General features: G+C 31.2%; 26 protein-coding genes and 1 pseudogene. 17 read left to right on the forward strand and 10 right to left on the reverse strand.

The annotated features are described in order from the left end of the window. The 4 genes and pseudogenes from F3G70_RS11975 to F3G70_RS02135 all read left to right on the forward strand — a co-directional run. A pseudogene (locus F3G70_RS11975) lies at window positions 1-260 on the forward strand (hypothetical protein); the annotation flags it as partial. Next, window positions 260-1,915 carry a hypothetical protein gene (locus F3G70_RS02125; protein WP_149731075.1) on the forward strand — a complete coding sequence of 552 codons (1,656 nt, stop codon included), beginning with the start codon at window positions 260-262 and terminating at the stop codon, window positions 1,913-1,915. The pseudogene F3G70_RS11975 and the gene F3G70_RS02125, both read left to right, overlap by 1 nt. A 14-nt stretch (window positions 1,916-1,929) precedes the next feature. After that, a complete protein-coding gene (locus F3G70_RS02130; RefSeq protein WP_149731076.1) occupies window positions 1,930-5,055 on the forward strand; it encodes a glycosyltransferase in 3,126 nt (1,041 codons plus the stop codon). A 4-nt stretch (window positions 5,056-5,059) separates the two neighbouring features. Beyond that, window positions 5,060-6,211 carry a glycosyltransferase family 2 protein gene (locus F3G70_RS02135; RefSeq protein ID WP_188118031.1) on the forward strand — a complete coding sequence of 384 codons (1,152 nt, stop codon included), beginning with the start codon at window positions 5,060-5,062 and terminating at the stop codon, window positions 6,209-6,211. Window positions 6,212-6,265: 54 nt separating this feature from the next. On the opposite strand, the gene F3G70_RS02140 is transcribed toward F3G70_RS02135, so the two are convergent. Further along, window positions 6,266-6,958 (reverse strand): glycosyltransferase, encoded by a 693-nt coding sequence (locus F3G70_RS02140; RefSeq protein ID WP_188118032.1) that lies wholly within the window; start codon window positions 6,956-6,958, stop codon window positions 6,266-6,268. Window positions 6,959-7,085: 127 nt separating this feature from the next. Between F3G70_RS02140 and F3G70_RS02145 the strand changes: the two genes are divergently transcribed. After that, window positions 7,086-8,384 (forward strand): UDP-glucose dehydrogenase family protein, encoded by a 1,299-nt coding sequence (locus tag F3G70_RS02145; protein ID WP_149731079.1) that lies wholly within the window; start codon window positions 7,086-7,088, stop codon window positions 8,382-8,384. A 45-nt stretch (window positions 8,385-8,429) separates the two neighbouring features. Here F3G70_RS02145 and F3G70_RS02150 read toward each other — a convergent pair whose 3' ends face one another. Next, window positions 8,430-10,271 carry a glycosyltransferase gene (locus F3G70_RS02150; protein WP_149731080.1) on the reverse strand — a complete coding sequence of 614 codons (1,842 nt, stop codon included), beginning with the start codon at window positions 10,269-10,271 and terminating at the stop codon, window positions 8,430-8,432. 497 nt (window positions 10,272-10,768) lie between these two features. On the opposite strand from F3G70_RS02150, the gene F3G70_RS02155 reads away from it, so the two are divergent. The 4 genes from F3G70_RS02155 (at window position 10,769) to F3G70_RS02170 (ending at window position 13,003) form a co-directional block, all read left to right on the forward strand. Then, window positions 10,769-11,164, forward strand: a complete 396-nt coding sequence (locus F3G70_RS02155; protein ID WP_149731081.1) for a hypothetical protein — start codon at window positions 10,769-10,771, stop codon at window positions 11,162-11,164. Beyond that, window positions 11,134-11,637 (forward strand): hypothetical protein, encoded by a 504-nt coding sequence (locus F3G70_RS02160; RefSeq protein WP_149731082.1) that lies wholly within the window; start codon window positions 11,134-11,136, stop codon window positions 11,635-11,637. Before F3G70_RS02155 ends, F3G70_RS02160 begins: the two co-directional genes overlap by 31 nt. A gap of 214 nt (window positions 11,638-11,851) precedes the next feature. After that, window positions 11,852-12,319, forward strand: coding sequence for a hypothetical protein (locus F3G70_RS02165; protein ID WP_149731083.1), 468 nt, complete (start codon window positions 11,852-11,854; stop codon window positions 12,317-12,319). A gap of 342 nt (window positions 12,320-12,661) precedes the next feature. After that, window positions 12,662-13,003, forward strand: a complete 342-nt coding sequence (locus F3G70_RS02170) for a UDP binding domain-containing protein (protein WP_223165983.1) — start codon at window positions 12,662-12,664, stop codon at window positions 13,001-13,003. A gap of 611 nt (window positions 13,004-13,614) precedes the next feature. Here F3G70_RS02170 and F3G70_RS02175 read toward each other — a convergent pair. Together F3G70_RS02175 and F3G70_RS02180 are read right to left on the reverse strand one after the other, a co-directional pair. Then, window positions 13,615-15,084: a hypothetical protein gene (locus F3G70_RS02175; protein WP_149731084.1), complete on the reverse strand. Its 1,470-nt coding sequence runs from the start codon at window positions 15,082-15,084 to the stop codon at window positions 13,615-13,617. Next, window positions 15,066-16,592 carry a VPA1262 family N-terminal domain-containing protein gene (locus F3G70_RS02180; protein ID WP_149731085.1) on the reverse strand — a complete coding sequence of 509 codons (1,527 nt, stop codon included), beginning with the start codon at window positions 16,590-16,592 and terminating at the stop codon, window positions 15,066-15,068. The genes F3G70_RS02175 and F3G70_RS02180 overlap by 19 nt, the downstream gene beginning before the upstream one ends. Window positions 16,593-16,675: 83 nt before the next feature. Here F3G70_RS02180 and F3G70_RS02185 point away from each other — a divergent pair, with 83 nt between their 5' ends. Then, complete coding sequence (locus tag F3G70_RS02185) at window positions 16,676-19,891, forward strand: hypothetical protein (protein WP_149731086.1); 3,216 nt, start codon at window positions 16,676-16,678, stop codon at window positions 19,889-19,891. Between the two features lie 260 nt (window positions 19,892-20,151). Here F3G70_RS02185 and F3G70_RS02190 read toward each other — a convergent pair whose 3' ends face one another. The 6 genes from F3G70_RS02190 to F3G70_RS02215 form a co-directional block, all read right to left on the reverse strand. Beyond that, on the reverse strand, window positions 20,152-20,751 hold the full coding sequence (locus F3G70_RS02190; RefSeq protein WP_188118034.1) for a hypothetical protein: 600 nt from the start codon (window positions 20,749-20,751) through the stop codon (window positions 20,152-20,154). Between the two features lie 278 nt (window positions 20,752-21,029). Beyond that, window positions 21,030-21,896, reverse strand: a complete 867-nt coding sequence (locus F3G70_RS02195) for a ComEC/Rec2 family competence protein (protein WP_149731088.1) — start codon at window positions 21,894-21,896, stop codon at window positions 21,030-21,032. Beyond that, a complete protein-coding gene (locus tag F3G70_RS02200; protein WP_149731089.1) occupies window positions 21,877-22,539 on the reverse strand; it encodes a hypothetical protein in 663 nt (220 codons plus the stop codon). The genes F3G70_RS02195 and F3G70_RS02200 overlap by 20 nt, the downstream gene beginning before the upstream one ends. 12 nt (window positions 22,540-22,551) lie before the next feature. Then, complete coding sequence (locus tag F3G70_RS02205) at window positions 22,552-23,367, reverse strand: ComEC/Rec2 family competence protein (protein ID WP_149731090.1); 816 nt, start codon at window positions 23,365-23,367, stop codon at window positions 22,552-22,554. Between the two features lie 580 nt (window positions 23,368-23,947). After that, the gene (locus F3G70_RS12225; protein ID WP_149731091.1) at window positions 23,948-24,151 is read right to left on the reverse strand and encodes a hypothetical protein; all 204 of its coding nucleotides are present in this window, start codon (window positions 24,149-24,151) and stop codon (window positions 23,948-23,950) included. A gap of 159 nt (window positions 24,152-24,310) precedes the next feature. Next, a complete protein-coding gene (locus F3G70_RS02215) occupies window positions 24,311-25,516 on the reverse strand; it encodes an aspartate kinase (protein ID WP_149731092.1) in 1,206 nt (401 codons plus the stop codon). Window positions 25,517-25,691: 175 nt separating this feature from the next. Between F3G70_RS02215 and F3G70_RS02220 the strand changes: the two genes are divergently transcribed. From F3G70_RS02220 to F3G70_RS02250, 7 genes are all read left to right on the forward strand, one after another. After that, entirely contained in the window at window positions 25,692-26,201 is a 510-nt protein-coding gene (locus tag F3G70_RS02220; RefSeq protein ID WP_149731093.1) for a hypothetical protein, read from the forward strand. Window positions 26,202-26,356: 155 nt separating this feature from the next. After that, window positions 26,357-27,541, forward strand: coding sequence for a coenzyme F420-0:L-glutamate ligase (locus tag F3G70_RS02225; RefSeq protein WP_149731094.1), 1,185 nt, complete (start codon window positions 26,357-26,359; stop codon window positions 27,539-27,541). A gap of 114 nt (window positions 27,542-27,655) precedes the next feature. Then, window positions 27,656-29,233 carry a hypothetical protein gene (locus F3G70_RS02230; RefSeq protein ID WP_149731095.1) on the forward strand — a complete coding sequence of 526 codons (1,578 nt, stop codon included), beginning with the start codon at window positions 27,656-27,658 and terminating at the stop codon, window positions 29,231-29,233. 96 nt (window positions 29,234-29,329) lie between these two features. Next, entirely contained in the window at window positions 29,330-33,760 is a 4,431-nt protein-coding gene (locus F3G70_RS02235) for a hypothetical protein (RefSeq protein WP_149731096.1), read from the forward strand. 93 nt (window positions 33,761-33,853) lie between these two features. After that, the gene (locus tag F3G70_RS02240; protein ID WP_149731097.1) at window positions 33,854-36,160 is read left to right on the forward strand and encodes a hypothetical protein; all 2,307 of its coding nucleotides are present in this window, start codon (window positions 33,854-33,856) and stop codon (window positions 36,158-36,160) included. A gap of 141 nt (window positions 36,161-36,301) precedes the next feature. Then, the gene (locus tag F3G70_RS02245) at window positions 36,302-40,408 is read left to right on the forward strand and encodes a hypothetical protein (protein WP_223165984.1); all 4,107 of its coding nucleotides are present in this window, start codon (window positions 36,302-36,304) and stop codon (window positions 40,406-40,408) included. Between the two features lie 223 nt (window positions 40,409-40,631). Then, the coding region (locus F3G70_RS02250; protein WP_149731099.1) for an Ig-like domain-containing protein at window positions 40,632-47,713 on the forward strand (7,082 nt) is incomplete at its 3' end.

A 47,713-nucleotide genomic window follows, 5' to 3' on the forward strand; every position in this document is an offset into this window, starting at 1 on the left:
ATAATCAGCTTCAGCAGGAATTAAATGAAAGAATTAGTGTTAATGAGCAGATTGTTGATCAGAATAATCAGCTTCAGCAGGAATTAAATGAAAGAGATAATAAAAATAAAGCATTAAATGAAGAGATCAATAATTTAAAAATGACTATTGATAAAAATAATTCAAATTTAAAATCCATATTCAAAGAAATCGAACTTCTAAAATCAATTATTAATGAGAAAGATGAAACTATTAAATCTTTAAAAGGTAGTGAATATTAATGTTAGATTTTTATAAATTAAACTCAATTCCAATTTTATTAAAAAATTTCAAAGTGAAAAAAGCAATTATATCTGGATTACTAGATGAAAATTTAGCAAATGAAATTTTTAAGTATGATGCACAGTTTATTGCAATAACTTCTAATTTTACTCATCCACAAATTAAAACAATTAATGGAAATCCTTTAGATGTTCTTAATCATCAAAAAAATTATGAAGCGATTTTCATAAATGATGATCCTAATTGGTATACAGTTTACAATGAATTGAACATTATTAAAAAAACAAATGATGAATTTCCAATAGTTTTCATATGTAACAATACTTTCCCTCACAAACGCAGAGACACATACAAAAATCCAAAAAATATTCCTCAAAATTACAAACAAGAATCAATAAAAGGATTACCGATTATTTATGATGGTGCCGAAATTATCATTGAAGATAATTATTTTCATGCGTGTGACGAAAATACTCCGAAAAATGGAGTATCAACAGCAATTGAAGATTTTTTAGATGAAAATAGTGATATTGATTTAGTAGAATTCAAATTTATTGAAGATATCACGATTTTATGTCCTAAAACAACAATTTCAAAAATCAGAATAGATAAAACAAAGCATGAATGTTTTGATAAAAAATTAAATATAGAAAATTTTTCTGATATACTAATAGAAAATCAGTTACTCCTGTCATATCTTGAAAAATACAATATTAAAGAACTTAATTCTAGTGTAAATACAAATAAAAAAATAATTAAGGATTATGAAAATAAAATTCATGTTCAAGATAGTGAAATTAAACTTAAAGAAAGTCAGTTAATTGGTGTGACTAGTGAATTAAATGTAAAAGATTTGCAAATTAAAGATTTCGAGTCTAAATTAACCAATAAGAATAATGATTTAAATTCTTTGGAAAGTAAACTTCAATCTGCAAACACAGAAATTAAATATTTAAAAAATGAAATTAATAATATTAAATCATTATCAAAAAATAACGAAGCAGATTATATATTTAAAATTAAAGCGAGTAATGAAAAAATTAATTCATTGGAAAAAGATTTGTCTGAAATTGAATCAAAAATGTCAAAAGATAACAATGATTTAAAAGTTGCAAACCGTAATTTGAGCAAAGAGTTAAAAGTTGCAAATCAAGATTTGAGCAATCAAATTAAAAAAGTTAATAATCTTTATTCTGAAATCAAGAGTACAAAAAAGTTATTAAATGCTGTAAAACAGGAAAATTTACATCAAATCACTGAATTAAATTCAAAAGATTATTGTCTCCTTTGTTTTAAAGAAGAAATATCTAATAATGAATTGGAAATAAATTATTTTAAAAATCAATCTTTAATTAAAAAATTCATTTCTCCTTCTTCTTATTTATATTTACTTTTAAAGTCAAAACCTAATGAATTTTTGGTTAATTTTAAATTATATAACTCTTTAAAAAATAGCAAATGTTTTGATATAGGATATTATCTTAATAATAATTCAGATATTGAAAGAAGTAGGTGGATTAAATATTTTTCACCAGAATTACATTATGTTTGCAAAGGATTTGAAGAAAAACGCAAATTCAATAAAAAATATTTTAATACTAACTCAAAAGAAGAACTTTTAGAGTATATATCTACTTGTGAACATGAAAAATAACTTAAGGTGTTCTTGTGTTTAAAATAACAATTATTATCCCATTATCTATTCATCATGAATTAAATGATGAAACTTTTGAATCTATATTAAATCAAAGCATAGGTTTTGAAAATTTACAAATTATATTTGTATATCAAAAATTAGATGAATATTTGATTGATTTATCTGAAAATTATGAAAATATTATTTCAATAAAAATAAAAGATTATGATATTTTTAACGGCCATTTATATAATATTGGAATGAAACATGCATCTAGTAACTTTCTGATGTTTTTAAAACCTGAAGAAATACTTATGGATGATGCATGTGAATTATTATATAATGGAATAATAAATAAAGACATTGATTTTATTAGCGGTATCTCAAAAATTGATGAAAACAAATCTTTAGATAATGAACTTAGTTTATTTAAGAATTTTAATATGGGTGATAAACTTTTTAAAAAATCGTTTATTACCAATAATAATATCATGTTTTCAAATGATTCATTTGATTCGGAATTATCATTTTTTATTAATGTTTATTCAAGTTCTAAAAATTTTAAAATATTAAATAAAATTTTAGTAAAATCTAATAGTAAAAATCCGGTTTTTTCTAAAAAAATGATTAAAGGATTGTTAGATACCTATTATGAAATGTTTTATATAACTCAAAATCGGGATAACTCCCATATTTTTAATAATATATTGCTTTTTGATAATTTAAATTATTTTTTAACCCTTTGTTCTACAAATAAGTTATCTGCGGATGATTTATTAGAACTTTTTATATATTCAAAACCATTATTTGATTTATATTATCAAAATAATGATTTTGAATCAAATAATAAATCTCCATTATTTGACTTTATTTTTCAAGGAAAATATGAGGATGCGATTTATCATATTTTTGGTGAAAATACTCCTATGCAAAAAGATATCTTGGTAGCAACATTATGTGATCAGTATACATATAATTCATTTAAATTTGAATGTCATTTATTTAAATTAAACCCAAATAATTGGTTAAATCAACTAAAAATTAAAAAACCAGATTTATTTTTATTTACAACATCAAATAATGAAAATGCTGATTTATATGAAATCATTAAATATTGTAATGACTTTAATATTCCCACAATAGTTTGGGAAAATAAAAAAACGGATTTATCTAAAGAGATATTTTTAAGTTTTGATTATATTTTTTCATGTTATAAAGAAAGTGTACAATATTATCAAAATAAAAATCATGAGAATGTTAATTATTTAATGTTTGCAACACAACCAATGTTATTTAATCCTTTAAATAAAAATCATAAATTAATAAATAAAAATTCTAAAGATGAAAAAATATCAAGAACTATTAAGACAATTAAAAGGGAATTTGATGTATATAGAACAAATAGTTTAAAAACGAACAGAACCACTATTCATTATAATCAAAAATCAAATTTAGAAAAAAAAGAGGATATTATTGGGGAATTGGAGGATTGTCCTTTATTAACAAATGAGAATTTATGTAATCATGAAATTTTTGAATTAATGTCCTTGAATAAGTTAATTTTTGCGGATTATTCTGATTTATTAGAGGATTTATTTGGAAATAATATATATTATTTTAATAAAGACAACATTGATTTTACAAAAATAGAAATGGATGAAATCAAAAATAAAAATTTGCATAATGTTTTAAAAAATCATACTTATACTAATAGATTTAGACAAATTCTCGATACAATTAATTTTAAATACATTCCATATATTAAGCATGTTACTTTATTTTACAATTTGAATAATCTAATTGAATTGGAGTCAATTTATAATCATTTCCATTCTATTGAATATCCATTCAAACAAATGATAATTATTACAACTGAAGATAAATTATATCTGCCGAATACTATTCTAAAATCACAACTAAATGATTTAGAGTTATTTGAAAATGACTATTTTGTTTTTGCTGATGTTAATTTAGATTCGGATTTTGTGTGGGAAGCAATATTACATTCAAGTTATATCTCCCATGATGTTGGTTTTAAAGAAGATATTGAAAAAAAATTTATATTTGATAAAACTGAAGACAAGTCCAATATAATTTTTAATGGTACGCAATATAATCATATTATTTCAGAAAATATTAATGATTATGACATTTATTGTTTTAATAACTTCCAAGTTAAAGTTTCAGTGATAATTCCAGTTTATAATGTTGAAAATTATCTTGAAGAATGTTTAGAAAGCGTAATTAATCAAACCTTAAAAGATATAGAAATTATTTGTGTAAATGATGGATCTACTGATTCTTCATTAGATATACTTAAAAGATACATGGAAATAGATTCTCGAATTAAAATTATTACTCAACTAAATAAAGGTTTGGGGGATGCTAGAAATACTGGTTTAGCTATAGCGAAAGGCAAATATATTTATTTCATAGATTCTGATGATGTAGTTGAAATAATCGGTCTTAAAGAAATGTATCAACAGTGTGAATTTAAAGAATTAGATATGCTCAAATTTAATTTAATGACATTCGATGATGAAACTGGTGAAAAGAAAGCCTTATATCAAAGAGTTAAACCCGCATTTTTACAAGAATTGGGTGATGTTGTTTTTGATTATAAAACTATTGGGTCTGATGTATATACGCTTTCACCAAATATGCAATCAAGTTTCTTCAATAGGGAAGCAGTAAAAAATATTAGATTTCCTGAAAAACTCATATTTGAAGATAATTTATATTTAATTGAAGCATTATTCAATTCTAAAAGGGTTTATTATTATGATAAATTTTTGGCAAATAAACGAGAAAGATTTAATTCAATTACTACTTCAACGGGTAAAAATTTCCCTGATGTTATAGAAATAAGAAATCTAATTGTTGATTTAGCTAAAAAATATGATTTTTATGAAGAATATAAATTTACAATTTATTCTAGAAAATATATGTTTATAAAACTTTTATTTTTACAAACTTCAGATTATTATAAAAAGAACTTTTTTGAAAAAATCAAAGAAGATTGTATAAATAAAAAAGAAGAGTATGAAAATGAAGGAATTTTTGATATTTTAGATGAAAAATCGATTAAAATATTTAATGCGGGATTAAATTCTAAAAATTATGAAGAATTCGAAGAACTTATTAGAAATGCAAGGTGAAAAAATGTATAAAATTTCTATAATAATACCAGTATTTAACGCTGAAAAATATATCAAACGATGTTTTGATAATCTTCTTTCGCAAACAATTGGGTTTTCAAATATTCAAGTTATATTCGTTGATGATGGTTCTACGGATAATAGTTCTCAACTTATTGATAAATATGCTGAAGATTATGATAATGTAATATCAATTCATTTTCATGAAAATTCAGGTACTGCAGGAAAACCTAGAAATGAAGGAATGAAATTCACATTTTCAGATTATATTTTATTTTTCGATCCAGACGATATTTTAATGGAAAATGCATGTGAGGTTTTATATACTAAAATGATAGAATCTGATGTGGATATTGTTTCTGGAGGATATAAAAAACAAAACTGGATTGCTACCTGGAAACCATTTATTGACGCGGATGAAACATTTATTACAAATCCAAAAGAAAATTTTTCGATTTATTTCAACCCCCCAGGATTGCCTGCAAAACTATTTAAAAGAGATTTATTAATTAAAAATGATATTAAATTTCCAGAAATACGCATGGCAGAAGATATAGTTTTTTTGATTAAATCATATTTTTATGCAAACTCAATATTATCTTTGAATAATTTTATAGTTTTTGAATATTATGTTAGAACTGATATTAATAATAAGTCAGTAACTCAAAATATCACGAAAAAATATTTATATGATCTTTTAGAGGGTTATGTGGGTGTATTGGATTTATTTGAGGAATTTAATATAAATCCGTTACTTAGAAAGATTTATTTCACTAAAAATCATTTTAATTTTCTTCGAGTGCAACTAAACGAATTAAAAATTAATCCGGAGGAACTTTCAGAATTATTTAAATCACAACTTTTTTTAAAGATTAGAAATCAAAAATTTGTTCTGGAAGATGATGAATTAAATGATTTTTTCAATCAATTCATTAAAAATCATGAAGATGTCACAGGTAAAATGCTCCAATCAATTTGTAGGCGGACACAAAAAGAGTTTATTGAGTCTAACACTTATATAACTGAAGAGAAATATGAATGTAAAGAAAATAATATGAAAAAAGATTATGAAATTCAAAATATAGAAAAAGAACTATATTTTTTCATTAAAAAAAATGCTAAGTTATATAATTCAATTGAGGATTCTAAAAAATGAATTGTATTCATAATTTAGAATCATTTTTGATTTTACTGAATATCATGAATAAATTTAACTAAAAATTTCATGTATAGTGTCCTTTTTTCCAATTTGATTGTTAACATTGGATTCATGGATAGTTGCAGTCCACATTGGATGTTCGGTTTCAAAAAAAACCACATTATTATTTTCTAAAATTTTTGCATGATTATACCTTAGAATGGAAGTTCCTTTTTGACTAATCAGTGAACAGAAAGGATTGTCTTTTCGTATATAATGATATTTTTTATTTGTTTTCAAATCTAATTTTTCACCATGGGGAAATGAAATAATGCAATTATGCAGATTGTTGTCTGCATAATCTTGAATTTGTTTTATAAAACTTTTTTCAATCATATCATCGTTGTCAACTCTACTAGTAATATAAAAATCATAATTATCATTTTTGGTACAGAAATTTAGTGAAGTAAATTCTTCTTCATCATCAAAATAATAATCATCAAATTCATAAATTTTTTTTAATTCATTTATTCTCTTTAAAAATTCATCTGGTGTATTCTTATGAAATAAAACAACCCAAGTAAAATTTTGATTAATCTGATTTTTTATAGATGGCAATGTATATTTTTCAAATATATTAAATCGTTCTTCTAAATAATCGTCATCAAATATTCTAAGCATTGGATTATTGTCCGGATCTCTTAATTCACACCCATAATGGACTCTAAGATTAAATCTTGTTATTAAATAATGTTTGTATTTCAAAATATCGCCTTTTCATATTAATCTTTGATAATTTTTAAATAGTAATATTTATCAAAAAATATCAAAAGTATTTTATTGATATTTTATTTCAATAGTTATTTATAATTATACACATAAATGTTATCTTATGAATTTGACTATTATTGGAGTAGGTTATGTTGGGCTAGTTACTGGAACTTGCTTTGCCGAAATGGGTAATAAGGTATATTGTGTCGATATAGATGAAAAAAGAATCAATAATTTAAAAAAAGGTATTATTCCAATTTATGAGCCTCATTTAGAAACTATGGTGATTGATAATCAAAGCAAAAATAATCTAATTTTTACAACTAATTTAAAAGAGGCATTGGATGATTCTAATATTATTTTCATTGCAATTGGCACTCCTGAATCTGAAGGGGGAGGAGTTAATTTAGATTTTATTTTCACTGTTGCAAAACAAATTGCAGATAATATCACAAAAGAATCATTAATTGTTACTAAATCAACTGTTCCGGTTGGAACTAATTTTAAAATAAAAGAAATCATCAATGAAAATTCGGATGTTGAAATTCATATTGCATCAAATCCCGAATTCCTAAAAGAAGGTGCGGCAATTGACGATTGTTTGCATCCAGATAGAATAATTATTGGTTCTGAGGATATAAAATCAATAGAAATTTTAAAAGAATTATATGGTCCTTTCGTTTCTAATCATGATAGATTTATTATAATGGATGTTAAAAGTGCTGAAATGACTAAATATGTTGCTAATGCCATGCTTGCAACTAAAATTTCATTTATGAATGAAATGGCCAATATTTGTGAAAAGACTGGTGCAAATATTCAAAATGTTCGATTAGGTATTGGTTCGGATAAACGTATTGGTTATAAATATATATATGCTGGTTGTGGATATGGAGGGTCATGTTTTCCAAAAGATGTAAAAGGTTTAATTAATACATCACTTGAAAATGGTTATATCCCATCAATATTGTCGATGGTTGATGAAGTAAATGAAGCTCAAAAAATGGTTTTAATAGATAAAATTACTAATAGGTTTGGTCATGATTTAAGTAATTTAACTTTTGGTATTTGGGGTCTTTCATTTAAACCTCAAACTGATGATGTTAGGTCAGCCCCATCAATCACCATTGTTTCCGAGCTAATTAAACGGGGAGCAAGAGTAAAAGCATATGACCCAAAAGCAATTGAAAATTTTAAATGTGAAATTAAATCAGATAATATAACTTACGTTGATTCAAAATATGATGTTTTAGATAATGCTGATGCTTTAATTTTAATCACAGAATGGAAAGAATTTAGAAGTTTAGATTTAAATGAGCTTTCAAAAAGATTAAATCAAAAAATAATCTTTGATGGTAGAAATATTTATCCTAAAAGAATTGAAGATGAAGGTTTTGAACTTCATCAAATTGGTTGTTAAAAAGAATGAATATTTTCCATAATTTGAAAATTTTAAAGTATTTATTTATTTCAATGGGAAACAATCGATTAACTGTTCTTGTTTTTCATGTACTTGGTTAATTGATTTAAAGTTACATTTAAAATCTTTATCAATTTGGGGGTAATTTCCACTTCTTAAATCAAAAAATTCTCTATCATTACCAAAAGATGAAAAATAATCGTGAAATTTAAACCGTTTTCCTAAAATTTTATCTGAAACTTCACACCAACAATTCGGAATGCCGTACGAATCAGCAATTATTATGCCATGAAGACTGGTGGAGATAATATATTCGCACATGGATATTTCATTCAAAACATCTTTAGTTTCATTTTGAACATCAATAATTTTTGAATTTGGGTAATATTCTAGCATTTTTTTAAAAATTTCTTCTTCTTTATCTACATAATGGGGAATAATGCCCATGTGCCATTTTTTTTCAGAAGATTTAACAATTAATGGAGATAAAAGTCCTGGATCAGCTAAAACACATGAAACATCCTTTTCAAGTATTTTTGATAAATGTTGTCTGGTTTTTTCGCCCCGTAAAGCATGAATGATTAAAGGTCGAACATTACTTTGATTAATGTTCTCATAATGATGCATTAAACCTGTTCCCCAAATATGAATTGGCTTATTCCCATCACAATCTTCTTGCATTTTCTTGTTCTGATTATTAATATTTGTGTTTGTAAAAAGCATGTCTAGAATGCTGCCAATAGCACATAAATCTGCACTTTGAAATGAATCTAATTCAAAATTCAACTTAAAAATCGATGATAAAATTTCTTCATTTAACATATCGCCCACATTTGGGTATTTATAATAATATAATTTAACATTAAATGATTCTTTTATTTTTTTGAGATATTTTAAATATTCTTCATAAGACACATTTCTCCAAACCCAATTCAATACATTATCCATACCTTTTTCATCATCCGTATTTTTCAAATAATGATTAACAGTTATGGAAATTTGTTTAGCATACCAATCTTCAACATTAGGAATTGTATGGTTTTCTTTCAAATAATAATAAATTTTCTTTTTTTCTTCAAGATTCTTTATTATAAAATCTGATTCATGATTAAACGTATCATTTTCCCCATGTACTCGATATATTCCTATAATTTTTTTATTAATGAAAGTTTTTCCACCCATCATTAAAGCTCTTAAATATACCGAAGTATCATTCATCATTGTCATTTCTTTAAATTGACTTTCAATTAGTGTTTTTCTTCTGAATACTGCAGGGAATAATGATGTTGGTTTTCTATATTTAATCATAAAATTTTTTAAGTATTCAATTGAATCGATTTGTCCATCATTAAAATTCACACTCGAATACACATATTTATTTTCTTTTTCATAATGAGTATATGATTCGGAACAGATTATATTGATATTTTCATCTTTAAATATGTTTATTAAATCAAAAAAATAATCTTCATCAATAAAATAGCAATCATCATCACAAAAAATCACATAATCTCCAGTTGATAGATTATAACCTTTTTGTCTGTTTAATCCCATTCCTAAATTTTCATAATTTAAAAAATATTTTAATCGTTTGTCTGGATAATTACTATAAATTTCATTCGTTTTGTCACTGGATATGTCATCAATTAGAATAATCTCAAAATTTTGGTATGTTTGGTTAAAAATACTGTTAATTAGTTGTGTTAATTGTTCAAATCTGTTGTGTGTGGGTATTATAATGCTAATTTTTTGATTTTCATTGATATCTTTATTTTTGGGGGTTATGTTCATATAAGTTTTTATTAAATTATTATAAGCTGAATTACTGAGTTTGTTTTCTTCATTTTTTAGCTTAAAATCATTTAAATAATCTTTCATAATATCCATATGTATAATTATTTACTAACTAGTAAATAATTTCTTCTATCATTTCTTTACATGTTTGAGTTTTTAATCCATATTTTTTTATATTACGTCATGTAGCTATTATTAATCTTTACAAAACTTTTTATTAAAGTAATTTTATATTATTGTTTATGGGAGAATCTTTTTTTTCATCATACATTTTAAGATTCTCCTATGATGAATAATATTATTAGATTGATGGATTTTGTAATTCTCTATTTTACAATCAATAAGTAAATATTCATTTTTCAATATGTTTCAAATGTATAAATTTAATCAAAAAGTTTAATAATTTAGGTGATTGAATGAAGTTTGGATTGATGAAATATTCCTATACGACAAATTTGGGCAATGAAGTTCAAAGTATTGCTGCAAGGCAATTTTTACCTGATTGATGTTTATATTGATCATGAAGAATTAAATCTTTTTAAAAGTCCTGAGAAAACCAAAATGATTATGAACGATGGTATTTTGATTGTTTGAAATCATGGCCTCCTTCAGATGATATTGAACCGTTGCTTATTTCAATGCACTTCAACACATCATTCAATGATGCGAAAGGTGTGATTTCCACCGCTGAAAGCAGGGACTTTTTTTCAAGTTACGGTCCTGTTGGTTGTAGAGATATTTCAACGTTAACCTTATTGAAGGAGTTGGATATTGATTCATATTATTCTGGGGATTTAACACTTACATTAAATGGAAAAAATAGCAAAAATGACAAAAAATACATTGTTGTAAACTTCAATGAGTCAAAAGAGATAATTGATTTTTTAAAACAAAAACTGATTTGCCAATATATGATATTCAACATGGATCAATCTGGTCTTTTGAACAGAAATACTTGGATAAACGTCCAATTTCTTATAGATTAACTTCCTTTTATGATTATAAAGAGAAATTTTTCATCGCGGAAAACTTTTTAAGGATTTACGAAAATGCATATTGTGTTATAACTGATAAAGTCCACTGTGCATTGCCATGTTTAGCTTTAAAAACTCCTGTTTTATTTTTCAATACTGCATCATATCAACCTGAAAGATTAGTTGGATTAGATAAATTGCTTATCCAGTCTAATTTTCAAAGCTATAAAGAGAATTATGAAATATTTGATGTTGAAAATCCTCCCAATAATCCTAAAAATTATTTAAAAATTAGAAAAGATTTAATCAATAAAACAAAAAATTTCACTGGCTTTAGAAATGAGTTCTATTATTCAAACTATTCTTATGATGAAATAATCCTCAAACAAGCCGAACTTTTAGCAAAAACGGCAAGGGAATCTAAAAATTATATGGGGCGAGTAATAAAACTATCCAATGAGTATGAATCAAAACTTAAAAAATAAATTTCAAAGCGGATTTAATGTTTAATTTCTAAATCATGTTTAATTAACGAAAAAATCATTTAATTTAATTGTTTAATTGCTTAAAATGTATTTTTTTAGTTTATATAAGAAAGTTCTTTTTTAGTGTATTGTTAGATGTGATTGTTTGTCAAAGTTTCACCGATTTATTTATAAATGAAATCTAACATATTATTCATTAATTATGGAGAAAATTATGATAAAAAATCGAATTAAAATATTCATTGATTTAATAGCTGAAAGAAATACATCTCAAATATATGCTAGTGAATTAAAAACTCCTGAAGATGAATATGATGATGAATTTATGGGCGAAATTAAAGATATGGAAGCATGTGGTTTTATCAATGCATATAATCTCACTAATTCAAGCAATTCAAGAATCTCGTTAACTTCTAAAGGAGCTTTTTATGGAAAAGAATTCATTGAAAATTATGAAAAGTTATTTAATGAGGTCGTTGCTTTAATCCGTCTTGAAAACTTTTCTTCAAATAGGGATGTTATAATTTCTCAGAAATTAGAAGTTCCTACCGTTTTTGTCGGTGCTGTTTTTGAGGATTTATGCAATCAAAATCTAGTAAAAATAAAGCAAGGGGCCAGCGGGTTATATATCTATAAATTTACAGACAGAGGCACTGATTATTTTTCTAATTTGGAGAAATAATTCTGGATTATTGCTTTTTATTAGAATTTTTTCAGAAGATTTTTATTTATTTACTTTAATTATTGATTTATATTGATGTCCGTTATTTAATTCTTATTTTTCAAAATTCATGTATTGATTTATTAACATTGTCTTTATATGCTTTTTAACACACTTAACAGAAGCAGAAGCAATTAAAATCTTTGCAAAGACATGCATTGCGGTAAGGGTAAGCTACTTCAACGAGCTTGACTCCCGGATGATTATATATGGTGTGTGCATAATCCTCTCATCGGCGGACACTATAACAACCCGTCATTCGGTTATGGGAGGTAATGCCTTCCTAAAGACACCAAACAGCTATTGGTAAACTACAAGGATGTCCCTCAGACCATGATTGGGGCTGTTGTCAACTCCAATAATGTATGCAAGCATTTCACTGCCGATGAAATCATTTCAAGAAACCTGGAAATTGTCGGCGTTTACAGATTAACCATGAAAAGCAACAGTGACAATTTCCGTGCATCTGTCATACAGGACGTCATGAAGCACATTATGACTGAAGGCATTTCAATAATCATCTACGAACCTACTTTAGAGGACGGAAGCGAATTTTCAAGATCTGTTGTGGTAAACGACATCGACAGATTCAAATCAGAAAGTGATGTAATTCTAGCAAACAGTTTTGATTCATACACTCGGTGACGTTGAGGATAATGTATATACAAGAGATCTTTTCAGAGAGATTGATTGATTTGTAAAATATTGCTTTAAGAGTATACATTAACTTAAAGCAATCTTTATTTCTATTTTATTAATTTACTTAAATTGATTTTACACGCCATAATTTTCATAGTATTCTTCTGAAAGTATTGTTTAAAAACATCTATCTTTCAGCATATCGGATTTCAACTGGAACTAAAAAATTAATTACACTTTGATTATTACATATTTGATATATGATTTTGGCTAATGTCCTTCTAGCAAAATTTAAAACGTTAAAATATTCAATATCAAATAATTTCTCAAAAATTCAATTAACAATATTAAACAAGGTTAATGAATTTCATTTAAGAAAAAAGGTGCGAAGTCATGTTAAAAGATGGAATAAATGAAATAAGAATTGAAAGCAAGATGATTTTGTAAACATGACCTGTGGGAAACATAAGAAAAATAAAATTTTTCTTCGTGAAAGTTTTGTATTCAGAGGATTATCTGATGTTAAATATGAATTTATTCCATCATCAGTGACTGTAAAACATTGTATCTGGAATCATCGTAATTTTTACATCCGATTGAATATTTAAATATTTATTTTATTTATATTTAAGTTTAAAACTATTATTTCCCAACAAATTCTCTTCAATCCTATCTAAAAAGTTTTCTTTTTTATTATCTAAAAATTTTTTAAACAAAACATAACTCTCATAAAATTCGTTATAATACACTTTAATTTCATCATCATTCATCTTATTAAATTCATAAAGGGCGCTGAAAATAAATAATTTAGAGTAGTATACAAAAAATTTATTCCTATGATGTATAATATTATATGACCATTCACTATCCAAGTTTTTAAGCTTATCAAATAACTCTTTCATTGAATCTAATAACTTATCATTATCATATTTATGGAAATAATAAGCAATGATAAAATTACAAAAATCTGTACAAAGAATATTCAAAGCCTTATTTTTCTCATTAAAAGAATTTAAAAGATAATTTTCCCATTTTTTATAAATTAACTCAAAAATATATTCAGAATTCTCACATTCATAGCATTCATTTAACATTTTTATCCTAACATCAATTAACTTAACATTATCATTCAATGGAATTGGTTCAATTAAAATGTTAAGATCTTCTTTAGATAGTTTACAAAACATCGCCCCCATCACTCCATTGAAAAATTCATTATACATAAAAATATCCATTAATTCAATAAAGAGAGTTTTATTCAATTGATATAATCGGATACACATTTCGACAACCATATTGTAGTAGTTCTCAATATCATCCGAAGATGCTCTTAAAAATTTCATTAAAAAACAAAGTAATGTTTTTTCTTTAATTTCATCATGATTTACGAAAAATGAAGTTATTTGATTAAAAGACATGCATTTTACAATTAAAACCAAAGAAAATACATTATTTGAAGTTAATAACTTTTTAAATAACTCAAAATTATATTTTTGCAATACTTCAATCATTTGATAAAAATGATTCGGCAATAAAAATTTATTATTTCTAATTAATGGATTATATTTTTCAAAATCTATTTCTATTATTGAAGTAATTAAAGTTTCTTCCTCATTAAGAGCATTGAATTTATCAAAATACATAGATAAAGCTTCATCAGTAACATGAATTTTAACATTATTTAAAATTTCAGATATTTTTATAAGAATTTCATTAAATCCTTCATTTAAATTATATTTATTAACTAATTCCCCAATAGGTAAATTTATTCGACTATTGGCATACAAAAATACGAAAAAATAACTTAAATTAATTTCATTAAGCCCTTTTTGAAATATTGAAATAATTGATTTAATAATAGCTACTTTTTTCTCGATTGAGTCTTCCTTAAATGTATCCTCTATTTTATTTATTAATTTTCTTAATAACTCACGCACATCTAAATTTTCACTATTTCCAACATATTCGATATAAATATAATCTTTATAAGAAAATTTAGATAAATCTTCAATAATCAAATCTAACTCATTATCTGATGAAACTTGATTGAAATCTTCTAAATTATTTATTATTCTGGATATTTCCATATTGAATTCTCCTTTGATTCTTCCCAAATTTTATCAAATACAATAACAACTGCTTGAGGATGCAAAACTTCTTGTAATATATGATAATTTCGTCCAAATGAATTTAGAGATGTTCCAAGTGAATAAACTTTTGGCTGTTCATATTTTTTAGAATTACCTGGGAATATTAAAAAACGATCATGTGCCTTTTTACTTTCTTGAATCCTAAATTCTAAATTTAAACCTTTAAAATTACTATTCAAATTTGAAAATAAATTTTTTTGATTATTCAATTCATCTTTATTTAATTTTTTGGATCCTAAAGCTTTCAAAGCAACACTCTCATAAGGGCAGTAAAATAACGTGTTAACAATATCTTTGAAGCTTAAAAATGGATCCCATAAATATACTCCATTGTTACCATTTTCCCGAATCAATCTTCTTAAATCGCCAATCCCTTCCAGTTTATCCTTAAATGGAGTATATTGTTTAAATGATAATGTTTTTTCAAGCAATTCTTTTTCCTTAATACCCATTGAATTTTCAATATATTGATAATATTTTTGATTTTCAACTGATGACTCGAAATCTTTTGAATATAAATTAATAAACACTTTTTCATCATCATTCATGAAATATCTTACATTTAAACCACCAATTGAGATGGAAACTCCAATTGATTTTGTATAATAACTAGAATCATAATATAATATTAATTTTGGATTTTTTCTCCAAATTTTTACATTTACCAAGGAATCAACATTTCCTGTTAAAACAACTTGTGAATCATTTTTACTATATTCTTCAAAAGCATTTCCGATATGGTTATTATCTAATAATGAATCAACTTCTAAAATGCAGTCAGGATATTTATCCTTAATTAAAGGATGCCAGTGTAAATTAAAATTTAGAGAATCCCATGAATCTGATGCGACTTTTGTTTTAATATTTACAATATTAACTGGGAACTGAAAAATAAAGTTCCCTAATCTATCCCTTACTTTAAATAAATTTATAGGAAGATGTTTGTTAATTTTTTTAGATATTTTTTCAAATTGTTCTTCATCTTTCGTGAGAAACTCAAAATGCTTTTTTTCATCGAAAAATTCTAAAATGTATGAGCCAGAATAAAAGTTATTTTTCAAAATATGATTCAACCTATTTTCCTCAATAGTTGGGATGAATTGTTTATTAAGTCTTCTTAAATCTTTATCCTTAATGGAATACTCTCCTTCACGATTAGAAATCCATTTATATTCCTTAATAAGTTTTTTAAAATTCTCTTTAATTTCTGTTAATTTTAATTCATATTGAAAAATGCCAATGTAATGTTTATCATCAATTTTTATCTTATTGCAGAAGCCTCTGTTATACTTATGTTTTTCAGGATTCACATTTTTTTCTTGAAAAACACAAATAGTATATAAATTATAAATTTTATCTGATTCCATAATAACTAATTCAGTTACTTCACAACTATTATAAATTCCAATGTTTCCTTTTTTAACTAATAAATCATATTCATCCATAATATAACTCTAATAAATTTTATTTAAATAATTATGTTGAAATCTAACACAATCTATTTAACCTTATAAATTAATTTTTATTTATGGGAACTGCCGCTACAAGAAATGCTTTTAAAGGTTATGGTTATCAAAAATGGGTTTACCTTAACTTTGTATACAAAATGGATTTGGCTAATAAAATTACTTATATTGATGCTGAAATTAGTAGAAAAGATTCAAAAACTACTAAATTTGATGATATAATTTTAAAAGATGTGGACAATAATGAGTATTATATTCACGTAAAAGATTATGAAAATTTTAATATAGATAACGTTTCTATTCAAGACAATAAAGTAAAAATTAAGGGCTATAAAGATATACCTTTCAATGCCGAAGATATTAATATTGTTGTTTTCCAATCAAATTTTGAATGTGATAACGAAATTTTAGGAATAAAAGCTAAACTTATTGATTCTGTGTATTTTGTACCATTAACAATAGAAAATTCAGAAAATCAAATTGGGTCTTATTCTGATATTCATCGAAAAGAATCAGTTCAGAATCTAGTTTATGATAAACTACACAATGGCAAATTTGAATTTCATGAAAAAAATTTACCTCCGTATAATATTTATCCCGTAAAACTAAATCAAAAAACTATTCTTTTAAGAAAAATTCCAGATGAAAAAAATATAAAAAAAGGAGTTCATTGGTGTATTGGACCTCCGGGAATTGGAAAAAGTCATTTAGTATGTGAGTTTGAGGACAAATATGAAAATTTACTTATTTATAGATTCCATATAGGAAATGAAGATATTTACAAAGACGTTAGATTAGTTTTTAATAATTTTTTGCAAAATATATCTTATGAACTATTTGAAAATTCTTCTTTGCATTCGAAATATGAAATCATCAAAAAATTGGAAGAAACAGATAAAATATTAATTATTGATGGATTAGATCATGTTGAAAATTATAGAGAAGACCAGTTTGGATTCTTTATAAATTTCATTGAATCTTTGCATAATACACGAACTATAATTTTTTCAAGACCTCTAAGAAATTATGACGAAATTAAAAATATGCATTTAATAAGGAATTGGTTTAAAGATGAAACAGATTACTATTTAAATGAAGAATATCCTTTATTAAAAGATTATTATGAGAAAATATATGATGTTTCAGATGGTTATCCCATTATCATATATTATCTTGCTGAACATATAAAAAATGGAGGGAATTTATCCGAATACTCAGTGAAAATAGAATCAATTAATGATTATTATGAAAAGATTACAGAGAATATTAGATATAGAAATTTATTAAAGATATTTTTAACCATTCCAGCTTATGTTTTAAAAGAGGAGATTTCAAGTTTGTTGAATGAAGATAATGCTGAGAATCTTTTAGAATTTATAAATGAGCATCCTTATTTATTTAACTTAGAAATGAATCGGTTAAATTTATTCCATGATAGTTTTAATAATTATTTAAGAATCAATTTAAATGTGAATGATGAAATATTGGAGTGTATTAAGGAAAATATTTTGTCAATAAATATTGAATATCTATCTAGATTTCATGCAATTGATTTTAAAGATGAAGAATTCATTAAAGAAGTTTTAAGGAGATATTCAAACTTTGAAACTTTTAAAGAATTAAGCAGTAATTTTGATTTTGAATCTGTGAAAATTTTTTATTTAAATCTAAGAAAAATATTGAAAGATTATCCAAATACTTTAAATATTTATCAATATTATTCTTTTATCCTAATTTATATGATTGTTGATAGGGAGGATTATTTTGGTGATTTCAGTTTATTTTATCAAATTTTTAGATATGCTGATTGGAAAGGATATGGGGAGTGTGATATTTATAGTAATGGTGTGATGTGGAGTTTATATCAATATTATAAAGAGGATAAGTTATATTCTTTTGAAAAATTATTGGAAACCAAATATTATGATAAAGAACGATTAATTGGTGAATTAAATAGAGAATGGGGTATTGAAGATATATTTTATGGGGATTATTGTGAATTTGCAGATGAAAATGTTATTGAAGAGATTATTCGTTGTGAATTTAATTATAGCTTACTTGAAGATTATTTAGCATATATATGGATTAATAAGTGCGAACACTCCAAATATTATCCGTTCATTGATAATTTTGTTAAAAAATCTTGGAATTGGTCTGATGAGATGAAATTTGATAAAATTTTAGATGAATTAAAAATTCGCACAATACCCGCACAGAATATAATGAATGGTGCTAAATTGAGAATATATCAGTGCGGACATTTAGGAGATGAGAATATTTATTCAAAATCCACACTTTCCGAATACATTGTGAATAATTTAAATAAGATGAGTTGTGATTTATATGTTGGATTATTGGGCTATTTAAGATTTAATAACACTTTAAAAATAGATTTTGATTACTCTGAAATCTTTAAATATTTTAATATGTATTCATTTCATAAAGATTATAGTGTTGAAACAATGGATACTGCATTATTGATTTTTGAAAAACATGGATGTATTCCTGAAGAAGATTCTATAAATTTAATTTTAAATACTATGAACAAATCAGGAAAAGGAATTAGTCATTTAAGTTTGGATTATTTATCAGAAAAGACATCAGATAGAATTGAAAGTTTATTAAATGCCTATGATTTAGATTTTGACTCACAAATTGGTTATCTGGATGAAGATAAAATTAATAAATTTCCAGAAAAAATTGTTTTTAAGAATTTCTTTAAATTTAATTCAGGACGAGAAATAGATTTCAATAATGTTAAAAATATCTTAAAGTCAAATTATAAAAATAAGTTATTACGATATCTTAAGTTCCTTAAATTAAATGTTTATAATGTTCCTAATGAATGTCTAGAATTTTTTGAAGAAAATGACATATTGTATGAAGAGTATAATGATGACGATATAATATACGATGATTCCGATAAAACAATTCTAGAAAGAGGATATTTGAAAAGAGATGATTTTGATGTGATTAAATCTGAAGGAATAACACATTTAGATTTAGCTAAATTACAAAATGGGAATCATGATTGCTTGACCTATCCAGATTTATTTAAGATATATGATGATGAGGTTATTAAAGAAGATCTGCTTTTAATAATACACAATTCAATTACCACTAATGTTTATTTTTCAGATAGGTTCTTTGCAAAAATGTATTATTGTTTAGGCAATATTCCTTATCTTATTGACTATTATAATGTTGAAATTGCTTGGAATAACTTATTTGATATTTTTAAAACATTTATTGAAGAATCTAGAATTTATTCTGATTAGAGATAGGATTATGGTCTATTGGAAGATTAATTATGTAAAATAGTTTTTAAAATTGTTAAATTTCTTAAAATTAATCGTTAGTTTAATAAAAATGAATATAAGAATGGCCTAATTAAATCAATAACGGGTTTTCTTAATTTATTACTTTACCAATATTAACCGCGTAAAGTAGTAAAAAAAATGAAATTATCGATATTACTTTTAAAAATAATGAAATAAAACTTCAATAATCATTAACAAACATATATTCAATAAAAAAACTATAACTTTATATTAAACTCCTTTTTCACATGTTTTTTAATCACTTTCAATATAGTATTAATATCATTTTGATTAAGCTCATTTTTAGAACGTAAAATATATCTCAATTCTAACAATAATTTTTCAGGCAGATAATATAACTCATAATCTCTTTTAAATATTATTAAATTATCAAGAAATCCTATATCCTCTTCAACAACTCCATTTATTTTCATAGGTACAGTCTTCCATTTAACTAAAAATTCTTCAAATTCTTTATCATGAAATGTATCATCTAAAATATAATTTAATAATTTTAGTTTGGTTTCTGGAGAAAAAATAGGAGAAATATAACGAACAATATTAAATAGGCGGATAGAACTATTTTTACTCTTTTCATATTTCATAGCATATGCTGTCATTTCAGATGAATGAAATAATGCTGCAATAGCTATTAAAACTGAAAAATATGCTAAAGAAATTGATGAAATATTAAAGACATATTTTTTAGGATTAATAAAAATTTCCAAGTTTGGATTAATATTATAAACAATAGAAACAAAGGTTAATAAAGACAAAACTCCAACCACCAAAACTAATCTACTTCCTTTTATATGCATAACATTATTAACATATGAAAATAAACCCAACTCTATCTTTTTCTTAAAATCATCTGAATCACATCTTTCATCATGTTCTAAATGTTGTTTAAATCAATATTTTCTATTACTTTATTATTATCTATTATATTTATCACTTCTTAATCTTTTTATGCGTTTATATCTAATCAATTGAATTAATACTTTCATTCTTTTTCAATTATTCAGTTTTATATTTAAACTTGAGGGTTTGATTCAACAGTATTATTTAACTTTTTATTTGACAAAATAAAACTTTATCAAAGTTCATTAATTTTAATTCCAACTTTATCTTCTGAGATTTCCTCATCAAGATGAACATGGATAAATGTTCCTTCATCATCATGATAATAATCCACAAAAATATCTCCATCATTGCGAGTAGTTAAACACCGTCTCTGTTCGCCACCAACAATTAATCCTCTTGTTTTATTATAATATTTTTCTCTTGCACTACTTTCATCAGATTTATCTGAAATTATTGTTAATAATGGGTTTAGATGGGATACAAATTCCAAATCGAAATAAGAATCGAGCCCATGGTGTGGTGCGAGTAAAATATCAACATGTTTTAATTCCATATAGTCTTCATCATCCTTTATTTCAGATATGTTATTTAAGTCATTGTCTCCCATTAACAATATTTTAGCATCGTAAAACTTGATTAATAATGCTAAACTATAATAATTTACTTCTGAGTTATTTTTTTCCTTAGGACAGTATGTGAGGAATTCTAAACCTCCCCAATTATTTGGATTTTCGAATTTTAATTCTTTAGAAATGGGCGCATTATAAAAATTAACCATGGCCATATATTTTTCATATATTTTTTTGTCATCATCAGATGCATTAGATAATAAATTTTCATATAACTCATCAGGGAAATATTTATTTCCCACAAATATCCTAGGGCACATATTATATTCATCCAACTTTAATAGGCCTTTAATATGATCTTTGTGGGGATGAGATATAATCAAACAATCTAAATCAATGTTATTTTCATAAAGATAATCAACGGGAATGTCTCCACCAATATCAAAAAGAATTGTTCTATCATTTGAAGTTTTTATAAATACTGAATTGCCACGATTTAAATCAAAAATTTTAATATTCAATGTTTCCATTTTTTTCCTCCTTTAAAGAATATGTTTCTTCTTGCAAAACGGATAATGCAAACTTTTCATTTTGTTTAATTGCAATATATCTAAATATAACTATTTCAATTAAAGATATTCCCAGAAAAATAAAAATATTGTCTAAAGATATGCCTAGATAGTATACAACAATGGAAAATAGCATTGTCAATGGCAGTATGATGGCTGTAAAATCCCTGCTCAGCAAAAATAGTTTATGTTGTTGATATACTTTAGGATCATATCTATTTTTTTGATAAATTTCATACCAAAGCGAATCCTCCTCAAAAGAATCATTGGGGGTTCGATAATTCTTAAAAATCAAATTTAAATCAATATCTTTTTTATTATACTTTATTTTTCCCTGCCTTAATCTAGTAAAAATATCCGAAGCAAATCTATGGGGGTTTTTATTATAATACAATATCCAAAATTTCCAATCTGCAGGAATAATATTATTAAGTAGATACACAGGTAAATAAAGCACAGGGACTGAGAGGAATAATGAAATTATTCCATAACAATCTACAATTGTTTTAAAATTATAATTTATTAAAAGGAATAATGATATATTGAATATTATAAAATAAATCAATTTATCATCATAATCTTTTAAATCATCTATGTTTCCCATAAATATCGCCAATTAACATTTAATTACGGAATCTCCGTCTTTAATTTCAACAAAGATGTCTCCATCATTTCGTGTTGTTAAGCATTTTCTAAGTTTGGGTTTACCTTTTTCAATTATTGTTCTGCCTTTTGATTTTGAATTATATCTATCAACTGCACTATTATCACTATCATCACTTCCATCAGAAATTATTGTAATCTTAGGTTTAAGATGATTCATTAGTTCCACACTATAACAGGATTCACGACCGTGATGGGGTGCTAAAAAGATATCAATGTCTTCAGTATGTTTCTTAAATTCGTCATTAGCTAACAATTCTTCAATATTTGATAAAGTATTGTCTCCCATTAATAATACTTTAACTCCTTCATGCTCCATAAAAACTGTAAGGCTATAATAATTCAAATCATTCGCTTCATGTTCGGGTTTGAAACTAGTAAAAGTCACTCCGCCATTATAGTCTGTATTCGTTATGCTTATTTCGTGGGGTGTGGGCTTGTTATAGTCTTTATCAAGTTTTAAATATTGGTTAAATGCTTTAATTGCATTAGGATTATCCGATGAATCTCTTGATTCTTCAATTAATTTTTTTGGGATAGATTTATTCCGTAAAATGGTTTTTGGTTTTCTATCGTCCATTTCTGCAAGTCCACTAATGTGGTCTAAATGTGGATGGCTAATAATTAAACAGTATAAATTACCATTTACATAATCTAAGGGATTCTTATTTTCACACATTCCCAAATCAAATAAAATTTTCACGGTTTCTGTTTCAATTAAAACTGAACATCCATGACCTATATCAAAAAATCTTAATTTTAGAGTCATTTTCCTTCCTCCTTTTTTTAATTTTTAAAATTATTCTTACAATAAGTTATTATTATTGGACTATTTAAAATTATCTATTTTATCACTAAAAAATATAAAATAATTAATCGTTAAAGTAATATTATTAATTTAATGTTATAAGTATTATAAAATTGATGAAAAAGTATTATTATCTAAATATTATTTATGGTAATAAATAATATTAATATAAAATAATAAAATAATCGATTGATTAAAATTAATTTTAATTATGTTAACTAGGGAAATATTGAAGTAATATTAACTTTAATTAATAATAATATTTAAATTAAAATTACAAATTGTAATCAATATTAAAAATATTTTATTTAAAATTTGTTTACGCTCCGTTAATCATCATGGTGTTACTTTAATCATCATAACTCCAAATTCGGTTCTGATTGGTTAAAAAGAGTATATGGTATTATTATTTAAATTATCCTTTTTTCATATTCATTATGTATTGTTACATAAAAAAGCATAATTATTGTTTTCAAAGCAAATGTGTGCGTCTAAAGCTTTATTTAAAAAATACATTAATTTATATGTAATAAATAAACTGTTAATGGTGTAGCATTACATTACAATTTAGATTTATTAAAAACTTTCTATTTGGATGCATTGGCTCTATCTGCTCTAGTGGAGGTATTGGACATTGGCATACATCTAATGGGTTTTTATATTCTTTTTTTCTCTTTTCCTGAAATTTTTTAATTTCTAATAAACTTCTCTGAAAACCCGTTTCACGTACAATAGCGACATCCAATTTCTTTGTTGGTAAAACATCATGATTTTTAAATTTGACTCATTGGAGTTATTTTCGATTATAAATTTATAAAAATAGATTTTTGCTATTGAATCTTATTTTTATTATGATATTAATAAATTCTTCCATTTTAATATCTAAAAAGAGTTGCCATTACAATTATTCCTCAAAAACTTCACTAAGCAAATCCGCAGCTTTTTTGCCGTTTTCCGAATCCACATACAATATTATTGTCGTTTGGGAAGATGAAATCTCAATTATCCTGATGCCGTTTTTCTGCAGCTCTTCTGTAATATCTGAAATGATTCCCTGCGTTTCGCCGGCGAAATTTGAGCCTGCAATAATAATCATGGAGGCGTCATCACCCAATGATAATGAACTAAAGCTATTATTTTCAATCACTACATTGTGCAATATGTGATATGCCTTATCGGACTGTGCTTTTTCAACAAATACGGTCAATGAATCGTGTCCGGCGGAAATGCCCAATATGTTGATGTCGTTTTCAGCCAAACTGGAAGTCACTTTTGCCAAACGCACGGACTTTTCAGGAATTCCGGCACCGACAACAGCTATAAGCGAAACGGGATTTTCATATAGGGTCACGGATTTAAAGGAATTATCGTCAGAAGGTCCTGTAATGCGCGTGCCGTTCACGCTTAAATCATTGTATTTGGAATTAATGATTTTGGCTGATATTGACGGATCTTTATATGCCAATGCGCGGGGATGGATAACTTGAACGCTTAAAGCTGTCAAATCAACCAATTCCTCGGCGCTGATTTCACTTAAAAGTTCTGCATCTTCGATTTTTTCAGGATCGGTTGACATCACTCCATCCACATCTGTGACGAAGATTACTTCACTGGCTTTCAGGTAACGTCCCATTAAAAATGTTGTAATGTCGCTTCCACCCATTTCGAGAGTGGTGATTTCTCCGTCCGGGTCTTTGCCTAAAAATCCGCAGATGACTGGGACTATGCCCTGATTCAGGAGTTCCTTAATTCCTCCGGCTTTTTTATTGGTGGTTTTTAAATCAATTTTGGCGTTCAATAAATTTGAATCGGTCATTATTGGCCATAATTCATTATATGGATCTATAAATTCGGATTTCACTCCCAGTGATTCAATGGCTGATGAAAACAACCTTGCGCTGGTCAGCTCGCCCATGGCCATGATTTCCGCCTTTTGCCTGTCGCTTAAATCGGCTTCAATCAATTCCTCGACAGTCTTGTTGGCTGCTGATGCCACTACTGCGATTTGATTGCCTTTCATATACTCATTCACCACTGACTTTGCAGCATTTTTTATTCTTAATCCGTCTCCCAGAGACATGCCTCCGAATTTAACTACTATCAAATCCATTAAAATTCACGTCTGCTTTTTAAATAACAAATATATTTAGATTTTTATTTTATCATGTTAATAAACTTTCAAGCTTAGGATTTTTTGCTTGATTTTTTGAATAATTTTTCGGCGGTTAATTATTTATTATAAAAATGCCTCATATATAATCATAGAAACTTTAACAGGTGAAAAAATGAAAAGAAAATATTTATTGATTGGAGTAATCTTGCTTGCTGTCTGCATATCTCTCAGCGCAGTAAGTGCAGATGAAAGCTGGAGCTGGAGCTTTGGTTCAAGTTCAAGTTCCGAAAGCAATACAAATGGCGGAGACGTCAGTATAGACAACAACAAGGTTAAAATACAGGGCTTTGAATTTACAATCCCTGATGGATACAAGGAAAACGAAAGTGCCAGATTAGTCGGAAACGACACTGACCAAAACGCATTTCCGGGCTTTAAAATATCTCAGGTCCGTTTCGACAAAGGCGATGACAGCGTAATCGTAAAAGTCGTTTACGGCGACAAGGAGATGAAAGCAGATTCATACACTCCTCAAAACGGCAGTGCATCTGAAAAAATCAACGATGTTGACGGATTCCTTGCACAATACAACGATGGAGTAACATTTGACTACATTAAGGACGGCAAACTGGTTGAATTGTTTGCTCCGAATAAGGAAATCCTTGTTTCATTAGTTAAATAGATTTTTTTCAATTCTATTTAATCTCTTTTTTTAGACAATATTCATCACCCAAAAATCAAATCATCAACATATAAATAATTAAAGCAATATAAAGTAAATAGGTTTGGAAATAATTTTCCGACTATAAACTTATGATTAACTAGGAGTAATTTAAAATGAGATGTGTGGGTACTGTCATACGTGGAATAAGAACGCCTATCGTTAAGGAAAACGATGATTTGCCAACAATTGTTGTTGATTCAGTTATGGCTGCAAAGGAAAGTGAAGGATTTGAATTTAGAGACAAGGATATCGTTGCAATCACCGAAGCGGTTGTAGGAATTTCAGAAGGAAACTATGTAACCGTCGATGATATCGCTCAAGATGTAGCAAGCAAGTTCCCGTCCAAAAACATTGGTGTTGTAAACCCGATTTTAAGCAGGAACAGGTTTTCAATCGTTTTAAAGGGTATTGCAAGAGGAATGGATAAGATTACATTGCAGACTTCCTTCCCGGCAGATGAGGTCGGAAACGGAATATTGGATGAAGAGCTCTTAAACGAAAGCGAATACAACTTGGGAAGCGTTATCACAGAAAAACAGTACACTGAAACCTTCGGCTCATGGATTCACCCGTTCACCGGAATCAACATGATTGACTTTTACCGTGAACTCATAGAAGAGGAAGACTGTGAAGTCGAATTCGTATTCTCAAACGACATAAAGACAATCCTTGACTACAACACGGACATTTTAACCTGTGACATTCACACAAGGGAGAAAACAGTTAAAACCCTCAAGGATGAGGGAGCAAACGTCTTTGGACTGCACCAGATTTTAACCGAACCTGTCGGTGACTCAGGATGCAACCCTGACTATGGTTTACTAGGTTCTAATAAAGCTACAGAAGAAAAATTAAAGCTCTTCCCTAAAACGGGCGATGCAGTAGTCAATGAAGTTCAAAAAAGACTGATTGACTTAACCGGAAAGCAAATCGAGGTTATGGTTTACGGTGACGGAGCATTCAAGGATCCTGTTGGAAAAATCTGGGAGCTAGCTGACCCTGTAGTTTCACCTGCACACACAAGCGGACTTATAGGAACTCCAAACGAAATCAAGCTCAAATACGTTTCTGACAACAAATTTGCTGATTTAAAAGGTGACGAATTGAAAGAAGCAATCAAAGAAGAAATCAGAAACAAGGACAAGGACTTAACCGGCCAGATGATTACCGAAGGAACCACTCCAAGGGTATTGACTGACTTAATCGGTTCATTATGTGACCTCACAAGCGGTTCCGGAGACAAGGGAACTCCTGTCGTATTTATTCAGGGATATTTCGACAACCTGTCCAACGACTAAATCTAAAAACAAGTGTCTTTCTAAAGATAGACAGACACTTAATTTACTCTTTTTTTACATTACAAATCGCCTTATCAATTAGTTTATTATATCACCAAAAACATATAATTAGGCATGTCAATCAAAAAACTGCTATTAATTACTATTCTTATCCTATTCTTATCGCTTAGCGCAGTCAGTGCGGATGATTCATTCGCTCACCTGCAGGATTCGGCCGATAATAATGGGGATACGCTGGAGTTAAGTGATGATTTCACTTTCCAGGATTCAGAAAAAGGAGAAATAAACGAAGATAATCTTTTAAAAGACTCTGATAAAAAGGATGTTAACTTTACAATGTCTGTCGATGATGTTTTCGTCGCAGATGATGTTGTGGTCTATTTCAACATCTCCACTGATATTGAAGACTACGATGAGGCTGTAGGCGAAGCGGAAATCTGGGAATATGAAAACGATACGTCACTTAAAAGCTATCCTGCATATGATTTAGGATTTCATTTCAAGGACGGCATAATCATTATTCCTCCGGATGCTTCAATTTTCAATTACCCGTTAAATGCGGGCAGATACTTATTCACTTTAGAGTTTTACGGAGATGAAACCTATAATCCCAAAATCATCAACCAGACTTTCAATGTCTATCCTGCGGATTATAACATGACCGGAAACAGGACAGTCATTAACGTTGAGGCTTTTGATTCATTTGCTTCAAATAAAAGACTGTACTTTAACTTAACGGATATTAACACCAATCCATTGAAGAATAAGACGATTTCCATTAAAATCAACGGTGTCACGTACAACAGGACAACTGATGAAAATGGCTCTTCCTCAATTGCAATCAACCTGCCTAGCGGCGATTATTCGGCTGTCCTCTCATTTGAAGCCGATGATGAATATCTGCCGGCAAAGGTAATCGCATTTCTTTGGATTCCTTCAACCATTGAATGCGATGATGCCATGGTGAAGTATTGCAGGGATTCACATGCCTTTTATGCCAGGTTTTTGGCCTATGACGGCAATCCTCTGGAGGACGGCGAGGCAAGCTTCAACATCAACGGCGTCTTCTACACAAGAGACATCGATGGTAGTGGTCTTGCAAAGCTGAACATCAATCTCGATCAGGGAAAATACATTTTAACGGCAACCAATCCGGTAACCGGCGATATGAGATCCTGTCTAATCACGGTCTTACCTACAATCACGGACAATCATGACCTGGTAAAATACTACAGAAACGATTCCCAGTATGCTGTAAGGCTTCAGGGCGAGGATATTTCCAACCAGAAAGTCACCTTCAACATCAACGGAGTATTATATGAAAGAATCTCCGATGAATATGGTAATGTTAAACTGAATATTAATTTAGAACCGGGTAAATACATCATAACTGCCGAATTCAATGGCTGCAGGGTTTCAAACAATATCACAGTATTGCCTGTTTTGAATGCAAGTGATTTGAAAATGTCCTACAAGGATGGAAGCACATTCAATGTCAGCCTGGTGGACGGTCAGGACAGGCCTTATGCAGGACAGGCTGTCACCTTCAATATCAACGGGGTTTTCTATGATAGGATTACAGATGCTGAGGGCATCGCTAGGCTTAACATCAACCTGATGGCTGGCGAATACATTATTACTTCCAGCTATAATGGAGCAAACATTGCAAACAAGGTTACTATTTCAAGTTAAAGATTAAAACTCTTTAACTTCCTTTTTTATTAAAATCAAATTATTTATATCATTTTTAACAGACTTTTATTCATAATTAAGTATTGGGGGAAAATCATGAAAAAGTTTTTAATTCTAATAAGTTTTGTTTTTATCATCTCGATAGCTGCCGTTTCGGCCTCGGATGATTTAAATCAAAGTGAAATTTTGGAAAGTGCTGATACTTTCAGTAATTTGCAGATAATGATTGATGAAGCTCCTGATGGATCAGAAATCAATCTGGAAAACGATTATGTGTCCGGTGAATCTTGGGGAATGTCAATTACCAAATCCCTTACAATCAACGGTAACGGACACACATTAGATGCTCAAAATAATGGACGTATATTTGAAATTGAATGTGATAATATCGTATTGAAAAACATCACTTTCATCAATGGGTATTTGACCTATCAAGTTCCTCCTCATAGTTACGGTGCTGCTATTGATATCTGTGCAGAAAATGCAATTATTCAGGATTGCATTTTCACAAATAACTCAATTTCCTCAGCTGTTGGTAAAGCTTATGGTGGTGCAATTTCCGGTAATGGAAACATAACGATTATCAATTCATTTTTTGAAAGCAATGATGTTTATGGTGGTAGTAGTGCTGGTGGAGCAATAAATTGTTATGGTAATTTGAATCTTGTAGGTTCCAGATTCATTTCCAATGGTGCCGGTGGTACTGAGGGATATGGTGGTGCTGTATATTCTCGAGGTCATTTGACTGTTAATGATTGCAGTTTCGAAGATAATAGTCCCTCTTGTTGGGATAGTCATCTTGGCGGTGCCATTTACTGTGACGGCGATATGGAGGTTGCTAATTCCAATTTTATTTCCAATGGGGGTCGTAGTAATGGGATTCAGGGGGGTGCCATATACTCAACAGGCACTGTTAATGTTTCAGATTCCAATTTTACAGGTAATTTCCTATCAGGTTATCTTGTTGCTGGTGGAGCAATCTATGCAAGGTCTGTTAATGCCAATAATTCCGTATTTGCGGACAATTATGTTAAAGCCGATTCATATGTCCCGCCATATGCTGAAGGAGGCGCTATTTTTACTGAAAAGGTTGATATCCATGGATGTGACTTTATAAACAATTCCGCTTCAAATGGTGATCAAAATCTCTTAGGTATCGGCGGCGCTATCGGTGCACATGACATTACTTGTATCGAAAACTCTAACTTCATAAATAACTCTGCCGATGACGGTGAAGCTCTGTGGGCGTATGAAGCTGCCGCAAGCATCGAGAACTCAACTTTCATCAACAATAACTATACTCTTGTAAACGCCTCTTTTGAAATTGATGCGCCGGATTTGGTCAAATATTATCATGGTTCTGAACGCTTCACTGTTAAAGTGACCAGTAATGGTACTGCTATTCCTTATGCTAGAGTCACGTTTTCAATCAATGGTGTGGATTACTATAGGGTTGCTGATAAAGATGGTGTTGCTTCAATGGCCATTAACTTAAACAGCGGGAAATATGATGTCATTATAAAATATGAATATTATAGGGTCAATTCAACGATTACGGTAAAGCCTACTGTTTCAGGTGAAAACATAACCAAAATATTCAGAAACGGCACTCAGTACTACGCTACTTTCTATGATAATGAAGGCAAGACTTTGGCTTTAAACACTGAAGTCGAGTTCAACATAAACGGTGTTTTCTACAAGAGATACACCAATGAAAACGGCATTGCTCGGATAAACATCAATTTAAACCCTGGGGAGTACATAATTACGGCCAAAAATCCTTCTACAGGTGAACAATACACAAATGTCATTACGGTGCTGCCTTCAATCGTTGAAAACCATGATTTGGTCAAGTATTACGGGGACGGTTCACAGTATTCAGTTAAAATACTTGGCGGCGATGGAAATCCTGTAGGCGCCAATGTTGGTGTCGAGTTCAACATCAACGGGGTCTTCTACACTCGTTATACCAATGAATCAGGCTATGCCCGACTGAACATTAATCTCGAACCGGGCAATTATGTAATTACTGCCGGATACAACGGTTTAAGAGCATCCAACAACATTACTGTATTGCCGGTTATTGAAAACAAGGATCTTTTCTCCACTCTTCAAAGGAAAATCGATGCTGCGGCTGAAGGTGACACAATATACTTGGACAATGATGTAATAAGGGGCATTTTTTATGTTGATGGCGAACCTGCCCATGTAGATGATATTTACATAAACAAATCAATTACAATAGACGGACAGGGCCATACAATCGATGCATGCTCTTACGGTAGAGTATTCCAGATAACCTCCGATAATGTCACATTAAAGAATATCACTTTCATCAACGGCTATGTGAATGATGTCGGCTCAGCAATATACAATACGGGTGACAATCTCATTATTTCCGGCTGTAATTTCAGGGATAATGTCCTCCATTATTTTGACGCCCTGGCTGATGAAGGAAGGGGCGGTGCAATCTGCACTTATGCAAACATGACAGTTACAGATTCCGTTTTCAATAACAATACTATGCTGGTTGTCAACTATGGCTTAAGCAAAGGCGGTGCGATTTATTCAAACGCCAGTTTAACTGTTCGCTCATCCGAATTTAAGGATAACGCTGCCGAAGAGGGCTCTGCAATATGGGCTTATGCGTTTAATGCAGATATCTCAGGCTGCAGTTTCACAAACAATGATGTCGCTTTGGTAAAATTCGACCCTGAAATGAGATTAAACATCAATCCGACTCTTTTAAAGACTAATGAAAGCGTTAAAATTGCTGTAAGCTTTTGCGATAACATATTCGGTAACGTGACCGTGCGCATTAACGATGATGAAAGAGTTCTTGATATTGTAAACGGTTCAGCCACTTTAACGTTATCAGATTTAGCTGTCGGATTATATGATGTAACAGCAACATATCCTGAAAACGAATACTTCAAACCGGCTATTGCCACGGGAAGTTTCAGAGTTTTAGATGCTGAATCAGGATCATTTGCTGATTTACAAAAGATTATTGACAATGCAACTTCCGGAGATGTCATTTGTTTAACAAAAGATTATGTTAGAGGTAATGATGATAATTATCGGGTTGAGATTAATAAAAGCATCACCATAATCGGTGACGGCCATATGATTTTTGGAAACGGCAGCAAGATATTTGATGTCCGCTCAGATAATGTCACATTGCAAAACATTACATTCACCGGAGCTTATTACTCAGAAGATGCTGGCGGAGCCGTTGCCGTTTACGGAAACAATGCAGTCATTTCCTCATGTCAGTTCATAGGTAATATGCTGCCTGACTGGTCTGATTTAAGAGGCGGGGCACTCTTCATTAACGGTACTAACGCGCTTATATCTGACTCTTATTTCAACAATAATAAGTTATATTCTTACTTTGGCATGTCAGGCGGTGCAGTTTACTGCTGTGGAGATTTAAAAGTCATTAATTCAACCTTTAAAGATAATTATATCTCTTCTACGAACTATGACGGTTGCGAAGGCGGTGCCATTTGCTGTGATGGCAATTTGACTGTCATTAATTCAAGCTTTATTTCCAATCTCGTTTCAGCTTATGGGGCTTACGGCGGAGCAATATATGCAACAGGCACCGTTAACATTACAGATTCCGAATTTAGGGACAATGAGATGTACGGAGTATATGTTCATGGCGGAGCTGTCCGTGCAGGCAAGGTATTCATCAGCGACTCTATTTTTGAAGATAATTACATTTTAGGTTCAAAAAGCTGGGATAATCCGATTACATATTCTTTAGGCGGTGCAGTCTCAGCTGAAGAGGTAGACATTCAAAATTCAAATTTCACGAACAATTCCGCTTCAAGCATGGATAAAATGCAGCCTTCAAGAGGAGGCGCAGTCTACTCATCCGGAATCTGCAATATCGATCACGCAATCTTCGAAAACAACTCTGCAGATAAGGGCGATTCTGTATGGGCATATCTGGCATTATCAAATGTCACCAACTCAAGCTTTGTAAATAACAATATCGCTCTTGTAAAGGCATTTATTGAAGCTCCTGCTTTGGCTAAAATGTATCACGGTTCTGAAAGCTTTAAGGTTTATCTCACCGAAGACGGCAAAGTCCGCGCCAATGCCGATGTAAACATCAACCTCAATGGTAAGGATTACGTCAGAACCACCGATGAAGACGGAATCGCTTCAATGGCTATAAATTTAAACAGCGGCGAGTACAATGTAACGGTTACATACGGGGATGCAAGTGCCGATTCAACGATTACAGTAATGTCTACTGTTTCCGGTGCAGACCTTATCAAAACGTTCGGCGATGCAACACCGTATCATGCAATATTTTACGGTACCGACGGCTATATACTGGCTGAAAATACTGAAGTTGAGTTCAACATAAACGGTGTTTTATATAAAAGATACACTAATGGTGAAGGCGTTGCCTTTTTAAACATCAACTTAAACCCAGGCGAGTATGAAATCACAGCCAAAAACCCTGTTTCAGAAGAAATGCATACGAATACCGTTACAGTACAACCTTAGAAAATGTTAATTTCAAGTTAAAGATTAAAACTCTTTAACTTCTTTTTTTTATTAAATCAAATTATTTATATCATTTTTAACAGACTTTTATTCATGAAAGTCAAATTTTTAATTCTAATAGTTTTTGTTTTTATCGTCTCAATGGCTGCCGTTTCGGCTGCAGACGATTCAAACCAGACATTAGCAATATCTCAGGAAGACGTTAATTTAGGTGACAATCAAGGAACTTTCGGCGAACTGCAGGAAATAATCGATGCAGCACCGGAAGGCTCTGAAATTACTTTGGAAAAGAACTACTCAATTGAAGACAAGTCCCTTTTCGTAAACAAGTCACTTACGATTAACGGAAACGGATTCACCTTAGACGGAAACTCAACGAAAACGATTCTATACGTCAGCGGAGGCGGAGATGTCGAGCTCATTAATATAAAGTTCATCAACGGAAAGGATTCACGCCTTATGGACGCATTTGCCGGCGCTATTTACTCATCATACACAAACCTCACAATCGACGGCTGCGTTTTTGAGTCAAACTCAGCGGTCGGTGCCGGAACCGGAGGAGCTATAGCTTCATTTTATGACAACTTAACAATCAAAAATTCACTTTTCATTTCAAATGAGGCTTCAAACGGCCGTGTCATCTCAGGAAAAGCCGCAAAGGGCGGAGCCATTTATGCCGCCACATATTCCTTCGGCAAGGGATTAATAGAAAACTGCACATTCATTAACAACGTGGCAAGGGCTGGAGGAGCCATATACTGCGACAACCTCACAATTAAAGACTGCAAATTTATCGAAAACTCAGCGGGCATGGGAGGCGCATTATCCGGAAACGCAATTATAGATTCAAGCGTTTTCATAAACAATCTTGCAGATGACGACAGGGGAAGCGCAATTTCAGTCATGGAAGGATACTATTCCGACTTTTGGCTTGAGGTTAAAAATTCCGTATTCATCTCAAGCAAAAACGTCATACTAATCGAATGCGCAAAAAATACAATCGAGTCATGCTGGTTCGGAAACACTTTAAATGACTATTCAAGAAAGCCTGCGGTTATCGTTGCCACATATTACGGAAGCGAAGTGGACAACTGGCTTGTCTTAAAAGTTGCTGCCAATCCTTTAAAGCTCGATGAAAGGAAAAACTCAACGGTGGTCTTTTTCTTTGACTCATATGATGACGCCTCAGGCCAGTTCACACCGTTTTACGATGAGGACTTTGCAGATATCCGCTTTAAGTTGACCTCACAAAACGGAGTTTTAAATAAAAGCACGGCTTCAAATGATGAGGAAATTCTTTTCACTTCAACGAATATTAATGACGGAGTTGTAAGCGCTGATTATTACGGTTTCGGATGCTCAATAACTCTTGAAAACACGGTGACGACAGTTCTTGACGTTCCCGATGTCACAAAGTATTACGGCGGCGATGAAAGGCTTGTTGTAACATTAACCGATAAGGGAAATCCGATATCAAACGCCAACGTCACGATTTCAATCAACGGAGTCAACTATACCCGCACAACCGATTCAAAGGGCGTTGCCTCAATGGCTTTAAACCTTCCAAGCATGATTTATGACGTGACAACTACCTATGGGAACTTGACCGTCAAATCAAAGGTCACTGTATTGAAAACGATTTCAGGCGAAAACGTAACGAAGATGTTTAGAAACGGAACGCAGTACTATGCGGCTTTTGCTGACACTCACGGATATGCTTTGGCTTTAGGCACTGTTGTTGAGTTCAACATAAACGGCGTTTTCTACACCAGATATACTGACAGTTATGGCGTGGCCAAAATGAACATCAATTTAAACCCCGGCGAGTACATCATAACGGCCAAAAACCCGAATTCAACTGAAATGTACACGAATATCATTACTGTGCTTCCTACAATCGTTGAAAACTACGATTTAACTAAGTACTACAGGAACGCTTCCCAGTATTCTATAAGACTGCTTGACGATAAGGGAAATCCTGTTAATGCCGGCGTTAATGTTAAATTCAATATCAACGGAGTGTTTTACACAAGAAGCTCCAACGCCACGGGATACGTTAACATGAACATTAATCTGGAGCCTGGAGAATACGTTATCACAGCAGAATACAATGGCCTTATGGCTTCAAATAAGATTAAGGTTCTCTCAGTTATCGAAACCGATGATTTGACCATGAAATACAGGGACGGATCCAAGTTCAACGCAACGATTCTCGACGGTCAGGGCAAGCCTTGCGCCAACCAAAAGGTAACCTTCAACATCAATGGTGTTTTCTATGAAAAGGTAACTGACGAAACCGGCGTTGCCCATTTAAACATCAATCTGATGGCCGGCGAGTACATTATCACCACAACATACAACGGATTGAACGCCGCAAACAAGATTACCATTTCAAGTTAGGGAATTGATTTTCCTTAACTTTTCAATTTTCAAATCACCATAATATAAATAACTCTTTTAATAGAATTTTTACTATATTTAAATGAAAAGTAGGTAAAAATTATGAAAAGGAAATTTTTAATTCTGATTTGTTTTGTATTCATGGTCTCAATGGCTGCTGTTTCAGCGACAGATGATTTGAATCAAACGGATGATGATGCATTAAGCATATCTTTAAGTGATGATGTTGTTGTTGGAAGTCCAGATAAAGGTACTTTCACGGATTTGCAAAAAAAGATTGATGATGCCAATGAGAACTCGACAATTGTACTGGAAAATGATTATAAGTATGATTCCGGTTTTTCAGATGACGGCATAATTATTGATAAGGCATTAACTATTAATGGTAATGGGCATGTAATTGACGCTTTAGGCCAATCAAGAATTTTCAATATTGGTTCGCAAACAGTAACTTTGAATAATATTGCGTTTAAGAATGGTCTTTCAAGTGATGATGGTGGTGCTATTAAGTCTAATTCAGATAGGTTAACTGTTAGCAATTGTAATTTTACCAATAATAAAGTGACTCGTGAGTATAGTTATGGTGGCGCAATCTACATGTCTGCGGGTAGTATTGAAAATTGTAATTTCATTAATAATTCTGCTTCTTATCGCAGTGGTGCGGTTTTCTTCTCGGATGATGGTGAAGTAACAAATTGTAATTTCATTAATAATTCCGCTGATGAAAGGGGTGGTGCCATTTCTATGCAACGGGGCAACATTATTGGTTGTAGTTTTGTAGGCTGTGTAGCTTCTCAAGGCGGTGCCATTAGGTCACTTGCTAATTTGAATGTTTATAATTCTAGTTTTGTAGGCTGTGTGGCTTCTGAAGGCGGCGCTATTTATTCGGGGAATAGTTTAAGTGTTAAAAAATGTAATTTTGTAAATAATTCAGCTAATAGTGGCGGTGCAGTATATGTTTTCAACTCATATTATTTGTTTAATTATCAGGAGGTTGCAGATTCTTATTTTGTGAATAATTCCGCTAATTGTGGCGGAGCTATTTTGGTTGATAGATATAAAACATTCGATCCCATCAATTCTATTTTTATAAACAATACTCCTGAGGATATTGGCAATATCAATGTTCCCTTTTCAATCAAGTTAAATCGAAGTGCGAATTATAATAATAACGTTTGCATGATTTTTTACAATGATTTTGGTGTTATAACTGATGCTACGGGAAATGTCACAGTCAAATTCAATAATACTGAAGAAATTTTTGATTTGAATGATTATTATATTAATCTGAATTTAGGAAATCTTCCTGCAGGTAGCTATGCTATCAATGTATCTTATGATGGGGATGCACATTATACCTCCTGTAATACTTTGTTAACTCTTTCTATTGTTGATTCCACATATCATTCATTCACTGAGTTACAGAAGTTAATTGATAATGTTGAAGATGGAGGCACTGTTGAATTAGCATATAATTATATTTATGGTTTAAATAGTACTGATGAAAGCATTATCATCGATAAATCTTTAAAAATTGATGGTAATGGATATACAATTAACGGAAATGGTTATGGTGGAATTACTTGTGAAAGCGGCAGTGTGGATATTGGCAATTGTAGTTTTGTGAATTGTGGTGGTGTTTCCGGTTCTGATATTGGCAATTGTAGTTTTGTGAATTGTGGTGGTGTTTCCGGCTCAAGAATTCTTGATTGCAGTTTCAAAAATGCTTCTGCTTATGCCGTTTCTATTTACCAATATTCTTCTGGTGAAATTGCCGTTGTGGGTGATTGCAGTTTTGAGGATTGTCCTTATGGTGCTGTCAGCTGTAAATGCTATTTTTCCAATGTCCTCATCAGGGGCTGCAGCTTTGTGAATTGTGACGGCGATGATTACGGTGCCATTTTTACAGACGGCTACTGTTCTAATTTGACTGTTTCCAATTGCAGTTTCAATGGCTGTTCTGCCAGTAGGGGAGGAGCTATTTTCATTTCCAATTTTGTAGATTATTATGATGTCACTGTTGATGGCTGCAGTTTTGAGGATTGTTCCGCTGGTTTAGGGGGTGCTATTTCATATGATGTTCGCAGTTGCAGTGGCATTGTTGCAGGATGCAGTTTTGTGAACTGTTCTGCAGGTAGTGGCGGCGCTATCTTTAATGCTGCCTGTGACGTTGTGGGATGCAGTTTTGTAAACTGTTCAGCCAATGATTATAGTGGTGCTGTTTATGGTGCTCAAGCTACAGTCAGTGACTCTAGTTTTTTGAATTGCTATTCAAAAATGAGATATGGTGCTGTTTTTGCTTTAAATACTGTTAATTGCAGTTTTGTGAATTGTTCTGCCAGAGATGGTGGTGCAGGTTCAGGCAATTTCACTGATTGTAGTTTTGTAAACTGTTCTGCTGTCGGCATTGATGGGCTTGGAGGAGCAATCTTTAACCAGGCTGAAGATTATCCTGCCTATGCATATGTCATGAGATGCAGCTTTGAGGATTGCTCTGCAGTTTATGGCGGCGCAATCTTAATGGATCCTAACAGTTTTTCCTATTCTATTGATTTAAGCGGCTGTAGTTTTGTGAATTGCCGAGCTGATATGGTGGCGGGCGCCATATTTTCCGATGATGCTAATATTGATGATTGCAGTTTTATGAACTGTTCTTCTTATGCTGGTGGTGCAGTTTTTATATTCGGAGATAATCTGGTCTGCATCAATTCGAATTTTTCGAATAATTCTGCCGGCATGGGCAATGCAATTGTGTGGTTTGGAGCTAATGGCAGGGCTGCCTATCTGCTTGTTGACAGCTGCAGTTTTTTAAATAACTATAATCCTGATTCAGTTGGTGGGTCAGTCATATATACTGACTGTGACACGCCATACCCTGGATGGTTTGAAATTAATGGAATTTCATTATTTTCTCCGGATTCCAGCGCAGGAAATTTCACGATTAGGGATTCTTCCTTCAGCGATGATTATCCTTTATATGGCCCATTCATTTCCATAAAAAATAAGGTTTTGGAATTCAACGTTAAGGATGAAGTACTCACAGGTGATGTAAAGTTAAAAATCAATGGCGAAAGCTTTGAGGAAAGTTTGACTTCTGGTAAGGCTTATTTTGACTTGAATGGATTTTCACCGGATGTCTATGACATTAATCTTGTCTATTCCGGGGATGAGAAACATTCCGGTTTGGAAATTAGCACTCCCATACTGCTTAAGGAAGCTGTCCAGCCAAGAGTTTCAATTAGGGCGGATGATGTCACCAAGTATTTCAAAGGTCCTGAACGCTTTGTAGTTTATTTATCCGATTCTGACGATAATCCTGTTGCAGATGCTAGTGTTAATATTACCATTAATGGAAATACCTACACCAGAATCACTGATGAAAATGGTATGGCTTCAATGGCTCTCAATTTAAACAGTGGAACCTATCCTGTCCTAACCCAGTGCAATGACACTAGGGTCAATTCAAAAGTGACAATCAAATCAACCATCAGCGGTGAAAACGTCACCAAGATGTTCAGAAACGGCACGCAGTACTATGCCGCTTTCGTTGATACTTCCGGTAAGACGTTGGCCGAAAACACTGCGGTTGAGTTCAACATCAACGGTGTCTTCTACACCCGATACACAAATGAAAACGGTGTGGCACGCATGAACATCAACCTGAACCCTGGAGAGTACATAATCACAGCAAAGAACCCTGAAAACGGCGAGATGTACACAAACATCATTACTGTTTTGCCTACAATCGTTGAAAACTACGACTTGACCAAGTATTACAAGAACGCTTCCCAATACACTCTCAGATTACTTGACGACCAGAGTAATCCTGTAAAAGCGGGCGTGGACGTTAAATTGAACATTAACGGTGTATTCTACACTAGAACATCCAATGATGACGGTTACGTTAAAATGAACATCAACCTTGAGCCTGGTGAATATACGATTACTGCCGAGTACAATGGTTTAATGGCATCAAACAAAATCAAGGTCTTATCCGTTATTGAAACCCATGACCTGGTAATGAAATACAAGGACGGATCCAAGTTCGAAGCCAAGATTTTAGACGGTCAGGGTAAAGCATATCCTGCTCAGAAAGTAACCTTCAACATCAACGGTGTATTCTATGAAAGATTCACTGGTGATGACGGTATTGCTAGGTTGAACATTAACCTGATGGCTGGCGAATACATTATCACCACAAGCTATAACGGCATGAACGCCGCAAACAAAGTTACCATTTCAAGTTAGGGAAATTTAATTTCCTTAACTTCTTTTATTTTGAATAATATTCACTCTTTTCACATTTTTTGAAAGTTCCATTCTTTTTTTTCGCAATTTCCTATTAAAAATAATCTCTTTTTATCATATCACCATATTTTTATACAACATTAAATAAAAGTATAATTATCATTTGGCATTTTTAATGCTTCTAAATGTGAACAATTAATTAATTGAAAAATGGGTAAGAATTATGAAGCGAAAAATACTGCTTTTAATTTGTTTGATTTTATTCATCGTCTCAATAGCTGGCGTATCTGCCGTAGACGATTTAAATCAGACAGTTGACGAGGATACTTTAAGCGTATCTTTCAATGAGGATAGTATTGTCTCATTGGATGATAAGGATACTATTGATTTGCAAAAAATGATTGATGATGCTGAAAACGGTTCATCAATAACTTTAGAAAAGGATTATAAACTTAATTTTATAGCTTCATCTGGAGGATTACATGTTAATAAAGTATTGACTATTGAAGGTAACGGGCATGTTATTGATGCTTTAGGATTATCCAGGATTTTTTACGTTGGTTCAGATTCAATAACTTTGAAGAATATTGCTTTTAAACATGGTTCTGCTGAAGAGGAGGGTGGTGCAATTTATTCTATTGGTGATATTAATCTTTTTGGATGTAGCTTAATAGATTGTCATGCAGAGTATGGTGGTGCTGTTTATTCTTTAGGCAATGTTAATCTTGTTGATTGTACTATTACTAATTGTCATGGCTCTGGTAGCGGTGCTGTTTATGCGGATAGTGTCAATGCTGTTCGCACCAGTTTTCTAAATTGTATTTCTCACGATATGGGTGCTGGCATCTTTTCTGGTGGTGATGTCACTCTCGTTGATTGTAAATTTGAAAATTGTAAAAATGAAGAGTCTGTTGGCGGTGCCGTTTATTCTGTGAAAGGTAATGTCTCTGCTATCGGTTCTACTTTTTTAAATTGTTTTTCTGAATTTTGGGGTGCTGCAATCTTCGGTGAAAAAAATATTGATGTTGTTAATTGTACTTTCCTAGCCAATACTGGAGAGGGCTTTGGTCACTATATTGGTGGCGGTGCCATTTATTCTTCAGGTAATCTGACTGTTTTAACCTCCAATTTTACAGATAACTATGCTCAGGGAGGAGGTGCCATCTATGCGGGAGGTTATTTCTCTATTGATGGTTGTAATTTCATAGGCAATTCTGCTGATACCAGTATCGGAGGTGCCATTTTTATTGAGGGTGAAGGAAGTGTTGTTGATTGCAGTTTTTCACAAAATGGTGGATGTGCCATTCATTCTTCAGGTAATCTGACTGTTTTAACTTCCAATTTCACAGATAACTATGGTCCATATGGTGGTGCTATTCATTCCACTGGAAATATCACTGTTTTGAATTCTAATTTTATAGGCTCTTCTGCCGATGAAAACGGGGGTGCTGTTTACTCTTCCGGTGAAGGTAGTTTCACTCAATGTAATTTTATGGGTTCTTCTTCCTACGAGGGTGGTGGTGCTATTTATTCCACAGGTAATCTTTCTGTTTTAGATTCCAATTTCACAGGCAATTCTATCAGTTACGAGGGTGGTGGCGCTATTTATTCGACCAGCAATCTTTACGTTTCTAATTCCAGATTTGTTGGAAATTCTGCAAATATATATAGAGGTCGTGGTGGCGCAATATATGCCGACGGTAAGGGCAGTTTAGTTGATTGTACTTTCCAGGATTGTTCTGCCAAGGATGGTGGAGGCGCAATTTACTTTGGAGAACATGCTAATATAAGTATTGTAAACGGTCTTTTTGATAATAATTCTCCAAATGACTTTAATTCAGGTAATGTGACTACGAATAATGTTACGGTTTCATCACATATGGATGTAAATCTTAATAAAACCATAATCTACAAGTTTGATGGAATTCAAATTGACATAAAATTTAATGAAGAAGTTACGGGTAACATCAGCATCATTATTAATGGCGTAGAAGAATTGTTTTCTCCGGCTTATGGTTCAATATCTTTCTCTAAATATAATTTAGAACCTGGAAAATATGACTTAATCGTAAAATATAGTGGGAATGATGTGTTTTCACCCTGCATAAAAACCGCTGCTTTTGAAGTTGCAGCAGCATCATTTAAGGATTTGCAGAAATCCATAAATAATGTCCATCGCAGTGAATTTGATTTGGATAAAAATTATACTTATGTCGATTATGTTGACGATAATTCTCCAATATTCATTAGAAAAAACTTCAAGATTTATGGAAATGGCTATACAATAGATGCGGCTAATGCCAACGCCCTATTTTACATTGAAAATGCCAATGTCGAATTCCATGATATTAATTTTAAAAACGGAATAAATTATAAGGAATTTGGCGCAATATCTTTAAACAATAGTAATTTAATAATTTCCAATTCCAATTTCGTTAATTTTGAAGGGCAAAACGGCGGTGCCATATATGCTCTTAGCGGACTTTTATACGCAACGGATTCTAATTTCACAGATTGTACTGTCAGTGGAAGCGGCGGTGCTATCTATGGTGCAGATATTGTTGTTAGGGATTGTAATTTCATTGATTGTTCTGCAAAGGATAAGGGTGGTGCCATTTATTCCACTGCATGTTCAAATGTCTTCGATTCCAATTTCACAAATACATTTTCTTATGGGGGAGGTGCTGTTTATTCCTCTCAATTTTTAAATGTCATAAATTCCAATTTTGAAAATATTCGCACCCTGGAAAAGTGGTGGGATGGATATGACGGTGGTGCTGTTTATGCCGCCACCAATGGTACTGTTAAAGGTTCTACTTTCAGGGAATGTTCTGCCACCGGTAGAGGTGGTGCCGTTTATGCTGAAGGCTGTTTGGATGTTAGTGATTCAATTTTCATTGATAATTCTGCTAACGGTGGTGGCGCTATCTATTCATATCAATCATTGAATGTTGCAAACTCTGATTTTGTGCATGATCGGACTTGTGGTGATTGGTTTGCCCATAATTTTTGTGGTGGCGCTATTAATTGTGAAGGCAATGTCACTGTTGTTAGCTCAAGATTTATGGACTGTTTTGCTAATGATGGGTCAGGAGGTGCTGTCTTTGCTGCAGGCAATTTAAATGTCAGTGATTCTAATTTCACCCATAACTCTGCTTATGAGGGAGGCTCCCTTTATTCAGATGCTAATGTCAGTGCTTCAGGCTCCAGCTTCATAAACTGTTCTGGTGCGGCCATGTGTGCTTATGGCAATATTGGAATTGTTGATTGCAGTTTTGCAAATAACGCATTCATTAAAAATTATTGGAGTGGTGACGAAGGCACTATCCGTGGCACTGGAATAAGCATTATCAATTCTACTTTTTCAAGTTCCAGCATTTCCTTTAATTCCATTAATTTCACGGTTGTTAATTCAACTTTTGTGGACTCTCCAATTTCTTGCGATTCCAGTAATTTCACTGTTGATTCATGTGTTTTCACTGATGCTTCTGGAAATGCACCTATCTCTTCTTCATCAAGCACTTTAAAAATAAGCAATTCCATTTTTGAAGATAATTATGGTCGGGATGCTGGTGCAATTTATTCTAAGGGTAATTTAACAGTCGTAAATTCAAATTTTACTCATAATTCAGCTCATGATGGAGGTTATTGGGACGATTATCCAGGTATAATTTATTCCAATGGTAATTTAACTGTCGTAAATTCAAGCTTTGTGAATAATTTTGTTAATGTGGAATATGGTTATATTGCTGCAGTTTTTGCAGTATCTAACCTTAGCATAATCAATTCAAGCTTTATTAATAATACGAATTGCAATCAGGATAATCTTATTTATATCAATCCTTATGCGCGTATGCCTTATGTCGATTGTCGCTTCATACCGGTAATTTTCATTCCCGATAAAAGTTTTGGTGATTTAACAGTTAAAAATTCTACTTTTGGTGGAGAATATCCAACATATTCTGGTTTAATCCATATGTATAGAAATTATCTGATATTTGAATCAAATCAGTATTCAGATGAAAGCTATGCAACATTGGAAATTAATGATAAACTATTTAATCAAACCTTAAGTTCCGGTTCCACTTCTTTTAATTTAAGCGGATACGCACCTGATTTATATGATGTTATAATTATGTATTCTGGCGATGATTCCTATGATGGTTTGGAAATGAATATTTCCCTTTTAATAGGCTTTGTTAAAATTAAAATTACAGTTCCTGATGTCACAATGGATTATGGTGATTATAAAAGTTTAAAAATTACTTTAACTGAAGATGGAGTTCCTATTGAGGATGCAAAGGTTAATATTAATATTGGTGGTAAAAATTACATCAGATATACTGATTATATGGGAAGGGCTTATTTGTCTCTTAATTTAGATGCGGGAGTTTATAATGCAGTTGTCAGTTATGAAGGGGTTTTTGCCAATGCTACAGTCACTGTCAATCCATTAGCTACTGAAACTAAATTATCATACAGTAAAGATGGCTATGATTCAGTGACTTTAAATGCTGAAATTGATTCTTATCAAGCATCAGGGGAAGTCGTATTCATTGTAAATGGCAATAACTATACTTCGAAAGTTGAATACGGCCAAGCCACTTACACTTTAAATGATATGGATGTCGGCAATTATACCGTCCAGGCATTCTATAAAGGCAATAAAAATTACATTAATTCAACTTCCAATTCAGTAAGCTTTGAAATCGAGCAATCTTCCTACGCTTTGGATGTTGATGACGTTACAATGGATTATGGGGATTACGAATATTTAACAGTTACCTTGACTGATGACGGAAGCCCTGTTGCTTATGAAGACATTGATATTGAAATTGATGGGGAAACTTACACAAGAACTACGGACGAAGACGGAGTTGCTTCAATGTTCATTTATCTTGATGCCGGCGTTTATACGGCTTTTGTCAGTTATCAGGACGTTTCCGCTAATGCTACAGTTACTGTAAATCCGTCAGCTACTGAGATTACATTGTCCTACACTAAAGAGAGTAGTGATTCAGTTATATTGAGCGTTATGATTTCACCGTCACTAGATGATGGAGATTTGATTTTCACGGTTAACGGTGAAGATTATTATTCAGAGATTTGTGACGGTGAAGCCACCTACGATTTATGGGGTTTGGATGTTGGCAATTATACCGTTCAGGCATTCTATGGAGGCGATAATAATCATCTTAATTCAACTTCCAATAAAATAATCTTTGAAATTGGTGAATCTTCAATTGTTTTGGATGTTGAGGATGTTGAAATGGATTATGGCGATTATGGCTATTTAACGGTCACATTAACTGAAGATGGATATCCTATTGCTGATGCTGATATTTATATTGAAATTGATGGCGTTATATACACAAGAACTACCGATGATGATGGTGAATCTTCAATTCTTCTTGACTTGGATGCTGGCGTTTATGACGCTTATGTCACTTACGAAGATTATTCTACTACTGCAATAGTCACTGTTAATCCGCTAAGCACAAACACGACTTTAGCATTTGTTGAAAATCGCAATAACGTTACTTTAACGGCAGCTGTTACTCCATCTGATGCATATGGTGAGATAATATTTACAGTAAACGGTGAAAAATATTATATTGATTTCATTGGCGGAAAAGCAATCTTGAATTTAACCGATTTGGCTGTGGGTGATTATACTGTTGTTGCCGAATATTGTTGTGAGGACGATAACTATGAATCTTCCATGTCAAATGAGGTTTCATTTAATGTTGAAAAAGCTAAAAATAATTTAACTTTAAAAGCTTCTACAACTCCTATTGCTGTTGGTCAGGTGGCTATTATTGTTGTTGAAGGTTTTGAGAATGCTACTGGTAATGCTTCTGCTCGTGTTGGCAATGGCATTTATTTCGCTTCAATTGATGGGGGTATTGCTGTATTTAGAATTTCCGGTTTAATTGCTAACGATACTGCATTAATTAGTTATCCTGGTGATGATAAGTATAATAACGCTTCAACTAGTGTTGACATTATCGTTAATCCGGCTCCGGTAATTCCTAAGGACAATTTGACTTTAGTAGCTTCCACAGCTCCGATTACTGTTGGTCAGGTTGCTATTGTTGTTGTTGAAGGATTTGAAAATGCTACTGGTAATGCTTCTGCTCGTGTTGGTAATGGTGTTTATTTTGCTCCAATTAATGGTGGCAGTGCTGTATTTAGAATTCAGGATTTAGTTGAAAACACAACTGCGTTAATTAGTTATCCTGGTGATGATAAGTATAATAATGCTTTTACTACTGTTGATATTGTTGTTATTCCTAAGGAGAATTTGACTTTAGTGGCTTCTACTACTCCGATTACTGTTGGTCAGGTTGCTATTGTTGTTGTTGAAGGTTTTGAGAATGCTACTGGTAATGCTTCTGCTCGTGTTGGCAATGGTATTTACTTTGCTTCAATTGATGACGGTATTGCTGTATTCAGAATTTCTGATTTAATTGCTAATGATACTGCATTAATTAGTTATCCTGGTGATGATAACTACAATGAAGCATCAACAAGCATTGATATTATCGTTAATCCGGTTGATACAAATATTACTTTATCATTTGCCGTTAATGGTAATAATGTTACATTAACTGCTGATGTCCGTCCGTCTGATTTAACTGGTGAAGTCATATTCAATGTTAACGGTGAAAATTACACTGCTCAAATAGCTAATTCTAAAGCGATTTACACGTTGGCTAATCTGGAAGCAGAATCATATGTCGCTAATGCATTTTATGCAGGCAATGCTACGTATAAATCTTGCCAGTCCAATGAGGTTTCATTCAATATCAGTGACGATTACTTTGTAATTACTGCTCCGGACTTAGAAAAGTATTATCATGGTCCTGAACGCTTTGCAGTTACTTTAACTGACAGCAAAGGAAATCCTGTCACTAATGCAAGCGTTTCCATTAACATTAACGGAAACGACTACACAAGAGTAACTGATGATAAAGGTGTTGCTTCAATGGCAATTAACTTAAACAGTGGCGTTTACGATGTTACAACCAAATACAATGCTTCTGAAGTAAAATCAACCGTAACAATCAAAGCTACTGTCAGTGGAGAAAACATAACCAAGATGTTTAGAAACGGAACGCAGTACTATGCTACCTTCTATGATACAAAAGGTAACACTTTAGCCAATAACACGGCAGTCGAGTTCAACATCAACGGTGTTTTCTATACCCGTTACACCAACGAGAAAGGTGTTGCACGTATGAACATCAACCTGAACCCTGGCGAGTACGTAATTACGGCTAAAAACCCTAATTCAACCGAACA

The organism is Methanobrevibacter millerae, from assembly GCF_900103415.1.
GTDB classification, from domain to species: domain Archaea; phylum Methanobacteriota; class Methanobacteria; order Methanobacteriales; family Methanobacteriaceae; genus Methanocatella; species Methanocatella millerae.

Excerpts from the sequence above, each read along its gene's own strand:
- F3G70_RS02125 (WP_149731075.1), top strand. The coding sequence starts at position 260 with ATGTTAGATTTTTATAAATTAAACTCAATTCCAATTTTATTAAAAAAT.
- F3G70_RS02135 (WP_188118031.1), top strand. The coding sequence starts at position 5,060 with ATGTATAAAATTTCTATAATAATACCAGTATTTAACGCTGAAAAATAT.
- F3G70_RS02145 (WP_149731079.1), top strand. The coding sequence starts at position 7,086 with ATGAATTTGACTATTATTGGAGTAGGTTATGTTGGGCTAGTTACTGGA.
- F3G70_RS02150 (WP_149731080.1), bottom strand. The coding sequence starts at position 10,271 with ATGGATATTATGAAAGATTATTTAAATGATTTTAAGCTAAAAAATGAA.
- F3G70_RS02165 (WP_149731083.1), top strand. The coding sequence starts at position 11,852 with ATGATAAAAAATCGAATTAAAATATTCATTGATTTAATAGCTGAAAGA.
- F3G70_RS02175 (WP_149731084.1), bottom strand. The coding sequence starts at position 15,084 with ATGGAAATATCCAGAATAATAAATAATTTAGAAGATTTCAATCAAGTT.
- F3G70_RS02180 (WP_149731085.1), bottom strand. The coding sequence starts at position 16,592 with ATGGATGAATATGATTTATTAGTTAAAAAAGGAAACATTGGAATTTAT.
- F3G70_RS02185 (WP_149731086.1), top strand. The coding sequence starts at position 16,676 with ATGGGAACTGCCGCTACAAGAAATGCTTTTAAAGGTTATGGTTATCAA.
- F3G70_RS02190 (WP_188118034.1), bottom strand. The coding sequence starts at position 20,751 with ATGCATATAAAAGGAAGTAGATTAGTTTTGGTGGTTGGAGTTTTGTCT.
- F3G70_RS02195 (WP_149731088.1), bottom strand. The coding sequence starts at position 21,896 with ATGGAAACATTGAATATTAAAATTTTTGATTTAAATCGTGGCAATTCA.
- F3G70_RS02200 (WP_149731089.1), bottom strand. The coding sequence starts at position 22,539 with ATGGGAAACATAGATGATTTAAAAGATTATGATGATAAATTGATTTAT.
- F3G70_RS02205 (WP_149731090.1), bottom strand. The coding sequence starts at position 23,367 with ATGACTCTAAAATTAAGATTTTTTGATATAGGTCATGGATGTTCAGTT.
- F3G70_RS02215 (WP_149731092.1), bottom strand. The coding sequence starts at position 25,516 with ATGGATTTGATAGTAGTTAAATTCGGAGGCATGTCTCTGGGAGACGGA.
- F3G70_RS02220 (WP_149731093.1), top strand. The coding sequence starts at position 25,692 with ATGAAAAGAAAATATTTATTGATTGGAGTAATCTTGCTTGCTGTCTGC.
- F3G70_RS02225 (WP_149731094.1), top strand. The coding sequence starts at position 26,357 with ATGAGATGTGTGGGTACTGTCATACGTGGAATAAGAACGCCTATCGTT.
- F3G70_RS02230 (WP_149731095.1), top strand. The coding sequence starts at position 27,656 with ATGTCAATCAAAAAACTGCTATTAATTACTATTCTTATCCTATTCTTA.
- F3G70_RS02235 (WP_149731096.1), top strand. The coding sequence starts at position 29,330 with ATGAAAAAGTTTTTAATTCTAATAAGTTTTGTTTTTATCATCTCGATA.
- F3G70_RS02240 (WP_149731097.1), top strand. The coding sequence starts at position 33,854 with ATGAAAGTCAAATTTTTAATTCTAATAGTTTTTGTTTTTATCGTCTCA.
- F3G70_RS02245 (WP_223165984.1), top strand. The coding sequence starts at position 36,302 with ATGGTCTCAATGGCTGCTGTTTCAGCGACAGATGATTTGAATCAAACG.